The sequence below is a fragment of the Paracidovorax sp. genome, assembly GCF_057642795.1.
This window is the reverse complement of record NZ_JBXYZY010000049.1, coordinates 57,672-113,440: the sequence shown is the minus strand read 5'-3', so window position 1 is coordinate 113,440 and position 55,769 is coordinate 57,672. Positions and strand designations below refer to the sequence as shown.

The 55,769-nt window shown below is 69.8% G+C and carries 51 protein-coding genes (1 of these 51 only partly in view); 13 read left to right on the top strand and 38 right to left on the bottom strand.

The genetic code is table 11. From position 1 onward, the window contains the following. Window positions 1-11: 11 nt before the first annotated feature. Entirely contained in the window at window positions 12-1,364 is a 1,353-nt protein-coding gene (locus tag AC3A84_RS19070) for an NAD(P)-dependent oxidoreductase (protein ID WP_487971606.1), read from the bottom strand. Between the two features lie 361 nt (window positions 1,365-1,725). On the opposite strand from AC3A84_RS19070, the gene AC3A84_RS19065 reads away from it, so the two are divergent. Then, a complete protein-coding gene (locus tag AC3A84_RS19065) occupies window positions 1,726-2,454 on the top strand; it encodes a TetR family transcriptional regulator C-terminal domain-containing protein (protein ID WP_487971604.1) in 729 nt (242 codons plus the stop codon). Here AC3A84_RS19065 and AC3A84_RS19060 read toward each other — a convergent pair. The 5 genes from AC3A84_RS19060 to AC3A84_RS19040 all read right to left on the bottom strand — a co-directional run bounded on the left by AC3A84_RS19060 (window position 2,451) and on the right by AC3A84_RS19040 (window position 7,868). After that, the gene (locus tag AC3A84_RS19060) at window positions 2,451-2,825 is read right to left on the bottom strand and encodes a hypothetical protein (protein ID WP_487971602.1); all 375 of its coding nucleotides are present in this window, start codon (window positions 2,823-2,825) and stop codon (window positions 2,451-2,453) included. The two genes, AC3A84_RS19065 and AC3A84_RS19060, sit on opposite strands and share 4 nt — an antisense overlap. 130 nt (window positions 2,826-2,955) lie before the next feature. Continuing rightward, window positions 2,956-4,533 carry a methyl-accepting chemotaxis protein gene (locus tag AC3A84_RS19055; protein ID WP_487971600.1) on the bottom strand — a complete coding sequence of 526 codons (1,578 nt, stop codon included), beginning with the start codon at window positions 4,531-4,533 and terminating at the stop codon, window positions 2,956-2,958. A gap of 178 nt (window positions 4,534-4,711) precedes the next feature. Beyond that, complete coding sequence (locus AC3A84_RS19050) at window positions 4,712-5,704, bottom strand: tripartite tricarboxylate transporter substrate binding protein (RefSeq protein ID WP_487971599.1); 993 nt, start codon at window positions 5,702-5,704, stop codon at window positions 4,712-4,714. Window positions 5,705-5,768: 64 nt separating this feature from the next. After that, the gene (locus AC3A84_RS19045; RefSeq protein ID WP_487971598.1) at window positions 5,769-6,584 is read right to left on the bottom strand and encodes a class II aldolase/adducin family protein; all 816 of its coding nucleotides are present in this window, start codon (window positions 6,582-6,584) and stop codon (window positions 5,769-5,771) included. A 39-nt stretch (window positions 6,585-6,623) separates the two neighbouring features. Further along, on the bottom strand, window positions 6,624-7,868 hold the full coding sequence (locus tag AC3A84_RS19040) for a CaiB/BaiF CoA transferase family protein (RefSeq protein ID WP_487971596.1): 1,245 nt from the start codon (window positions 7,866-7,868) through the stop codon (window positions 6,624-6,626). A 127-nt stretch (window positions 7,869-7,995) separates the two neighbouring features. Here AC3A84_RS19040 and AC3A84_RS19035 point away from each other — a divergent pair, with 127 nt between their 5' ends. Further along, a complete protein-coding gene (locus AC3A84_RS19035) occupies window positions 7,996-8,634 on the top strand; it encodes an FMN-binding negative transcriptional regulator (protein WP_487971595.1) in 639 nt (212 codons plus the stop codon). Between the two features lie 52 nt (window positions 8,635-8,686). On the opposite strand, the gene htpX is transcribed toward AC3A84_RS19035, so the two are convergent. The 5 genes from htpX to AC3A84_RS19010 all read right to left on the bottom strand — a co-directional run bounded on the left by htpX (window position 8,687) and on the right by AC3A84_RS19010 (window position 13,499). Next, window positions 8,687-9,556, bottom strand: a complete 870-nt coding sequence (gene htpX / locus AC3A84_RS19030; protein WP_487971594.1) for a protease HtpX — start codon at window positions 9,554-9,556, stop codon at window positions 8,687-8,689. Between the two features lie 114 nt (window positions 9,557-9,670). Then, window positions 9,671-10,465, bottom strand: coding sequence for a DUF3025 domain-containing protein (locus tag AC3A84_RS19025; RefSeq protein WP_487971592.1), 795 nt, complete (start codon window positions 10,463-10,465; stop codon window positions 9,671-9,673). Between the two features lie 5 nt (window positions 10,466-10,470). Next, window positions 10,471-11,532 carry a dihydroorotase gene (gene pyrC / locus AC3A84_RS19020; RefSeq protein WP_487971591.1) on the bottom strand — a complete coding sequence of 354 codons (1,062 nt, stop codon included), beginning with the start codon at window positions 11,530-11,532 and terminating at the stop codon, window positions 10,471-10,473. A 42-nt stretch (window positions 11,533-11,574) separates the two neighbouring features. After that, the gene (locus tag AC3A84_RS19015) at window positions 11,575-12,738 is read right to left on the bottom strand and encodes a sensor histidine kinase (RefSeq protein WP_487971590.1); all 1,164 of its coding nucleotides are present in this window, start codon (window positions 12,736-12,738) and stop codon (window positions 11,575-11,577) included. After that, entirely contained in the window at window positions 12,738-13,499 is a 762-nt protein-coding gene (locus AC3A84_RS19010; RefSeq protein WP_487971589.1) for a response regulator, read from the bottom strand. The genes AC3A84_RS19015 and AC3A84_RS19010 overlap by 1 nt, the downstream gene beginning before the upstream one ends. A 164-nt stretch (window positions 13,500-13,663) precedes the next feature. On the opposite strand from AC3A84_RS19010, the gene AC3A84_RS19005 reads away from it, so the two are divergent. From AC3A84_RS19005 to AC3A84_RS18965, 9 genes are all read left to right on the top strand, one after another. After that, on the top strand, window positions 13,664-15,136 hold the full coding sequence (locus AC3A84_RS19005) for a TolC family protein (protein WP_487971588.1): 1,473 nt from the start codon (window positions 13,664-13,666) through the stop codon (window positions 15,134-15,136). Beyond that, window positions 15,133-16,269: an FtsX-like permease family protein gene (locus tag AC3A84_RS19000; RefSeq protein WP_487971587.1), complete on the top strand. Its 1,137-nt coding sequence runs from the start codon at window positions 15,133-15,135 to the stop codon at window positions 16,267-16,269. Before AC3A84_RS19005 ends, AC3A84_RS19000 begins: the two co-directional genes overlap by 4 nt. Next, window positions 16,266-17,036, top strand: coding sequence for an ABC transporter ATP-binding protein (locus AC3A84_RS18995; RefSeq protein ID WP_487971586.1), 771 nt, complete (start codon window positions 16,266-16,268; stop codon window positions 17,034-17,036). Before AC3A84_RS19000 ends, AC3A84_RS18995 begins: the two co-directional genes overlap by 4 nt. Beyond that, window positions 17,033-18,013 (top strand): efflux RND transporter periplasmic adaptor subunit, encoded by a 981-nt coding sequence (locus AC3A84_RS18990; RefSeq protein WP_487971584.1) that lies wholly within the window; start codon window positions 17,033-17,035, stop codon window positions 18,011-18,013. Before AC3A84_RS18995 ends, AC3A84_RS18990 begins: the two co-directional genes overlap by 4 nt. 131 nt (window positions 18,014-18,144) lie before the next feature. Next, the gene (locus AC3A84_RS18985; protein WP_487971746.1) at window positions 18,145-18,810 is read left to right on the top strand and encodes an MtnX-like HAD-IB family phosphatase; all 666 of its coding nucleotides are present in this window, start codon (window positions 18,145-18,147) and stop codon (window positions 18,808-18,810) included. 26 nt (window positions 18,811-18,836) lie between these two features. Further along, on the top strand, window positions 18,837-19,760 hold the full coding sequence (locus tag AC3A84_RS18980) for an alpha/beta hydrolase (protein ID WP_487971745.1): 924 nt from the start codon (window positions 18,837-18,839) through the stop codon (window positions 19,758-19,760). After that, window positions 19,757-20,143, top strand: a complete 387-nt coding sequence (locus tag AC3A84_RS18975; RefSeq protein WP_487971582.1) for a DMT family transporter — start codon at window positions 19,757-19,759, stop codon at window positions 20,141-20,143. The genes AC3A84_RS18980 and AC3A84_RS18975 overlap by 4 nt, the downstream gene beginning before the upstream one ends. A gap of 4 nt (window positions 20,144-20,147) precedes the next feature. Beyond that, on the top strand, window positions 20,148-20,558 hold the full coding sequence (locus AC3A84_RS18970) for an EamA family transporter (protein WP_487971581.1): 411 nt from the start codon (window positions 20,148-20,150) through the stop codon (window positions 20,556-20,558). Then, window positions 20,548-21,786 carry a DegT/DnrJ/EryC1/StrS family aminotransferase gene (locus AC3A84_RS18965; protein WP_487971580.1) on the top strand — a complete coding sequence of 413 codons (1,239 nt, stop codon included), beginning with the start codon at window positions 20,548-20,550 and terminating at the stop codon, window positions 21,784-21,786. The genes AC3A84_RS18970 and AC3A84_RS18965 overlap by 11 nt, the downstream gene beginning before the upstream one ends. Window positions 21,787-21,825: 39 nt before the next feature. On the opposite strand, the gene AC3A84_RS18960 is transcribed toward AC3A84_RS18965, so the two are convergent. From AC3A84_RS18960 to AC3A84_RS18940, 5 genes are all read right to left on the bottom strand, one after another. Further along, window positions 21,826-22,758, bottom strand: a complete 933-nt coding sequence (locus AC3A84_RS18960) for an arginase family protein (RefSeq protein ID WP_487971579.1) — start codon at window positions 22,756-22,758, stop codon at window positions 21,826-21,828. Next, window positions 22,755-23,828 (bottom strand): GNAT family N-acetyltransferase, encoded by a 1,074-nt coding sequence (locus tag AC3A84_RS18955; RefSeq protein WP_487971578.1) that lies wholly within the window; start codon window positions 23,826-23,828, stop codon window positions 22,755-22,757. Before AC3A84_RS18955 ends, AC3A84_RS18960 begins: the two co-directional genes overlap by 4 nt. 139 nt (window positions 23,829-23,967) lie before the next feature. Then, entirely contained in the window at window positions 23,968-25,341 is a 1,374-nt protein-coding gene (locus AC3A84_RS18950; RefSeq protein ID WP_487971577.1) for an aspartate aminotransferase family protein, read from the bottom strand. 233 nt (window positions 25,342-25,574) lie between these two features. Further along, a complete protein-coding gene (locus AC3A84_RS18945) occupies window positions 25,575-26,069 on the bottom strand; it encodes a hypothetical protein (protein ID WP_487971575.1) in 495 nt (164 codons plus the stop codon). 175 nt (window positions 26,070-26,244) lie between these two features. Continuing rightward, on the bottom strand, window positions 26,245-27,267 hold the full coding sequence (locus AC3A84_RS18940; RefSeq protein WP_487971574.1) for a LysR family transcriptional regulator: 1,023 nt from the start codon (window positions 27,265-27,267) through the stop codon (window positions 26,245-26,247). 178 nt (window positions 27,268-27,445) lie between these two features. On the opposite strand from AC3A84_RS18940, the gene AC3A84_RS18935 reads away from it, so the two are divergent. Next, window positions 27,446-28,591 (top strand): MFS transporter, encoded by a 1,146-nt coding sequence (locus AC3A84_RS18935; RefSeq protein WP_487971573.1) that lies wholly within the window; start codon window positions 27,446-27,448, stop codon window positions 28,589-28,591. A 12-nt stretch (window positions 28,592-28,603) separates the two neighbouring features. Here the strand turns inward: AC3A84_RS18935 and uvrA are convergent, their stop codons facing one another. The 13 genes from uvrA to AC3A84_RS18870 form a co-directional block, all read right to left on the bottom strand. Continuing rightward, a complete protein-coding gene (gene uvrA / locus AC3A84_RS18930) occupies window positions 28,604-34,438 on the bottom strand; it encodes an excinuclease ABC subunit UvrA (protein WP_487971572.1) in 5,835 nt (1,944 codons plus the stop codon). A 246-nt stretch (window positions 34,439-34,684) separates the two neighbouring features. After that, window positions 34,685-34,879 (bottom strand): hypothetical protein, encoded by a 195-nt coding sequence (locus tag AC3A84_RS18925; RefSeq protein ID WP_487971570.1) that lies wholly within the window; start codon window positions 34,877-34,879, stop codon window positions 34,685-34,687. 186 nt (window positions 34,880-35,065) lie between these two features. Further along, window positions 35,066-36,079, bottom strand: coding sequence for a porin (locus tag AC3A84_RS18920; RefSeq protein ID WP_487971569.1), 1,014 nt, complete (start codon window positions 36,077-36,079; stop codon window positions 35,066-35,068). A gap of 266 nt (window positions 36,080-36,345) precedes the next feature. Beyond that, a complete protein-coding gene (locus tag AC3A84_RS18915; protein ID WP_487971568.1) occupies window positions 36,346-38,004 on the bottom strand; it encodes an MFS transporter in 1,659 nt (552 codons plus the stop codon). 317 nt (window positions 38,005-38,321) lie between these two features. Beyond that, a complete protein-coding gene (locus tag AC3A84_RS18910; RefSeq protein WP_487971567.1) occupies window positions 38,322-38,996 on the bottom strand; it encodes a DsbA family protein in 675 nt (224 codons plus the stop codon). A 46-nt stretch (window positions 38,997-39,042) separates the two neighbouring features. Beyond that, window positions 39,043-39,333 (bottom strand): DUF1289 domain-containing protein, encoded by a 291-nt coding sequence (locus tag AC3A84_RS18905; RefSeq protein ID WP_487971566.1) that lies wholly within the window; start codon window positions 39,331-39,333, stop codon window positions 39,043-39,045. 14 nt (window positions 39,334-39,347) lie between these two features. Further along, a complete protein-coding gene (locus tag AC3A84_RS18900; RefSeq protein WP_487971565.1) occupies window positions 39,348-39,857 on the bottom strand; it encodes a YbaK/EbsC family protein in 510 nt (169 codons plus the stop codon). A gap of 100 nt (window positions 39,858-39,957) precedes the next feature. Next, window positions 39,958-41,364, bottom strand: a complete 1,407-nt coding sequence (locus tag AC3A84_RS18895; RefSeq protein ID WP_487971564.1) for a M20 family metallopeptidase — start codon at window positions 41,362-41,364, stop codon at window positions 39,958-39,960. 41 nt (window positions 41,365-41,405) lie between these two features. Further along, window positions 41,406-42,281, bottom strand: coding sequence for an ATP-binding cassette domain-containing protein (locus AC3A84_RS18890; protein ID WP_487971562.1), 876 nt, complete (start codon window positions 42,279-42,281; stop codon window positions 41,406-41,408). A 5-nt stretch (window positions 42,282-42,286) separates the two neighbouring features. Then, window positions 42,287-43,285, bottom strand: coding sequence for an ABC transporter ATP-binding protein (locus AC3A84_RS18885; RefSeq protein ID WP_487971561.1), 999 nt, complete (start codon window positions 43,283-43,285; stop codon window positions 42,287-42,289). Window positions 43,286-43,307: 22 nt separating this feature from the next. Further along, window positions 43,308-44,219, bottom strand: a complete 912-nt coding sequence (locus AC3A84_RS18880; RefSeq protein ID WP_487971560.1) for an ABC transporter permease — start codon at window positions 44,217-44,219, stop codon at window positions 43,308-43,310. A 16-nt stretch (window positions 44,220-44,235) separates the two neighbouring features. Beyond that, window positions 44,236-45,153, bottom strand: coding sequence for an ABC transporter permease (locus AC3A84_RS18875; protein WP_487971559.1), 918 nt, complete (start codon window positions 45,151-45,153; stop codon window positions 44,236-44,238). 52 nt (window positions 45,154-45,205) lie between these two features. Next, window positions 45,206-46,744, bottom strand: coding sequence for an ABC transporter substrate-binding protein (locus AC3A84_RS18870; protein ID WP_487971558.1), 1,539 nt, complete (start codon window positions 46,742-46,744; stop codon window positions 45,206-45,208). Window positions 46,745-46,936: 192 nt separating this feature from the next. Between AC3A84_RS18870 and AC3A84_RS18865 the strand changes: the two genes are divergently transcribed. Further along, window positions 46,937-47,872, top strand: coding sequence for a LysR family transcriptional regulator (locus tag AC3A84_RS18865; protein WP_487971557.1), 936 nt, complete (start codon window positions 46,937-46,939; stop codon window positions 47,870-47,872). A gap of 138 nt (window positions 47,873-48,010) precedes the next feature. Here AC3A84_RS18865 and AC3A84_RS18860 read toward each other — a convergent pair whose 3' ends face one another. The 9 genes from AC3A84_RS18860 to AC3A84_RS18820 form a co-directional block, all read right to left on the bottom strand. Then, complete coding sequence (locus tag AC3A84_RS18860; protein ID WP_487971556.1) at window positions 48,011-48,925, bottom strand: hydroxymethylglutaryl-CoA lyase; 915 nt, start codon at window positions 48,923-48,925, stop codon at window positions 48,011-48,013. Between the two features lie 72 nt (window positions 48,926-48,997). Beyond that, entirely contained in the window at window positions 48,998-49,918 is a 921-nt protein-coding gene (locus AC3A84_RS18855; protein ID WP_487971555.1) for a 2-hydroxyacid dehydrogenase, read from the bottom strand. 37 nt (window positions 49,919-49,955) lie between these two features. Beyond that, window positions 49,956-51,983: an ATP-binding protein gene (locus AC3A84_RS18850; RefSeq protein WP_487971554.1), complete on the bottom strand. Its 2,028-nt coding sequence runs from the start codon at window positions 51,981-51,983 to the stop codon at window positions 49,956-49,958. Further along, a complete protein-coding gene (locus AC3A84_RS18845) occupies window positions 51,984-52,703 on the bottom strand; it encodes a DUF4126 domain-containing protein (RefSeq protein ID WP_487971553.1) in 720 nt (239 codons plus the stop codon). 22 nt (window positions 52,704-52,725) lie between these two features. Next, entirely contained in the window at window positions 52,726-53,523 is a 798-nt protein-coding gene (locus tag AC3A84_RS18840; protein ID WP_487971552.1) for an enoyl-CoA hydratase/isomerase family protein, read from the bottom strand. After that, window positions 53,520-54,035 carry a DinB family protein gene (locus AC3A84_RS18835; RefSeq protein WP_487971551.1) on the bottom strand — a complete coding sequence of 172 codons (516 nt, stop codon included), beginning with the start codon at window positions 54,033-54,035 and terminating at the stop codon, window positions 53,520-53,522. The genes AC3A84_RS18840 and AC3A84_RS18835 overlap by 4 nt, the downstream gene beginning before the upstream one ends. Then, window positions 54,032-54,298, bottom strand: a complete 267-nt coding sequence (locus tag AC3A84_RS18830; RefSeq protein WP_487971550.1) for a hypothetical protein — start codon at window positions 54,296-54,298, stop codon at window positions 54,032-54,034. The genes AC3A84_RS18835 and AC3A84_RS18830 overlap by 4 nt, the downstream gene beginning before the upstream one ends. After that, window positions 54,295-55,437, bottom strand: a complete 1,143-nt coding sequence (locus AC3A84_RS18825) for a hypothetical protein (RefSeq protein ID WP_487971549.1) — start codon at window positions 55,435-55,437, stop codon at window positions 54,295-54,297. The genes AC3A84_RS18830 and AC3A84_RS18825 overlap by 4 nt, the downstream gene beginning before the upstream one ends. Before the next feature lie 179 nt (window positions 55,438-55,616). Further along, window positions 55,617-55,769: the end of a hypothetical protein gene (locus AC3A84_RS18820; protein ID WP_487971548.1), read on the bottom strand. The gene runs 198 nt beyond the window's last position; 153 of the gene's 351 nt are visible here — the last part of the coding sequence; the start codon falls outside the window, past its right edge; its stop codon occupies window positions 55,617-55,619.

Sequence of the window (55,769 nt, the reverse complement as noted above, 5' to 3'; positions counted from 1 at the left end):
TGGCGCGGGCCTCAGCCCGCCGTCAGCGCCTCGTGAATGGAAGCGGCGGCCACCTTGCCGTGCTCCACGGCCTCCACGGTCAGGTCGCGCCCGCCGGCACGGCAGTCGCCGCCGGCCCAGACGCGCGGCGCGCTGGTGCGGCCCTGGGCATCGGTGGCGATGCGGCCGGCCTGCAGCGCGATGGCCGGGCCCGCGTGTTCGGGCGGATAGCTCTGCCCAATGGCCTTGAGCACCATGTCGGCCTCGAGCGTGAAGACCTCGCCGGTTTCCACCAGGCGCCCGCCGTCGAGCGCCGTGGCGGCGAAGCGCATGCCGCGCACGGCGCCGGCTTCGCACAGCAGCTCCTGCGGGGCGGCCCAGTGGCGCAGGGTCACGCCGTTGATCTGGGCCCAGCGCTGCTCCACCTGCGAGGCCGACATGCTTTCGCCCCCCCGGCGATAGACGATGGTCACTTCCTCGGCGCCCAGCTTGCGCGCCTGCACGGCGGCGTCCACCGCCGTCATGCCGCCGCCGATCACCACCACGCGCCGGCCCACGGGCACGGCCGAGAGATCGGCGGCCTGGCGGATGTCGGCGATGAAGTCCACCGCATTGCGCAGGCCGGTGGCCTGCGGCTCCGCGATGCCCAGGGCGTTCACGCCGGCCAGGCCCAGGCCCAGGAACACGGCGTCGTAGGCCTCCAGCAAACCATCGACGGTGATATCGCGCCCCAGCTGCTGCTGGCAGCGCACCTCGATGCCGCCCACCGACAAGAGCCACGCCACCTCCTTCTGCGCGAAGCCGCCCGTGGTCTTGTAGCTGGCCAGGCCGTATTCGTTCAGGCCGCCCAGCTTGGGGCGGGCCTCGAACAGCACCACATCGTGCCCCCGTAGCGCAAGGCCGTGGGCGCAGGCCAGCCCCGCAGGCCCGGCGCCGACCACGGCCACGCGCCCGCCGGTGGACGCAGCGCGGGTGAAGAGCGGCGCGCCGGGAGCGGCGAAATACGCATCGGTGGCGTGGCGCTGCAGCGCGCCGATCTCCACCGGCTTGTCTTCGTTGGCATGGCGCACGCAGGCCTCTTCGCACAGCACCTCGGTGGGGCAGACCCGGGCGCACATACCGCCCAGCGGGTTGGCTTCGAGGATGGCGCGCGCCGCGCCGCGCTCGTTGCCCTGGGCGATGCGGTGGATGAACGAGGGAATGTCGATGCCCGTGGGGCAGGCCGTGGCACAGGGCGCGTCGTGGCAGTAGTAGCAGCGTTCGGCTTCGATCAGCGCCTGAGCCCGCGTGAGCGGCGGATGCGCATCGCCGAAATTCACGGCGTAATCGGCCAGGTTCAGGCGTGCGGCATGCACGCCGCAGGCACGGCTTGCGGTCGGTTCCATGGTGTGTGCTCCGGCGAAGGGGTCAGTCGAGGGGATGGGGAGCGCTGCGGCGAACGCCGCAGCACGCGGATCGGGAGACCGGCCGGCCAGGTCGCGCCTGGGCAAGGACGCATGCGCGGGCAACGAACCCGGCGCACAGCGGTGCGGACTGCGGAGATTTCATCGGGGGCCTCACGGGGTGCTGGCAGGTGTCATCGGCGATGCCGTCGCCCTGCCTGTCGGTTAATTTACTTATCAGTAAAAATTTACCAATCGGTAAAAACCCATCTGCAAACCGCGTGCCAACCTTCGGGCACCCCATTCATCCCACAATGGTGCAATGCGACGAAACCCTCCGCCCGCCCGCCCCGCGCCTGTGCGAATGCGCACCGCTACCGATGACAGTGCTCCTCCCACACCCCCCACCGCGCGCCCGCCCACCGCCTCGCGGCTGAACAAGGAACGCACCATCCTGACAGAGGCCGAGAGTCAATTCGCACAGTTCGGCTTCGAGGGCGCGTCACTGGAGAGCATCGCGGCGGCCGTGAATATCAGCCGCCACAACCTGCTGTATTACTTCCCGAGCAAGGAGGCGCTCTATCTGCGCGTGCTCGACGACGTGCTCAACCAGTGGCTCTCGGGCATGGAGGAGATGTCGCACGGCGACGATCCGCAGCAGGCGCTGCGCCACTACATCCGCGCCAAGCTGCGCTCGTCGCTGGAGCGGCCCAACGCGGCCAAGGTCTTCGCCAAGGAAGTGATCGCCGGCGCGCCCCGCTATGCCGGCGTCATCGCCGAGCGCGTGGGCCCGGTGCTGAAGAAGGACGTGAGCACGTTCCAGCGGTGGGCCAATGAGGGCCGCATCGCGCATGTGGACTTCACGCACCTGATGTTCATCATCTGGTCGGTCACCCAGGCCTATGCCGACCAGCAGACCCAGTTCGCCCTGCTGCTGGGCCAGCCCGCCCTCACCGAGCGCGACTACGCCCGGGCCGAGGAGCTGATCTGCCACCTGGTGCTCAAGGGGCTGGAGCCTGGCGCTGCGCCGCAGCCTGCGGCGCTGAGTGGCAGGGGCACCGGGGCCCGGTCAGCCCATACCGCCAAAGACTAGCGATAGCCCCAGTGGCCCGGCCGCGTATGCCAACCGCCGGGGCCCGGCTGCCAGCGCTGGGGCACCCATATCCAGCCGGGGCGCGGCGGCGCGGCCCAGTGCCCGGGGCGCCACGCATAGCGCCCGCCGCCCCACTCCCAGAAACCACCCACCCAGACGTGGACCGGCGACGGAGCCACGGTGATCGGCTCCACATAGGGTGCGGGCGGCGCGATCGGGGCGACGATGGGCGGCCCCTGCTCCACCACCACCTGCCGCACGGGCGGGGCCACCACGCAGCCCGCGAGCGCAGCCGCAGCGGCTGCGGCTGCGGCGAGCAGAGTCAGCGCGCCCGCGCGGCGGAGGCGGGCCCCAGGACGGTGCAAGAACATGGTGAACACTCCATTCATCGTCAGGTGAGAACGGGTATTCAACGAACGCGACGCACGGGCCGCGCACCCCGGCCGAGTAAAGCCGAGGCAAAGATGCCGGCCCGCCAGAGGGACGGCGGTCCGGATACCTTCAGTGCAGCGCCGGCGTGATGGTGGACGCCGGCAAGCGGAAGGCCGCCACCAGCTCGGCCAACTGCTGCGCCTGCATGCGCAGGCTCTGCGCGGCGGCGGACGACTCCTCGACCAGCGCGGCGTTCTGCTGCGTCATCTGATCCAGCTGGTTCACCGCTTCGCCCACCTGGCCCAGGCCGGTGCTCTGCTCGCGTGCGGCGGTGCTCAGCTCAGCGATGATGGCCGTCACCTGCTGCACGGACTGCACGATCTCGCCCATGGTGCCGCCGGCCGCATCGACCAGCTGGGTGCCTTCCTGCACCTGCCGGGCGCTCTCTGCGATCAGCGTGCCGATCTCCTTGGCCGCCGTAGCGCTGCGCTGCGCCAGGCTGCGCACCTCGCCGGCCACGACGGCGAAGCCCCGCCCCTGCTCGCCGGCACGGGCCGCTTCGACGGCGGCGTTCAGCGCCAGGATGTTGGTCTGAAAGGCAATGCCGTCGATCACACTCGTGATGTCGGCGATCTTGCGCGAAGACTGGGCGATGCCGTTCATCGTGCCCACCACGCGCTCGACCGCCTCACGCCCGCGGCGGGCCACGTCGCTCGCCGATGCGGCCAGCCCGCTCGCGTGATGGGCGGCGTCGGCGCTGTGGCGCACAGTGGCGATGAGCTCTTCCATGCTGGCGGCGATTTCCTCGAGGTTCGAGGCCGTCTGTTCGGTACGTGCCGAGAGATCGGTGTTGCCCGCGGCGATCTCGGAGCTGGCGCCCGCCACCGACGCACTGGCCTGCCGCATGCCCACGACCAGGCCGACCAGCCGCGCCTGCATGTCGGCCAGGCGGCCCAGCAGCGCGCGCACCTCGTCGCGGTTGTCCGGCGCCACGGGAGGCACGCTGGAGGTGAGGTCGCCCTCGGCGATGCGGTCGGACACGAGCGACGCCTGCGCCAGCGGGCGCAGCAGGGAGCGCGACAGCAGCACGGCGCAGAGCAGGCTCAGCGCCAGGCCCAGCACCACGCCGCTGCCCAGCAGCACGATGCCCTGGCGCTCGCTGGCGCTGGCGGCCTCGCGGTCCTGCGCCACGCGCTTGCGCTGGTAGGCGGCCATGTCGTTCACGGCGCCGGCATAGCGGTCGGCCGCCGGGCGCAGCAGCTGGCCCACGGCTTCGGGCGGCAGGGTCTCGCCGGCCTGGCGGCGCTTGACGAGCGCATCTCGCGCGGCGCGGAAGCCGTTGCCGGCCGCGTCGATGGACGCGAAGATGCGGCGCGATTCGTCGTCCTCGGCCAGCGCTTCCAGGCGCTTGCGCACCTCGGCGGACCGGGCGGAGGTGCGCTTGCGGTCGGCATCCACCCGCGCTGCATAGACCGGGTTATCGACCTCCAGCAACGACTCTGCCCGCGCCGCGCTCAGCACCACGATGGCTTCGAGTTCCTGCGCCAGCAGTGCCCGTTCCGCCGACGGCCCACCCAGGTCGTCGGCGAGGTTCTGCAGGCCCATCAGCCGCCAGGCGCCGACGGCAGAGGCCAGCGACATGACGAGACAGACCGCACCGAAGGCGAGAGCCAGGCGCAGGGAAAGACGAGCGTTGTTGAAGAACATGGGAAAAGGGGCGCCGGAGGGAGGATGGAAGACCGAAGCTTCCAGCCGCTTCAGACGGCCAGCAAAGGAAGTGGCCGCCAGTTTATCGGCTCATCCTTACGCATCTGGCGCCCCGCAGGGGCCATGAAGACCTGCGCCCCCTGGAAGCCCCCCCGGGCGGCCGCAGGGGCTCACGGCGTCAGTCCAGCACTACACCGGCCGAGCGGATCACCTGCGCCCACTTGGCAGTCTCCGCTGCGATGAAGGCATTGCACTCCTGGGGGGTCGAGCCTTCGGCAAACGTGCCCATGGCTTGCTCCAGGCGGCGCGAGACTTCAGGGCTGCGGATGATGTGCGCAACCTCTGCCGACATGCGCTGCACGATGGCCGCCGGGGTGGCGGCAGGCGCCAGCATGGCGGCCCAGGTGCTGCCCAGCAAGCCAGGGTACCCCTGCTCGGCGAAGGTCGGGACATCAGGCAACGCTGGCAGGCGCTTGTCGCTGGCCACGCCGATCAGGCGGATCTTGCCGGCCCGGGCCGGCTGGATCAGGTTGGGCGGCGGATCGAGGAAGAGCGGCACCTGGCCGCCCAGCAGGTCGGCCAGAGCGGGCGCGGCACCCTTGTAAGGCACATGCACCATGTCCACGCCGGTGACGCTGCGCATCAGCTCCGACGTGAGGTGCGCGGCCGAACCCGTGCCCGAAGAGGCATAGCTGATCTTGCCCGGATGGGCTCGGCCATAGGCCACCAGCTCGGCCAGGGTCTTGAAGGGCGCGTTCATGGCCACGGCCGCCACCAGCGGCGACACACCCATGAGCGAGACACCCGTCAGATCCTTCTTCGGGTCGTAGGGCAGCTTGGGGTAGAGCGTGGTGTTGGCCGCATAGGCGGCAATGAACACGCCGAAGGTATAGCCGTCGGGCACGGCCTTGGCCACCGCATCGACACCGATGATGCTGTTGGCGCCGGGCTTGTTGTCCACGATGACCGGCTGGCCCAGGCGCTGCTGCAGGCCCACCTGCAGCAGCCGCGCCATCTGGTCGGTGAAGCCGCCGGCTGTGTAGGGCACGACGATGCGGAGGGGACGGACGGGCCAGTCGCCCTGCGCACGAGCCGTGCCGGCCAGCGCGGCGCCGGCGGCCAGGGCCGAGCCGGCCTGCAGAAGGTGACGGCGGGTGGGGTGCAAGGCCATAGCGCGTGTTGTCTCCGGTGTGAGGTGGTGGTGGTCCACGGTGCGGCGCGGCAGCCCGGGCATTTCAGTTCTTGTAGCCGGGGTCGATGCGGTCGAGCCGGCGCAGCAGCCCGGGCCATGCCAGGCCGGCACCCTTGCCCTTGGTGACCTGGCGCGACTGCTCCACCGACGTGGCGATGATCTCGCCCGGAATGCGCGTGAGCGCGCCGCCGCCGGCCTGCGCCAGGATCTGGATGCGGCAGGCCGACTCCAGCGTGTACATGGCGAGGAGCGCCTCGGGCACGCTGCGCCCGCAAGTCAGCAGGCCGTGGTTGCGCAGGATCATGATGTTGCTCTGGCCCAGATCGGCCACCAGGCGCGGGCGCTCTTCGTCGTTCAGCGCCACGCCTTCATAGCCGTGGTAGGCCAGCCGCGCCAGCGGGAAGATGGACTGCTGCGAGATCGGCAGCAGCCCTCCTTCCTGCGCCGACACGGCCACGCCGTAGGCCGTGTGGGTGTGCAGCACGCACTGCAACTCGGGGCGCGCCTCGTGGATGGCACTGTGGATCAGGAAGCCCGCCGGATTCACGTCGTAGTCGGTGGGCATCACCGGCTCGCCATGGTGGTCCACCTTCACCAGGCTGGAAGCCGTGATCTCGTCGAACAGCATGCCGTAGGGGTTGATGAGGAAGCGGTCCGGCTCGCCGGGCACGCGCGCCGAGATGTGCGTGAAGATCAGATCGTCCCAGCCGAAGTGGGCCACCAGCCGGTAGGCGGCGGCCAGATCGACGCGGGCCTGCCATTCTTCGGGCGAGACCTGCTGGCGCACGCTGCCGGCCTCTGCGGCGGCAGGCGCGTTGGTTTCGGCGGCGGGGGCTGGGGGGCGAATTTCTGCAGTCATGGTGAAGGTCCTCCAGGGGGCGGTAGGTTCATCGAACGATCAATCGGGCAGGGTCAGCACGCCGCGCTGCTGCAGGTCGTGCAGCTGCGCATCGCTCAGCTGCAGCAGGCGCTGCAGCACCTCGCGCGTGCCTTCGCCCAGCGTGGGCGGCGCGCAGCGGATGGGAAGGCGCTGGCCGTCGATGCGGTAGGGCGGAGCGAACACCGGGGTGGTGCCCACCACGGGGTGCGGCATGTCCTGCAGCAGGCCGCCACGGCGAGTGCGCTCGCTGGTCAGTGCCTCGTGCAGGCCGGCCACCTTGCCGCAAGGAATGCCGCAGGCCGCCATGCGTTCCAGCAGCAGGTCGCGCGGGAAGCTGCGGATCAGCTCCGTCAGCATCGGCGCCAGCTCCAGGCGGTTCTTCGCGCGCTCGACGTTGGTGGCGAAGCGCGGGTCCTGCACGATGTCGGGCCGCTCGATCACCTGGCGGCAGAACTTGTCGAACTGCGCGTTGTTGCCCACGGCGATGATGAGTGGGCCGTCGGCCGCATCGAACATGCCGTAGGGCACGATGGACGGGTGCGCGTTGCCGTAGCGCTGCGGGTCGCGGCCCAGCTGCATGGCGTCCAGGCCGTAGTAGCCCGAGATCATCAGGCCGCAGTCGTAGAGCGCCATCTCGATCAGCCGGCCGCGGCCCGTGCGTTCGCGCTGGAAGAGCGCCGCCAGCACGGCCTGCGCGGCGTACATGCCGGTCATCAGGTCCACCACGGCCACGCCGAACTTCAGCGGCGGCTGGCCGGCCTCGCCGTTGATGGCCATCAGCCCCGCCTCGCCCTGGATCACCAGGTCGTAGCCGGGCCGCTTCGCCTCGGGGCCGCTGGTGTCGTAGCCGGCCACCGCGCAGTAGATGAGATCGGGCTTCAGGGCCTTGAGCTGCTCGTAGCCCAGGCCCAGCTTCTCGGCGCCGCCGGTCTTGAAGTTGTGGATCACCACGTCGAACTGCGGCAGCAGTTCGTGCACGATCTTCGCGCCCTCGGGGCTCTGCAGGTCCAGCGTGACCGAGCGCTTGTTGCGGTTCATGCTGTTGTAGTAGGTGGTCTCGGTCTGTCCGATGCGCAGGCCCCAGTCGCGCGTGTCGTCGCCGCGGCCGGGGTGCTCCACCTTGACCACCTCGGCGCCGAAGTCGGCCAGCACCTGGCCGCACAGCGGCCCGGCGAACACGCGCGAGAGGTCGAGCACGCGCACGCCCTGCAGCGGAAAGTCGATGTCGCCCGACAGTGCGGCGGCGGGTTGGGTGGCTTGCATGGGACGAGTCTCCTGTGACCTGATGATTCGTTGCGATCTGCGGGCGCCGCGCTGCGGCTTGCCTTGCGGCCGGCTTCGGGCGACAGTGGCGGGGCCTCACGTCCTGCCGCTCGCAACGGCGCATACGATGTACCTCCCTGAACACTTCGCCGAACCACGGGCCGATGAACTGGCCCGCATCATCCACGCACACCCCCTGGGCATGCTGGTCACCCACGGGACAGACGGGCTCGACGCGGACCACATTCCCTTCGCTTTCGACCCCGCCGGCGGCCCCCACGGCACGCTCACGGCACACGTGGCGCGGGCCAATCCGGTATGGCGGCGCAGCGCGGGCACCGCGGTGATGGTCGTGTTCCGGGGCGCCGAGGGTTATATCTCGCCCAACTGGTATCCCAGCAAGCACGAGGCCCACCGCCAGGTGCCCACCTGGAACTACGAGGTGGTCCATGCACACGGGTCGCTCACGGTGCGCGACGACGAGCGCTTTCTGCGCGGCCTGGTGGGCCGCCTCACGCGCGAGCACGAGGCTGCAGAGCCACGACCCTGGAAGATGTCGGACTCCGAGCCCGGCTTCATCGACGGACTGCTGCAGCACATCGTGGGCATCGAGATCACCGTGAGTTCGCTGGTGGGCAAGCGCAAGCTCAGCCAGAACAAGGACGCCCGCGACCGTGCCGGCGCCGCTCACGGGGCGGCGGGCCGGGACAACACGGCGCTGGCCGAACGCATGGGCCGCGCCGGGCCCGCTGGCAAGGCTTCATGAAAAAACCCCGCCCATCTTGCGATGGCGGGGTTCCTGGAGGCCAAGCGCCGGTTCAGCGGGCCTGCAGCGCGGCAATACGCTCTTCGATCGGCGGGTGGGTGCTGAACAACTTGCCGATGCTGCCCGTGATGCCCATGGCAGCCATGCTCTTGGGCAGTTCGTTCGGGGTGGCGCCGCCCAGGCGGGCCAGGGCGTTGATCATGGGCTGCTTGTGGCCCATGAGTTGGGCGGAACCCGCATCGGCGCGGAATTCGCGCTGGCGGCTGAACCAGGCCACGATCATCGAGGCGAGGAAGCCCAGCAGGATGTCCAGCACGATGGTGGTCACGTAGTAGCCGATGCCGGGGCCGGAGTTGTTCTCGTCGTTCTTGCGCAGGAAGCTGTCCACCGCGTAGCCGATCACGCGCGAGAGGAACACCACGAAGGTGTTCATCACACCCTGGATCAGCGCCATGGTCACCATGTCGCCGTTCGCGACGTGGGCCACTTCGTGGCCGATGACGGCTTCGACCTCGTCGCGGGTCATGCCTTGCAGCAGGCCAGTGGACACCGCCACCAGGGCGCTGTTCTTGAAGGCGCCGGTGGCGAAGGCGTTGGGCTCGCCCTCGAAGATGCCGACTTCGGGCATGCCGATGCCGGCGCGATCGGCGAACTTGCGCACGGTCTCGACGATCCAGCGCTCATCGGGCGACCCGGTGCCGTCGATGAGGGTGACGCCCGCGCTCCACTTGGCGATGGGCTTGCTCATGAGCAGCGAGATGATCGCGCCGCCGAAGCCCATGATGAAGGCGAAGCCGAGCAGCGCCCCGAGGTTCAGGCCGTTGGCCGTGAGGAAGCGATTGACGCCCAGCAGACTGGCGACGATGCCCAGCACCACCACGACGGCAATGTTGGTGAGCAGAAAAAGTGCGATACGTTTCATCGAAGGTTCTCCGCGAAGGGATGCGTGGGTCAGGCGGCGGAATGGCCCGCTGCCTTTCAGTCCGGGAAATGGGGGTGGCGCACCGGCGTTCAAGCCACTCCCCGTGCAGCAGGCTCAAGCCGATGGCTCTGGCGGCCGTACGGGCCGCCTGCTGCGGAAAACAAGAGGGTCATCATAGAAGCAAACGTCCTCGTTTTCGGCCCACCAGCCGGGCACTCCCAGGACTTGCAGGGGATTGAACGGCTTGGCTGCGAAGGCCTGTTCATCAAGCGTGCGCGCCAGCCAGGCATCGGCATCCGCTACGGAATCAATAGCAACATCCGCGCAGTAGACATGGGCCGTGATCGATTTCCGGGGCTGAAGCAACTGCTCCATCAGCGCATGGCCAAAGAGCAGCAGCGTGGTCTGCGCCCAGAGCGGGCGCAGCTCCACGAAGAGGCGCAGCCAGGCGCGCTCGCGCAGCGCGTCGCAGAGCGCGGCCGGGGCGAACAGCACGGCGCCGTTCTCGTCGAAGAGAGTGGCGGCATCGCGCAGCGGCCCGCGCACCGCGCCCACGCCCTGCTGCGCGATGGCGCGCGCCTGCCACTGGTTGAGCAGGCGCTTGGTGCGCGGGTAGTGCAGCCAGACCAGGCCGTTGAAGAAGTCGTGCCGGTTATCGCGCGTGGGCACGGTGCCGGTGGCGTGGATGAAGCGCTCGTAGGCCTCGCCCTTGGGCAGCGCCTGCTGGCCGACGAAGCGGGGCACGGCGCAGGGGCCCTGGGCCGGGGCGCCCTGGGCATTCAGGGCCTCGGCCACGACGGAGCCCGCATCGGCACGGGCCGCCACGGTGCGGCCCACGGCTGCCAGCGGCTGCAGCCAGGGGCGGGACCAGTCGATGGGCGCCGCGGCAGCCCAGGCGGGAGCCGCCACCTCCGTCAGGCGGAGACCACGCGCCAGGGCAGCTCCTCGCCCGCGCGCAGGGGTTTGAGCTCGGCCTCACCGAAGGCGAAGCTGTCCGGCGGCGTCCACGATTCGCGGCGCAGGGTGATGGTGCCTTCGTTGCGCGGCAGGCCGTAGAAGGCCGGGCCATGGAAGCTGGCGAAGCCTTCGAGCTGGCCGAGCGCGCCAGCGTTGTCGAAGGCCTCGGCATACATCTCGATGGCAGCGTGGGCGGTGTAGCAGCCGGCGCAGCCGCTGGCGTGCTCCTTCAGGTGGGCCGGGTGCGGCGCGCTGTCGGTGCCCAGGAAGAAGCGGTCGCTGCCGCTGGTGGCGGCCTCGACCAGCGCCACACGGTGCGTCTCGCGCTTGAGCACCGGCAGGCAGTAGTAGTGCGGGCGCACGCCGCCCGTGAAGATGGCGTTGCGGTTGTAGAGCAGGTGATGGGCGGTGATGGTGGCGGCGGTGAACGGGCCTGCCTCGCGCACGTACTGCGCCGCATCCTTCGTGGTGATGTGCTCGAAGACGATCTTCAGCTCGGGGAAGTCCCGGCGCAGCGGAATGAGCTGCTGCTCAATGAACACAGCCTCGCGGTCGAAGAGGTCGATGTCGCTGGAAGTCACTTCTCCATGCACCAGCAGCAGCAAGCCGGCCTTCTGCATGGCTTCGAGGGTCTTGTAGGTCTTGCGGATGTCGGTCACGCCGGCATCGCTGTTGGTGGTGGCGCCGGCCGGGTAGAGCTTGGCGGCGACGACGCCGGCGGCCTTCGCGCGGGCGATTTCCTCGGGCGGCAGGTTGTCGGTGAGGTAGAGCGTCATCAGCGGCTCGAATTGCACGCCGGCGGGCACTGCGGCCAGGATACGGTCGCGGTAGGCGACGGCCTGGGCGGCAGTGGTCACCGGCGGACGCAGATTGGGCATGATGATCGCGCGCCCGAACTGGGCGGCGGTGTGCGGCACCACGGTGTGCAGAGGCTCGCCGTCGCGCACGTGCAGGTGCCAGTCGTCGGGCCGGGTAATGGTGAGGGTGTCGGGGGTGGAAAGAGGGGCGGCTGCGGTCATGGGACGCCATTGTCCCATCGCGCCGGCCGCCGGGCACCGATCTCAGGCCGCCTTGGTCAGCGGCAGGTCCACCACGAAGCTGGTGCCGCCTTCGGGCCGTCCCTCGACCCGAACGGTGCCCTGCTGGCGTTCGGCCAGCGCACGCACGATGGAAAGGCCCAGCCCGGAGCCGTCGCCCCCCCGGCCAGCAGGGTGCGGGAAGCGTTCGAACGGGCGTTCGAGCATGTGCGCGGGCAGGCCCGGGCCGGCATCGTTCACGCGCAGCGTGGCCTTGCCCTCGCCGACGGAGACCTCCACTCCCAGCCAGCCGCCCGAAGCCGCATGGCTCAGGACGTTCTCCACCAGGTTGAAGAGGATCTGGCGGAACCGGTCGGGGTCCACCACCACCCAGGCCGGACTGCCCGCCGCAGGCAGGCGCAGTTCCAGCGCGAGGCCGTGGTCGGCGATGCGCTGGGCATGGACAGCCAGGGCATCGCGCACCAGCTCGGCCAGATCGACGGGGCCGGTCTCCAGCGTCAGCTGGCCGGCCTCGGCCATCGACAACGTGTGCAGGTCGCCCACCAGCCGCCCCAGGTATTCCACCTGATCGAGCAGCGAGCGCGACTCGGCCGCATCGGCTTCGATCACACCGTCGCAGATGGCATGCAGCCGTGCACGCAGCACGGCCAGTGGGGTGCGCAGCTCGTGCGAGATGGAGGCAGCGGTGGCGCGGCGCTCCTTGGCCATGCGCTCGAGCGAGTCGATCATCTGGTTGAAGCGGCGCACGGTCGAAGCCATCTCGTCGTGCATGCGACCGGGCTGGGCCCGCACGCTGAAGTCGCCACCAGCCACGTGCGACGCCACCTCGGCCATCGACGCCAGCGGCTGGGTGACGATGCGCGAGACCCAGAAACCCACGACCAGCCCCACCGGCAGGCAGATCACCAGCCCGATGGCGAGCGACCATTTCTCGCCCCAGAAAAAATCGCCGCGCCAATACTGGCCGTAGATCTCCATGGCCCTCGGCCCGTCGTCCTCGTCGCGGTCGCGCAGGTCGTCCAGCTCGTGCTGTATCTCGGTGGGCAGGCTGTTGTAGAAATCGCGGTACTGGAGTTCAGAGAACAGCATCACGCTGCCCGTCAGCAGAGCCATGGTGGCCACCACGGTGGCGGCGATGCTCAGGCCGAAGCGGACCCAGATCCGCTGCAGAAGCGGGCCGTGCTGCATCACGCCCCGCCGCCCGTCAGCCCCGGGCCACCGCCGGGCCAGAAGCGGTAGCCGATGCCGCGCACGGTTTCGATCAGCTCGCCCTGCCCGGCCTGCTGCAGCTTGCGGCGCAACTTGGAGAGGTGCGAGTCGATCACCCGGTCGAGCGCATCGCTTTCGGGTAGGCAGTGCTCGATCAGGTGGCTGCGCGAGAAGCACCTTCGCGGCTGGGCTGCCAGGCAGGCCAGCAGCCGGAATTCGGTGAGCGTGAGGGGCAGCGCCACGGTCTGGCCCCCCTCGCCGTGCACGAACGCGGCATGCGCTTCCTGGTCGATCTCGATGCGGCCCACGCGGATGGACCCGCCGGTGCGGCTGGGCGCCGCCGGCTGAGACTGCGCCCGCCGCAGCACGGCGCGCACGCGGGCCACCACCTCAGGCGGGCTGAAAGGCTTGACCACGTAGTCGTCCGCGCCCATGCGCAGGCCCAGCAGCTTGTCCACGTCGTCGGCCACAGCCGTCACCATGATGACAGGCGTCTGGCCATCCGTGCGGATCTCGCGCAGCAGGTCCAGCCCGTCCATGCCGGGCAGGTGGATGTCCAGCAGCACCATGTCGGGCCGGATCTGGCGGAACAGCCGCAGGGCCTCCAGGCCGTCGGCCGCATGCTGGGCACGCAGGCCGTCGCGCTGCAGGTAGGCGGTGAGAATGCTGGCGATGCCCGGCTCGTCCTCCACCACGAGGATGAGAGGGGCCGTGGCCGGCGTTGGAGAGGGCTGTTGCATAGGCGGAAGGGGGGTGCGGGCCGGATTATCCACAGGCCCGGCCGGCCCGGCAGCCGCCGGGACACTTTCCCGCGGCATCTCCACGAACCCTCCATACTCCATGCATCGCCGCGCAAGCTTGGGGCGGTCCAATGCAGGCTCTCATCAAAGCAGCCTGCCCATTCGTGCGTTCCATTCCTTCGTTTTCCGCCGCCTGCGGCCGCTTCGGCGCAAGAGCGATGGCGCTCGCCCTGCTGTCAGGCTGCGCCGCGCCCGGCCCCGACGTTCCGCAGGCTGACAAGCAGGTGGTGGCGCCCACCTGGACCGCCCCCGTGCCCCAGGGGCCGGCAGCGCCCGATCTGCGGGCCTGGTGGAAGCACTTCCACGACCCGGCGCTCGATGCACTGGTGGACGAGGCGCTCATGCGCAACGTGGACCTCGCCATCGCCGGCCACCGCCTGCGCGAAGCCCGCCTGCAGGCCGGCCGCGCTGCGGTGCAGTTCCGCCCCTCGTTCAGCGCGGGCGCGCGCACCCTGCAGGACATCACCGCCACCGACACCTACTTCCACGCCAGCATCGACATGATCTGGGAACTGGGCCTATTCGGCGCCGGCGAAAGCGTCCGCTCCGCCGCGCGCGCCGAGGCCGATGCCTCCCAGGCGGACGCGCAGGGCGTGCGCGTGGCCGTGGTGGCCGACGTGGTGCGCAACTACCTTGACCTGCAGGCCGCCCGCCGCCAGCTGCGGCTGCTGGACGCGACGGCCCGCATCGACGACCGGGCGATCGCCCTGGCCGACGTGCGCCAGCGCACCCAGACGGGCACGGCCGACGAGATCGCTCAGGCCCGCGCCCAGTCGGCCCACAGCCTGGCTGCCCGCGCCGCAGCCGAAGAAGCCCGCGCTCGTGCCGCCCAGGCCCTGGCCGTGCTGCTGGGCCGGCCGGCGCCCGATCCGGCATGGTTCGCCCCCTCGGCGCCCGACGCCGTGGCCCTTGCGCCCTTCGCTTTCCAGGCCCTGCCCGCCGACCTGGTACGCACCCGCCCCGACGTGCAGGCCGCCGAGGCCGCCGTGCGCAAGGCTGGAGCTGCCCTGGGCCTGGCCCGCTCCGAGCTGTACCCGCGCATCTCCATCGCGGGCTCGCTGCTCTACTCCTACAACATCACCCAGAACCGCCGCACCACCAGCGACGACATGCCCGCCATCGGCCCGGTGATCGACGTGCCGATCTTCGACTGGGGCCGCCGGCGGATGCAGGTCGATGCGCAGCAGGAGGCGCTGCAGGCCGCGATGCTCGGCCAGGAGCGCGCCCTGCGCGCCGCCGTGGCCGAGGCCGAGGGCGCGCTGGCCGCGCTGGCCGCGCAGCAGGCCCGCGCAGACGCGCTGGCCACGGTCACCCGCACCTGGCAGCAGCGCAACGACGCGGCCGGCACGCGCACCCGGCTGGGCCTGTCCAGCGAATACGACGGCCTGGCCGCGCGGCGCGCCCTGCTGCAGGCCGAAGCCGAGCAGGCCACTGCCAACGACGCGCGCGCGCTCGCCTTCGTGGCGCTCTACAAGGCCCTGGGCGGCGCGCCGCTGCCGGCCGAGGGCGATGCCGCCGCGGCGCAGACAACGCAGACGCCCGCGCGGCAGCCCGGCACCCGGCCGGAGCCCTCATGATCGCGCTGGCCCGCAAGACCCTGATCCACGAATGGCGCCGCTTCGTGCCCGCCGTCTTCGCCGTGGGCTTCTCCTGCGTGCTGCTGTCCGTGCAGGCCGCGCTGGTGCTGGGTATTTTCGGCAGCGCCGCCGTCTATGTGCGCGCCTCGGGCGCCGACCTCTGGGCGGGCTACCCCGGCACGCAGAGCGTGAATTTCGGCCGTGCTATCGGTCAGGACGTGAACCTGCGCCTGGCCATGGACCCGGCCGTGACGGCCACCGAGCCCTACCTCTGGGTGGACGGCGACTGGCGCAGCAGCCAAGGCAGCGGCGGCGGCGTGTCGGTCTATGTGTCCGGCATCCGCACGGCGGCCGACGGCATGCTGTTCTCGCGCCTGCTGGCGCCCTGGCAGCGTGCCGCACTGCGCGACCCGGGCGCGGTGATCGTGGACCGCGAAGACCTCTCCACGCTGGACACCAGCGTCGGCGGCGCGGCATGGATCAACGCCCACCCCGTACATGTGGTGGCCGCCGTCGATGGCCTGCGCGGCCTGGGCGGCGTGAACGTGATCACCTCCGTCGACTCGGCCCGCGAGATTGCAGGCAGCGAAGCCTCCGCCGGCCCCACCTACGTCGTCGCCCGCACACAGACCGCCGAGCAGGCGAGCCAGGTGCAGGCGCGCCTCGCAGCGGGCGCGCCCGGCTTCGGTCCATTCGAGGTCTGGACGGCAAAGGACTTCGCCCGCCGCTCGCAGCTCTACTGGCTGTTCGACACCGGTGCCGGCGTGGCCGTGCTCTTCATGGTCGGCATCGTCTGCCTGGTGGGCACAGTGGTCACCAGCCAGTCGCTGATGGGCGTGGTGGCCGGCTCCGCTCGCGAATACGCCGTGCTCAACGCCCTGGGCGTGAGCCGCCGCGCGCTGGGGCGCCTGGTGGTCGAACAGGCCTGCTGGATCGGCGGGCTGGGCCTGCTGCTGGGGGGCGCGGCCAGCGCCGCGCTGCTGGTGCTGGCCAACACCTACGGCGTGCCGGTGGCCATGACGCCGCTCACCGCCGCCGCCTGCGCCCTGCTGGTCGGCGCCGTGACCCTGCTCTCGGGCCTGTTCGCCATGCGCGGCCTCATGGCCGCCGACCCTGCCCTGCTGCTGCGATGACGCCCTTCACCCCCCGCCCCTCCCTCGGCGCCGCCAGCCGCGTGCAGCGCGGCACGCCCAGTCTGCAGGCCATCGACCTGCACAAGTCCTTCGTGTCCGGCGTGGTGCAGGTCCAGGTGCTGCGCCAGATGAACCTGTCGATCCACGCGGGCGAGCTCACCCTCATCTCGGGCCCCTCGGGCTGCGGCAAGAGCACGCTGCTGTCGCTGCTGTCGGCGCTGCAAAAGCCTGACTCCGGCACGATCCGCGCGCTCGGCAACGACCTCGCCTCGCTGGACGCGCGGGCGCTGGAGCGCTTCCGCCTGCACCACACGGGCTTCGTCTTCCAGGGCTTCAACCTGTTTCCCGCGCTCACGTCGCTCGAACAGGTGCAGCTGCCGCTGGGCTACCTGGGCCTGAACGCCCGCGAAAGCCTGCAGCGCGCTCAGGATGCGCTGGACGAGGTCGGTCTCACGCCGCGAGCCCACATGCGCCCGGCGCAGCTGTCGGGCGGTGAGAAGCAGCGCGTGGCCATCGCCCGCGCCATCGCCAAATCGCCGCAGCTGCTCTTTGCAGACGAACCCACCAGCGCGCTGGACGCCGACAGCGGCCAGCGCGTGATCGACATCCTCCATCGCATCGCCCACGCGCACGGCACCACCGTGCTGTGCGTGAGCCATGACCCGCGCCTCGTCCGGCATGCCGACCGCGTGCTCGGCATGGAAGACGGTGCCATCCGCAGCGACTGGCGCCAGCCGGACGCCAAGCCCGAAGCCCCTGCCGCATGAACCGCCTCACCCGCTCCCTCCGGACCGCGCCGCTGCGCACCGCCACCGCCACGGCCGCCCTGGCCGCCGTGCTGCTAGCGCTCGCCGCGTGCAACGACCGCACGCCGTCACCAGGCGCCGCCGCGGCCTCCCTCAACGGCAGCAACGGCAACGGCTCTGCCGGCACGGCGAGCGCCGCATCCGCGAACGTGGCCGTGGCGCGGGGCCGTATCGAAGTGAAGGGCGGCCTGGTCGAGCTGGCACCGCTGCAGGAAGGGCTGGTCGAATCGGTCACCGTGCAGGAAGGCCAGCACGTCAAGCGCGGCCAGGTGCTGCTGCGCCTCTCGCCCACCGCCTCGCAAGGCGAGGTCAACGTCGCGCAGGCCGAACTGCAACTCGCCGAAGCGCGCACCAATGCCCGCGCCCAGCAGCTGCCCGCGCTGCGCCGCACCGCCGCGCGCCTGGCCGAAGCCAGCGCTGCCGGCGCTGCCGAACCCCAGCGCGCCGAAGAGGCCGCCCAGGCGGTGCGCACGGCCGAATCCGATGTCGCCATCGCCCGCGCCGAGATCGACGTGGCCCGCCAGCGGCTGGCGTTGCTGCGCAGCCAGCAGGGCCGGCTGGAGCTGCGCGCGCCCGATGACGGCATCGTCGTGCGCGTGAACACGCAGGCCGGCCAGCGCCTGATGGGCTCCAGCGGGCATCCGGCCATCACGCTGCTGCCCCACCGGCCGCTGCAGGTGCGTGCCGAAGTCAACGAAAGCTATGTCACCGCGGTCAAGACCGGCATGCCGGCCACCGTGACGACCGACGGCGACGCGGCGCCAGTCACCCTGCCGCCCGCCCGCGTGGTCCGCATGAGCCCGGTGCTCGGCGCCGCGCGGCTGCAGGACGAATCCCAGCGCGGCCCCGTACGGGTCGTCGAATGCATTCTGGAATTCGATACCCCACCCGTCGATGCACGCCCCGGCCAGACCGTGCGCGTCGCCTTTCACCGCTGAACCCACAGCCCCCATCGCAGGATTGCCCCATGCAAACCGTTTCCTCCTTCGCCCCCCATGACTCCCAGCGCCGCGTGATCCCCGTGGCGTCCGCCGCTGCCGAGCTGCACGGCGACACCCCTGCCGGCTGGATGGTCCAGTGCGACTTCGACGGCACCATCAGCACGGCCGACGTGACCGACTCCCTGCTGCAGCGCTTCGGCCAGCCCGGCTGGCAGGCGCTCGAAGACGCCTGGGAGCGCGGCGAGATCGGTTCGCGCGAGTGCATGAAGGGCCAGGTCGCGCTGCTGGACATGGACCGCGCCGAACTCGACGCGCACCTGGAGACCATCGCGGTCGATCCGCATTTCGCCGCCTTCGTGCGCGAGGCCGAGGCCCTGGGCATGCCCGTGCAGGTGGTGAGCGACGGCATCGACTACGCCATCCAGGCCGTGCTGGCGCGCAATGGCCTGGGCCGGCTGCCCGTGATCGCCAACCGCCTGGTGCAGGCCGGCCCGCGCCAGTGGCGCCTGGAATCGCCCTGGGCCAGCGGCCGCTGCGCGCGTGCCAGCGGCAACTGCAAGTGCGAGCGCCTGGCCGAGCAGCGGGCGCTGCACGGTCGCGTGCTCTTCGTGGGCGACAGCACCTCGGACTTCTGCGTCTCGGGCCGGGCCGACTTCGTCTTCGCCAAGTACAAGCTCATTGCCCACTGCGAAAGCAACGGCATCGCCCATGCACCGTTCGGCGACTTCTCCGACACGCTGGAGATGCTGCACCAGCTCGACGCGCTGGCCCCGCGCCAGCTGGAGATGGCATGAACGCAGCCGCCGCGACCCTGCGCGACATGGATGACACGTCCCCGGCCGGCCACGCATCGGCCGCAGCCCGTACCGGTACGGGCACCGAACACGAATACCTGCTCGAAGGCCACGGCCCGCTGGCCTCGACCGGCGTGCTGCTGATCCACGGCCTCACCGGCACGCCCAACGAGATGCGGCTGCTGGCCAAGGGCCTGAACCGCGCGGGCTTCACCGTGCTGGCCGTGCAACTGGCCGGCCATTGCGGCACGCAGGACGATCTGGTCGCCTCGCGCTGGCAGGACTGGGTGGCGAGCGCCCGACGCGGCGCTGACCGGCTCATGCAGCACACCGGCCAGCCGGTCGTCACCTGCGGGCTGTCGATGGGCGCTCTGCTGGCGCTGGCCCTGGCCATCGAGCGGCCCCGGCAGGTGGCCGGCGTGGTGGCGCTTTCCACCACCTTCCGCTATGACGGATGGAGCATTCCGGGCTACACGCGCCTGGCTTTCCTGCTGCCGCTCTTTCGCGCCTTGGGGCTAGGCCGCCGCAGCGTCTTCATGGAAGCGCCGCCCTACGGCATCAAGGACGAAGCCCTGCGCGAGCGCGTGGTGTCGCAGATGCACTCGGGCGACAGCGCCGCGGCGGGCCTGCCGGGCAACCCCTGGTGGTCGGTGATCGAGCTGCGCGCCCTCTCGGCCTACGTGCGGCGCAATCTGGGCAAGGTGCGCGCGCCCTGCCTGGTGATGCACGCCCGCCACGACGACATCGCCGCCGCCGGCAACGCCCAGGACATCGTGCGCGGCGTGCGCCACGCCCCGGTGGAACTGGTGCTGCTGGACGACAGCTATCACATGATCACCATCGACCGCGACCGCCGCACGGTGCTGGCCCGCACGCTGGCCTTCGCCGAATCGATCGCACAAGCGCAGCCAAAGCACCCGCATCCCAGCCAGGAAGGCTCCGCGCCATGACGCCATCGGAAGGCAGCGGCATCACGCCGCTGGTGGCCCTGCTCTGGCTGCTCAACATGCTGGTGGACACGGGCGGTCAGCTGGCCTTCAAGGCCGCCGCCACGGCCGACCCGCGCGCGGGCACGGGCCTGGCCCGCTGGATCTGGATGGCGCGCCGGCCCTGGCTCTGGATCGGCATCGGCTGCTACGTGGCCGAGTTCCTCGTCTGGCTGGCCTTTCTCTCGCTGGTGCCGCTCTCGGACGGCGTGCTGCTGGGCTCGATCAACATCGTGGCCGTGATGGTCGCCGGGCGTTTCCTCTTCCGCGAAAAGCTCTCGCCCCTGCGGGTGGCGGGCATCCTGCTGGTGTCGGCGGGCGTGGCCATCGTCGGGCTCAAGGGGTGATGCCATGAAACGCTTCTATGCCATCGGCTTCCTCATCCTGGTCGCGTTCGACACGCTCGCGCAGATCAGCTTCAAGGTCGCGGGCGAGCATGCACTGCCGCTGGAATTCTCCAGTGCCTGGCTGCTGCGTGTCTTCGGCCAGCCGTGGATCTACGGCGCCTTCGTGGGCTACGTGGGCGCCTTCTTCACCTGGATGACGCTGCTCGAGCACGCGCCCATCGGCCCGGCCTTCGCGGCCTCGCACCTCGAAGTCGTCTCCGTGCTGGCGCTCTCGGCGCTCCTGTTCAACGAACCCATCGGCTGGCCGCAGCTGTTGGGCGCCGCGCTGATCGCCGCGGGCATCGCCTGCCTGGCCCGCAGCGAGGCCGATGAGCAGGCGCCCCCGGCCACAGCCCCCGCGCCCCATGGTGCCTGAGGCGCCGCCCACCGCCGGCCTGCCGATGGGCTGGCGCGACCTGCTGCCTGGCGGCGATGCCGATCTCGGCGGTGCGCTGGCGCGCTTCCTGAAGGTGCCGGCCGTGCAGGTGGAATGCTCAGGCACCGCCGCGCTGGTGGTGGCCCTCACCGCCCTGCGCACGCGCGATGCCGCTCGCGACGAACTCATCGCCCCGGCCTACACCTGCCCGCTGGTCGCCCTGGCCGCCGCGCATTGCGGCCTGCGGCTGCACCTGTGCGACCTTCAACCCTCCAGCCTGGACCTGTGCCCCGACGCACTCACCGCGCTCTGCGGCCCGCGCACGCTGGCCGTGCTGCCCACGCACCTGGCGGGCCGCGTGAGCGATGTGGCGCCGGTGCGCGCCATCGCCCATGCGGCAGGCGCCCGCGTGATCGAGGACGCCGCCCAGGCCCTGGGCGCGCGCGAGGCGGGCGGCGCCTGCATCGGCACCACGGGCAGCGACATGGTGTTCTTCAGCATGGCCGTGGGCAAGGGCCTGACGATCTTCGAAGGCGGCGCGTTGGTGGTGGCCGATGCCGGACTGCGCGAGGCCTGCGCGCAGGCGGCCCGCAGCGTGGCGCCCTGGCGCTGGGGCTGGGAGCTGCGCCGCAGCGCGGAGCTGCTGGGCTATGCCGCGCTCTACCGCCCGGCCGGCCTGCCGCTGGCCTACGGGCTGCCGCTGCGCCGGGCACTGGCGCAGGGCGACCGCGTCGCGGCAGCGGGCGACGATTTCGACGATGCCATCCCGCTGCACCGCGTGGGACGCTGGCGCCGCGCCGTGGGCGTGCGCGCCCTGGCCCGCCTGCACGCCTGGCTGGACGACGGCCGTGCGCGGGCGCAGCAGCGCATCGCACGGCTGCGCGAGCGCGTGCCGGAACTGCAGGTGATCGAAGACAGCGCTGCCGTGCCGGGCGCGCAGGGCACTTGGCCGGCCCTGCTGGTGCTGCTGCCCAAGGCCTCCCAACGCGAAACCGCCATCGCCGCGCTGTGGGGCCAGGGCCTGGGCGTGAGCCTGCCCTTCGTGCATGCGTTGCCGGACTACCCGCGCTATGCGCGGCACATCGCCCGTCAGGCAAACGGCAGTTGGCCGCAGGCGCGGGACTTCGCCGCCCGCGTCCTGGCCATCAGCAACAGCCCCTGGCTGGACGACGCCGGCTTCGACCGGATCTGCACGTTGCTACGGCAGGCGGTGCGGCCGGGCCCGTAAACACAGCCACGCGACTTCATGGCCGCAGCGACAGCGAGGTCAGCTGTCCATCTCCAGCATGTCCAGCAGCCAGACGTTGAACGCGGCCTGCGCGGCTTGCCAGGCGGGCATTTCGGCCCGCTGGGCGCCGGTGTCCTGCCCGTCGCCCGCGCTCAGCCAGCGTTTCCAGGCCGCGGCATAGCGGTAGGTGGAGACGTCACCGGTCACGTCGCTGCCCACCAGATGGCCGCGCAACCCTGTGAGCACGGCCGCCACGTGGCGCGCCTCCAGCGAGCCCTGGTCCCAGTTGGTGCGCACCACGCGGGGCGAGAACACGTCCTTGTCGATGCTGAGATAGGTGGGCAGGCTCTGGCGGCTCAGCATGCTCATCACCGCCTCGACCAGCGCATCCACGTCGGGGAAGGAGCGGAAGCGCTCGCCCACGCCCAGCCAGCGGGCCCAGCTGGTGTCCACGCCGGTGCTCCAGTAGGTGAGCCGGCCGGCGCGCAGCGGGCCGAGGTAGTTCTCCCAGGCATGGCTGGCGCCGATGTCGCCCGAGGTGATGCCCACCACGTTCACATGGGCCACCTGCGGCAGCAGCGCCACGCGCCGCACCCACGAGCCGCAGTGCACGCCGAAGGGAAAGCGCATGTTGTCAGGGTGGTTGTCGAGCACCAGCACATGCAGCGGGCGGGCGGCGGAAAAGGCGCGCGCGGCGATACAGCGCTCGATCAGCGGCCAGCTCAGATGATGGAAGTCGCCGCTGCCCACGAAGACGGTGCCGTGGCTATCGAAAGCTGGCATGCGGGCAGCGAGCTCGGTGCGGAACGCCTTCATGGTCCAGGTGGTGCAGCCGAAGCGCAGCCGCTCCTGCCAGGCATCCAACAGCCGCAGGCGCACTTCGCCCGGCAGCGGACCCACGGATGCGTCCAGGTCCAGCACCACGGGGGCGAGGGCCTGCGTCCTCGTGTCAGCGGCAGCGGTCGCCCTCATGGCCTGGCGCCCCCCATGGCCTCGTCCTGCCAGCGGCTGTCGCTCTCGAAATGGCCGGCGAAGCGGCGCGCGAGCGCGCGCAGCACCGGGTTGCGCACATGCACGGCGTGGCGCGTCCAGGTGAAGCGAGCGCCCAGGCTGCGCTTGACCTCGGGGTCGGTCCAGCCGGCGATGTAGTGCGTCAGGCCCCGTTCGATCGCGTATTCGAGATTGACCATCCAGCTCACAAAGTAAAGATTGACCTCGCGCGCGGCCGGGTAGGACAGGCCGATGTACTTGTCCACCAGGCGGCCACCGTGCTCGTAGCAGAGGTTCCAGCCCAGCAATGCGCCGGTTTCGGCATGCCGGTACTCGAAGCTGATGCCGCCGCTCGCGCCGTCGCGCAGCACCGCCGCGAAGAAGCTCCGCGTCAGCCGGTCGAAATGTACTTCGCTCTGGGCATGAACGGCGTCGTAGAGCGCGTAGTAGGCGTCCACGCGGTCGTCCTGCGCGAAGGCCTCGCCGGTGGGCACGCGCGCGATGTGCAGCTCCGCCCGGCTGCGCAGCTTGCGCCGCAGGTTGCTGCGGCGGCTGGACGACAGGCGCGAGAGGTACTCGTCCACGCTGGCGAAGTCGATGGGCACGTAGGCCAGCGCCTGGCCCTCGACCAGCACGTAGCCCTGGGCGGCGCAGGCCTCGGCGAGCTGCCGGGCGTAGGCGTTGTCGGCCTCGCTCAGCAGCGGCGAATCCTGCGGGATGTCCTTGACGATGGCGAGCGCGTACCGCCGCCCGGGGCCCGTGCGCACGGCCTCGGCCAGCGCCTCGGGCGGGGCCTCCTGCGGCAGCGGGGCGTATTCCGTCACCGTGGTGCCCACGAAGGCGGTGCGCACGCGCAGCCAGCGCGACCAGTGCGCGTAGAGCGGCAGGCGGGCCAGGCGCGCCTTGAGTGCGTCATCCGCCGTGGTCAGCAGATCGAACGGTGCCTCGAAGACGGGCGCAGGCACGCCGCCCAGCCAGCCGAAGCCTTCCGGCGGATGGGCGAGCGCATGCTGCACGAGCGACTCGGGCTCCAGCCGGTTGCGCCAGCGCATCAGGAAACCTCAGCGCCCGAACGCGAACCCCGCCAGCAGGCGCGGACGCCGCGCAAGGGCCGCCCCGCCGCGCTGGCGCCGCCCTCCTCCCCGCGAAGCGAGAGAAGGGAGGAGCGGCGAAGCTGCTCAGCGGGCCGGATCACTTCTTCGCGCGGGTCAGCAGCTGGTCCAGCAGCACCATGGCCTCGTCGATCTCGGAGCGCGAGATCATCAGCGACGGCGCGAAGGTGATGACGTTCTTGTAGTAGCCGCCCACGTCGAGCACCAGGCCGCGCTTCTGGCCCTTGTATTCGAGCGAGCCTTCCAGGCCCATGTCGACCATCTTGTCGAGCAGCGCGCGGTTGGGCGTGAAGCCGTCTTCGGTGCAGATCTCGGCGCGCAGTGCCAGGCCCAGGCCATCGACGTCGCCGATTTCCTTGTGGCGCTTCTGCAGGTCCTTCAGGCCTTCGAGGAAGTACGCGCCGCTGTCGCAGACCTGCTTGCCGAAGTCCACCTCGTGCGTCATCTTCATCACTTCCAGGCCCAGGGCCGTGCCCAGCGGGTTGGAGGCGAAGGTGGAGTGGGTGGAGCCCGGCGGGAAGATCGTCGGGTTGATCAGCTCTTCGCGCGCCCACAGGCCCGAGAGGGCGTTCAGGCCGTTGGTCAGCGCCTTGGCGAACACCAGCACGTCGGGCTGCACGCCGAAGTTCTCGATGGACCAGAGCTTGCCGGTGCGCCAGAAGCCCATCTGGATCTCATCGACGACCAGCAGCACGCCGTGCTCGTCGAGCACCTTCTTGATGCCCTTGAAGTAGTTGGCCGGCGGGATCACGTAGCCGCCCGTGCCCTGGATGGGCTCGATGTAGAAGGCGGCGTATTCGCACTGGCGTGTCTTCGGGTCCCAGACGGCGTGGTACTCGTTCTCGAACTTGCGGGCGAACTCGGCCACCAGCGAATCGCCGTATTCCTCGGCCGTCATGCCCTTGGGGCGGCGGAAGGGGTACGGGAAGGGCAGGAACTGCGCGCGGTCGCCGAAATGGCCGAAGCGGCGGCGGTAGCGGTAGCTGGAGGTGATGCTGGAAGCGCCCAGCGTGCGGCCGTGGTAGCCGCCCTCGAAGGCGAACATCAGGCTCTTGCCGTTGCTGGCATTGCGCACGACCTTGAGCGAGTCTTCGATGGCCTGGGCGCCGCCCACGTTGAAATGCACGCGGCCGGGGCGGCCCCACTTCTTCTCGGCGTCCTGGGCGATGGTCTTGGCCAGCTCGATCTTGGTGGGGTGCAGGTACTGGCTGGCGACTTGCGGCAGGGTGTCGAGCTGCTGCTTGAGCACGTTTTCCAGACGCTCGTTCTTGTAGCCGAAGTTCACGGCCGAATACCACATCTGCAGGTCGAGGTACGGCGTGCCGTTGTCGTCCAGCATGTAGCTGCCGTTGCAGCCCGTGAAGATCTTGGGCGGGTTCACGTAGTGAACGGTGTCGCCGAACGAGCAATATTTGGCTTCGTCCGCGAGGAGCTGGGCAGCGTCGAGGGTCATGAAACAGGGACTCCGGAAAAGATATTCAACGGAGTGTGAGCAGCGAACCTTGATCGACTATCGAGCTTTTGTGCGCAATGTGTGCAGACGCCGGCAGGCGCCCGAAAAAAAAACCCTGGGCGCCTCGGCGGGAGGAACTCAGGGAACAAGCCCCGCTGGAGGGGAGGGGTCGAGGAAATCGACGAGAGCGTTGGCGCGGGGCCGCCCGGAATGCCGGTGCAGGCCCCGGGGCCTCAGCAGCCTGCAGGCCGGTTGGGTCGCATCGGCACCAGGCCCGTGACCACGACCGCAGCACCGTCGGACGCCGTCAGGCGCTTGCCGGACAGCCGGACGCGATCGGAGCCTCGCACCACGGCCACGTCGGACCAGTCGCTGGCGCCGAATTCCTTGCCCCGGAAGGTCAGCCAGGCCTCATAAACCGTCACGCCGTCGGGGCGGTAGCGGATGTCGCCGGAGGCGGATCCGGTGCTGCCGACCTTGTTGATGCCGTCGAAGCGGAAGGTGCATACCTCGGGGTACGAGCCGATGGGGTTCTTCTTGTCCACGTCGGTCAGGTTGACATTGCCGTCTCCGTAGATGCCGTTCAGGCTGGAGTCGCTGGCGGAGGTGACGGTCAGAACGCCGGTCTGTTCGCTGGGGGTGGGGTCATCGTCGTTGCCACCGCCGCAGGCGGTCAGCAGCAGGCTGGACGCGGCGATGGCGGCGCAGGCCGTGAGCAGGGATTTCATGAGGTTCCTGGAAGTCTGAGATCGTTTGGATAAGCGCCACCTGCTACAAAAGGCAGAGCGGCGCAGCCAGGAGCGATCGTAGAAATCCGCGCAAGGGTGGATTGTCGTCCCGCCGCAGCAGAGCCTGTAGGACTCGGCGCAAGCGCTGTGCGCGAGGCAGGCGCAAGCCCTCGCTCTACCCTGCCGGCCCGCAATGCGCGGACGGCGCCCAGCGCGCTTCGGCATAGCGCAGATCCACATGCGCCTGCAGAAAATCCAGCACCGCGCGGGTACGCGGGGGCAGCCGGTCGGGCCGCCCCACATAGACGGCGTGGATGGGTTCCAGGTCGCCGCAATCGAAGGCGTCGAGCACGGGCACGAGGCGGCCCTGCACCAGATCGTCCCAGGCGTGGTAGAGCGACAGCCGGGCCAGCCCCGTGCCCTGCAGCGCCAGCTGGCGCATCACGTCGCCGTCGTTGACGCGGATGACCTGGCCGGCATCCACCGCCACCCGCCGGCCCTCGACGAGGAAGGGCCAGTGCGCGATGGCGCGCGGGTAGTTCCAGCCCAGCCGGACATGGCGCTGCAGATCCTGCGGATGTGCAGGAACGCCGGAGTGCGCCAGATAAGCAGGCGAGGCCACGACGACCTGCCGCGTGCGGCCCAGCAGACGGGCGATCACGTCGGATGCCGGCAGGGCGCCCCAGCGGATGGCGATGTCGATGCCGGCTTCCGCCAGATCCACCACCTGGTCGGAGAAATGCAGGTCCAGGCCCAGCCCCGGCAGCGCCTCCAGCAGCCGCGGCACCAGGGGCAGCAGCAGCACCGTGCCGGTCGATGTGCTGGCGCTGATGCGCACGGTGCCGCGCGGCTCGCTGCGCGCGGCGACCTCGGCCTCCAGCTCCGCGAGATCGGTCAAGAGGCGCTTCGCGCCCTGGCTCAGTTGCATGCCTTCGGGCGTGAGCAGCACGCGCCGGGTGCTGCGCTGCAGCAGCTGCACGCCCAGCCGCGCCTCCAGCCGCGACATGGCCTTGCTGACGGCCGAAGGCGAAACGCCCAGGTGCCGCGCCGCGGCCGACAGGCTGCCGCGCTCGGCCACCAGGGCCAGCGTTTCCAGATCGCCCAAGCGATGCGCATCGGCCAGGCCGCCGCCGGCAACGGGCACGGGGGCAGGTGCGGGCACGGGCACGGGCAGTTGGGCAGAAGGAACGGCAGGCATGGGGTCGTCGGGACGCAGCAACGAAAGGGAGAAAGGCCTCTTTATTTGTGCCTGCGTGGCACAAAGCCATTTCCATTATTCCACCTACACAAAGATGGCAGCAGGCTTCACAGTTCAGCCCATCGCCATCCACTCCCGCACATGCCGCTTTCTCCAGACGCGGCTCGCCCTGCTTTCCATGCCTTTATCCCTTCTCGCACTCGCTGCCGGCGCCTTCGGCATCGGCACCACCGAATTCATCATCATGGGCCTACTGACCCAGGTCAGCCAGGACCTGGGCATCTCCATTCCCACGGCCGGCACGCTGATCTCGGGCTACGCCATCGGCGTGGCCGTGGGCGCGCCCGTGCTCACGCTGCTCACCCGGCAGTGGCCGCGCAAGCGCCTGCTGCTGGCGCTGATGCTGATCTTCATCGCCGGCAACGCCGCCGCCGTGGTGGCCCCCACCTATGGCTGGCTGCTGGCGGCGCGGGTGCTGACGGCGCTCACGCACGGCACCTTCTTCGGCGTGGGCGCGGTGGTCGCCACCGGGCTGGTGCCGGCCGAGAAGAAGGCCTCGGCCATCGCGCTGATGTTCTCGGGGCTGACCCTGGCCACCCTGCTGGGCGTGCCGGCGGGCGCGTGGATCGGCCAGCACTTCGGTTGGCGCATGGCGTTCGCCGCCGTGGCCGTGGTGGGCGTGGCGGCGCTCGCCATCCTCGCCGCCTTTGTGCCGCGCGACGCGGGCCGCCCCGCCGCCACGGCGCTCCAGCAGGAGCTGGCCGTGCTGGCGCTGCCCCAGGTCTGGCTGGGCCTGGGCATCACCGTGTTCGGCTTCGCCGGCGTGTTCGCCCTCTACACCTATGTGGAGCCGCTGCTGACCCAGGTCACCCACATGGCGGGCGGCGCCGTGGCCCTCACGCTGCTGCTCTTCGGCGCCGGACTCGCCGCCGGCAACCTGCTGGGCGGCAAGCTCGCCGACCGGGGCGTGATGCGCGCGCTGGCGCTGTCCATCGCCGCGCTGCTGCTGGTGCTGCTGGCCGGCCGCTGGGCCTTTGCCCATGCGGCCCTGACCATGGCCTATCTGGTGGTGCTGGGCACGGCGGCCTTTGCCACGGTGGCGCCCATGCAGATGCGCGTGCTGCAGCAGGCCGGCCCGCAGGGCGCCACGCTGGCCTCCAGCCTCAACATCTCGGCCTTCAACCTGGGCAATGCCATCGGCGCCTGGCTGGGCGGGCTGGTGATCGCCCAGGGCCTGGGCCTGCTCAGCGTGGCCTGGGCGGCGGCGGCGCTGGCGGCCGTAGGTCTGGCGCTGGTGGGCGCCAGCAGCCGGCTCAGGGCCTGACGACCAGCGGACTCAGCGCGCCAGCACCGGCGCGATCGCCCGGCCGGTGTGGGTGCCCAGTCGCACCACCGCTTCCGGCGTGGCGGCGGCCACGATGCGGCCGCCCTCCTTGCCGCCTTCGGGCCCCAGGTCGATGATCCAGTCGGCCTCGGCGATCACGTCGAGATCGTGCTCGATCACCACCACGCTGTGGCCGCCATCGACCAGGCGGTGCAGCACGCGGATGAGCTTGTGCACGTCGGCCATGTGCAGGCCCACGGTGGGCTCGTCCAGCACATAGAGGGTATGCGGCGCCTTCTGCCCCCGCCGGCCGACCTCGTCGCGCACTTTGGTGAGCTCGGTCACGAGCTTGATGCGCTGCGCCTCGCCGCCCGAGAGCGTGGGGCTGGGCTGGCCCAGTGTGAGGTAGCCCAGGCCCACGTCCTTGAGCAGCTGCAGCGGGTGGGCGATGCTGGGCATGCTGGCGAAGAACTCCACCGCCTCGTCCACTTCCATCTGCAGCACGTCGCCGATGCTCTTGCCCCGCCAGGTGACGGCTAGCGTCTCGGGGTTGAAGCGCGCGCCGTGGCAGGCCTCGCAGGGCACCTTCACGTCGGGCAGGAAGCTCATGGCGATGGTGCGGATGCCCTGGCCTTCGCAGACCGGGCAGCGGCCCTCGCCGGTGTTGAAGCTGAAGCGCCCGGCCGCGTAGCCGCGGGCCTTGGCCTCCAGCGTCTCGGCGAAGAGCTTGCGGATGGTGTCCCAGAAGCCGATGTAGGTGGCCGGGCAGCTGCGCGGCGTCTTGCCGATGGGGGTCTGGTCCACTTCCAGCACGCGATCGATGGTCTCGAATCCCGCCAGCCCCGTGCAGCCGACCAGCGCCGGCGCCTTGCCGGCATCCATGGCATCGCGCCCGGCCTTGGTGGAGCGCTGCTGCACCCAGGCCTGCACGTTGGCCAGCAGCACGTCGCGCGCCAGCGTGGATTTGCCCGAGCCGCTGACGCCGGTGACGGCCACCAGCCGGTTGAGCGGCACCCGCGCCGTGACGTTCTGCAGGTTGTGTAGCTGCGCGTCCCGCACCGTGAGCCAGTGCAGGGCCGGCGCCACTTCGGCATCTTTCAAGGCCGCAGCGCTCGTCTTTTCTTGGTCTCCAGCTATCTTTTCAGGAGCATCCACCACATCGCGCCGCGCCTGCAGCGGGTGGCGCATGGCGTGCAGCAGGTAGCGGCCGGTCTGCGAATCCTCGGCCGCCTCGATATCGGCCACCGTACCCTGCGCCACCAGCCGCCCGCCGCGCTTGCCCGCGCTGGGGCCGATGTCGATGATGTGGTCGGCGCGGCGGATGGTGTCCTCGTCATGCTCCACCACCACCAGGGTGTTGCCCTTGTCGCCCAGTTTGTGCAGGGCGTTGAGCAGGATCTGGTTGTCGCGCGCATGCAGGCCGATGGTGGGCTCGTCGAGCACGTAGCACACGCCCTGCAGGTTGCTGCCCAGCTGTGCGGCCAGGCGGATGCGCTGCGCCTCGCCGCCCGAGAGCGTGGGCGCGCCGCGGTCCAGCGTGAGATAGGAAAGGCCCACTTCCTCCAGGAATTCGAGGCGGCTCCTGATCTCGGGCACCAGGTCACGGGCGATCTCGGCCTCGCGTCCCGAGAGCTGCAGCCCGTCGATCCACTGCCGCACCTCGGTCACCGAGAGGCGCGCCACCTCGGTCACCGGCACGCCCGCGAACAGCACGGCGCGCGCCACGGGGTTGAGGCGCGTGCCCTGGCAGGTCGGGCAGACGGTGTCGGCCACGTCCTCGGCCTCGGGTTCGGCGAAGGTCTGCTCGCGGCCCCGGTCCTTGTCGTCCTGCACCGAGTCGTCGAAGACCTTGCGCTGCTCCTTGGTGAGCTTCACGCCCGTGCCCACGCAGTCGGGGCACCAGCCGTGCTTGCTGTTGTAGGAGAAGAGGCGCGGGTCCAGCTCGGCATAGCTGGTGGCGCAGACCGGGCAGGCGCGCTTGGTGGAAAAGGCCTGCAGCGTGCCGATGCCCGCGGTGGGCTGGCCGGCGGCCATGGCCTCCTTCAGGCCTTCGAGCCCGCTCAGCACATGGACCACGCCCTTGCCCAGCTCCAGCGCGCGGGCCAGCGCGGCGCGCAGCGCGGCCTCCTGCGCGGGGGCCACGTCCAGGCTGGCCACGGGCAGTTCGATGGTGTGTTCCTTGAAGCGGTCGATGCGCGGAAAGCCGGTGGTCGGCAGGAAGTTGCCGTCCACCCGCAGATGCGTGTAGCCGCGTGGGCGCGCCCAGTCGGCCAGCTCGGTATAGACGCCCTTGCGGTTGACCACCAGCGGCGCCAGCAGGCCGATGTGCCGGCCCTTGAACTGCGTGAGCAGCTGCGCGGCGATGCTGTCGGGCGTCTGCGGCTGCACGGCGGCACCGTCGTGGATGCAGTGCTGCACGCCCAGCTTCACATACAGCAGGCGCAGGAAGTGCCAGACCTCGGTGGTCGTGCCCACCGTGCTCTTGCGGCCGCCGCGCGAGAGGCGCTGCTCGATCGCCACCGTGGGCGGAATGCCATAGACCGCATCCACCTCGGGCCGGCCGGCCGGCTGCACGATGCTGCGCGCATAGGCGTTGAGCGATTCGAGGTAGCGGCGCTGCCCTTCGTTGAACAGGATGTCGAAGGCGAGCGTGGACTTGCCCGAGCCCGAGACGCCGGTCACCACGTTGAACTTGCCTCGCGGGATGTCCACCGACAGGTTCTTGAGGTTGTGCTCCTTGGCGTTCACGATCTCGATGGCGTTCTTGGGCACATGCCCCGTATCCGCCTGGGCACGGCGCTTCTCTTTTCGGAGCACGGCGGCTTTCTCGTGTACCGAGTGGCCGCCCTCGCCCAGAGCCAGCTCGTAGTCGCGCAGCGCGGCGCCGGTGTGCGATGCGGGGTGCTGGCGCACATCCTCGGGCGTGCCTTCGGCGACCACCAGGCCGCCGCCGTCGCCGCCCTCGGGGCCCAGGTCGATCAGCCAGTCGCTGGCGCGGATCACGTCCAGGTTGTGCTCGATGACGATCAGCGAATGCCCGGCGTCGAGCAGCTTGCGCAGCGCGCGCATGAGCTTGGCGATGTCGTCGAAGTGCAGGCCGGTGGTGGGCTCGTCGAAGAGGAACAGCGTGCCCTTCTTGGCGAGCGGCTGGCGGCTGCTGCTGGCGCTCTTGGCCGCTTCGGCCAGGAAGCCCGCGAGCTTGAGGCGCTGTGCCTCACCGCCCGAGAGCGTGGGCACGGGCTGGCCGAGCTTCACGTATTCCAGCCCCACATCGACGATGGGCTGCAGCGCGCGGATCACGTCGCGGTCCTGCGCGAAAGCGGCTGCGGCCTCGCTCACGGTGAGCTCCAGCACGTCGGCCACGTTGATCAGGCGGCCGCCGCGCTCGATGGTCACCTCCAGGATCTCGGGCCGGTAGCGCTTGCCGTCGCAGTCGGGGCAGCGCAAGTACACGTCGGAGAGGAACTGCATCTCCACATGCTCGAAGCCCGAACCGCCGCAGGTCGGGCAGCGCCCGTCGCCCGAGTTGAAGCTGAACTTGGCGGCCGTGTAGCTGCGCTGGCGCGACAGCGGCGCCACGGCGAACAGCTCGCGGATCGCGTCCCACGCGCCCACGTAGCTCACGGGGTTGGAGCGCGCGGTCTTGCCGATCGGCGACTGATCGACGAACACCACGTCGCCCAGGTGGTCGGCGCCGAGCAGGCGCTCGTGCGCGCCCGGTGTTTCGGTGGCCTTGCCGAAGTGGCGCAGCAGCGCGGGCGCGAGCACGTCCTGGATCAGCGTGGATTTGCCCGAGCCGCTGACGCCGGTGACGGTGACGAGGCGCTGCAGCGGAAAGTCCACCGACACGTTCTGCAGGTTGTGCTGGCGCGCGCCTTCGAGCACGAGGCGCGGCGTGGAATCCGTCACCATGCGCTTGATGCCGGAGGTGATCTGGCGGCGCCCGCCCAGATAGACGCCGGTCAGCGTGTCGGCGCGGCGCAGCTCGGCGGTGGTGCCGTCGAACACGATCTGCCCGCCGCGCTCGCCGGGACCGGGGCCCATGTCGATCACGCGGTCGGCGGCCAGCATCACGGCCGGGTCGTGCTCCACCACCACCAGGGTGTTGCCCGCATCGCGCAGGCGCAGCATGGCCTCGGTGATGCGGTACATGTCGCGCGGGTGCAGGCCGATGCTGGGCTCGTCGAGCACGAACAGGGTGTTGACCAGCGAGGTGCCGAGCGCCGTGGTCAGGTTGATGCGCTGCACCTCGCCGCCGGAAAGGGTGCGGCTCTGCCGGTCCAGCGTGAGGTAGCCGATGCCCACATCGCACAGGTATTTGAGGCGCGTGGTGATCTCTTCGTGCAGCAGCTTCAGCGCCTGGGCATCGCCCGCATTCTCGGAGGCATTTTGGCCCGCAGCGCTTGATCTATCTGCGCCTTCGGCTACCGAAAGAGGAGCAACCGCCCCCTCGCCCAGCAGCGCGAAGAAGCGCCGCAGCCGGTCGATGGGCAGCAGCATCAGGTCGTGCAGGGTCAGGCCGGGCAGGGCTTCGAGCTGGGCGCGGCTCCACTCCACACCGTGGGGCATGAAGCGCTGAGAAGGCTCGACCACCGCATCGGCCGCGGCCTGGCTGCCGATGCGCCAGAGCAGGCTCTCGGTCTTCAGGCGCGCGCCGCCGCAGGTGGGGCACGGCGTGTAGCTGCGGTACTTGGACAGCAGCACCCGGATGTGCATCTTGTAGGCCTTGCTCTCCAAGTATTCGAAGAAGCGCCGCACGCCATACCACTGCTTGTTCCAGTTGCCCTCCTTGAAACCGGGCGTGCCGCCGATCACCCACTGCTTCTGCTCTTCGGTGAGCTTGCACCAGGGCGTGTCGCGCGGAATGCCCGCCGCCTCGGCGTGGCGCATGAGATCGTCCTGCGCCTCCTTCCAGGCCGGCGTCTGGATGGGCTTGATGGCGCCGGCGCGCAGCGTGAGCTTTTCGTTGGGGATGACCAGGCCGTAATCGACGCCGATCACGCGCCCGAACCCGCGGCAGGTGTCGCAGGCGCCCACGGCGGAGTTGAACGAGAACATCGAGGGGATGGGCTCGGCGTAGCGCAGGTCGCTCTCGGGCGAATGCAGGCCGGTGGAGAACTTCCACAGCACGGGCTCTCCGCCCTCCTCATCGGGCAGGCGATAGACGGTCAGCCGGCCGGTGCCGCGCTTGAGCGCGACCTCGATAGCCTCCACCACGCGGGCGCGCTCGGCCTTGGCCAGGCGAAAGCGGTCGGCCACCACGTCCAGCAGCTTGCGGCCGCTCTGCTCACGCTCGGCCTGCACCTTGGTGAAGCCGCTGGCGGACAACCACTGTTCGACCTGCTCGGGCGAAGTGTTGGCCGGCAGCTCGACCGGGAAGGTCAGCACGATGCGCGGATCGCCCGCGCTGGCGCAGCGCTGCTGCAGCTCGGCATAGATGCTGTCGGGCGAATCGTGGCGCACGGGCTGCGCGGTCTTGCGGTCGAAGAGCTGGCCGGCGCGCGCGAAGAGGAGCTTCAGGTGATCGTTGAGCTCCGTCATCGTGCCCACGGTGGAACGCGAGGACCGCACGGGGTTGGTCTGGTCGATGGCAATGGCCGGCGGCACGCCTTCGACCTTGTCCACCGCCGGCTTGTCCATCCGGTCGAGGAACTGGCGCGCATAGGCGCTGAAGGTCTCGACGTAGCGGCGCTGGCCCTCGGCATAGAGCGTGTCGAACACCAGGCTGGATTTGCCCGAACCGCTGGGGCCGGTCACCACGGTCAACTCGCCGGTGCGGATGTCGAGGTCGATGTCCTTGAGGTTGTGCTGGCGGGCGCCGTGGATGCGGATCAGTCCCTGGGTCATGGGTGGGGGGTCTTTCTGCTGGAGGGGGCGGGCCATTCTAGGCACCGCGCGGCTGTGTTGCCTGTCGGCCAAGACGACGCGAGTGCATGCCCGAGGCCTTGCCGGAAGCCGCGTATGCCTGCGGTCTGGATGGCCCCGCGTCCTGTCGCAGATGAGGCGCCTCGCCCGAAAGACAACCGCCCCGGGCCCAGACGCAAAAAAGCCCGCGCAATGCGGGCTTGGGGGGCGTCTTGACGAAGACAGCGTTCAGGAGGCCGCGCTGGCGGCAGAAGCCGGTGCGGAAGCCGGGGCCGATGCGGGTGCCGACGCGGGGGCCTCGGGCACATGCACGGCGTCCGCGCCATGCTTTTCACCGCTCATGTCCACCTTGTCGCCGGCTTTCATGATGACGAACAAGGACAGGGCGGCGAACAGAACGAAGCCCACAACGATTTTCCACATGCTCTTTGTCTCCTGAGTAGATGTCGATATTAGTCATCGCGATGCTGACGACGCGCTGACGCCAGACCCCAACGGATGGGGAAAGCGCAGCAACCAGAAAAAAAGCCCCACACCCTTGCAGGTGTGAGGCTTCGGCGATGCGCCGGCGATGGCACGGGCCGCAGGGGCCCGAGCCACCTCGCGTCATCAGAAGTTGTGGCGAACGCCCACGCCGAACGTGCGGGGATCGGCGCCGTTGGCCAGCGTGCCCGTGTTGTTCACGAAGCTGTAAGCGTAGTTGGCGGCCGACTGGTTCTTCACGTACGTGTAGGCAGCGTACACCTTGGTGCGCTTGCTCAGGTTGTAGTTGTAGCCCAGGATCAGCTGTTGCGCGCCGGAGTTGGCCACGTTGTTCCACTTGCTGGCCCAGATGTAGTTGGCCACCAGCTCGGAAGCGCCGAAGGCGTACTGTGCAGCGATGCCAGCCGAGTTGCGGGTGCCGACGACTTGGTAGTCGTTGCGCTGGTAGTAGGCACCGACCTGCACGGCACCCATGGTGTAGTGGGCGCGCAGACCGGCGTCCCAGTTGTCACCCAGCTTGGCGTAGCCGGCGCCCAGGGCCAGCGCACCGCTTTCCCAGTTGGCGGCCAGGTCGTACGCGTTCTTGGCACCGACGTTCAGGCCCAGGGGGTTCGCACGGTTGGCCTTCTCGTGCAGGCTGACCGTGCCTTCGGCCCAGAAGCCACCCATTTCGGGGGTGCGGTAGCCGATCTTGTTGGCTTGGTTGCCGAAGGACACCGAGGTGTACAGCTGGTTGGAGAAGTTGCCCGTGTCGTGGTTGGGCTGGTCTTGCACGCCGTAGTCGGCGATGGCGTAGTAGGACTCAGGGATGAAGTTGCCCAGGCGGACCATACCGAAGTTGCCAGCCAGGTTCAGTTCGCTTTGGCGACCGAAGAAGGTGGAGTCGGAACGGCCGGTGGAGCTGTCGAAACCGCTTTCCAGCTGGAAGCCAGCCTTCAGGCCGCCGCCCAGGTCTTCCACGCCCTTGAAGCCGAAACGGGAAGCGTTGTTGTTCACGCCGGTCTGGGACAGGCTGCCCACTTTGGAGTGTTCGATGCTGGTGTTGACACGACCGTACAGCGTCACGCTGCTTTGCGCGAAGGCGGCGGAGGTGCTCAGCAGTGCCAGGGATGCGAGCCGAAGGCGGTTGGTTTTTTGCATTTGGGTTCCTTGAGGGCTTGAGTCCAGCGGGTAGTTGTAGGCACCGCTTCCAGCCTGTTGGGCCGTGAGCGCCGTGTGCAGCTACTGGCTCAAATTCTAGGTGTAAGCCTTCGGTTAACAGATGCGAATGTAGTTTTCGTGATTGTCATGATGTATCCCCGCCACACTTTCTCCTCAATTCACCAAGACAGAGCGGGGATGCACCACGATGACCCGGCTAGCGCTCCAGCGCGGGTCATCTTTTCAGGCGTGCCGATTGATACCGGTCAATCCCCGGCGTAGATATCGACGTCCTTCGTTTCGCGGATAAACAGCGTGCCGATGATGGCCGTAGCGCCCGCGATGATGATGGGATACCAGAGGCCGTTGTACATGTTGCCGGTCTGGGCCACGATGGCAAAAGACATGGTGGGCAGCAGGCCGCCGAACCAGCCGTTGCCGATGTGGTAGGGCAGGCTCATGGAGGTGTAGCGGATGCGCGTGGGGAACATCTCCACCAGCATCGCCGCGATGGGGCCGTAGACCATGGTCACCAGCAGCACCAGATAGCTCAGGATGACGATCATCATCAACTTGTTCATCTTGGCGGGGTCGGCCTTGGCGGGGTAGCCCTCGGCCTTCAGCGTATCGGACACGGACTTCTTGAACGCGGAGTCCTTGGCCTTCAGCTCGTCACCAGAGATACCCTTGGCCGAATAGCTGGGGATGACAACCGAGCCCACCTTGATGACGGCGGGCGTGCCGGGCGCTGCGGCCTCGTTCTCGTAGCTCACCGAATTGGCGGCCAGCACCTGCTTGGCCACGTCGCAGGAACTGGTGAACTTGACCGTGCCGGTGGGGTTGAACTGGAACGAGCACTCGGCCGGGTCCGCCACGACCACCACCTTGTTCTTGGCCTGCGCTGCGGCCAGGTCAGGGTTGGCCGCTTCGGTCAGTGCCTTGAAGACCGGGAAATAGGTCAGCACCGCCAGCACGCAGCCCAGCATGATGATGGGCTTGCGGCCGATCTTGTCGGAAAGCGAGCCGAACACCACGAAGAACGGGGTGCCGATCAGCAGGGCCGCGGCGATCAGCAGGTTGGCCGTCACGGCATCGACCTTCAGTTGCTGCGTGAGGAAGAAGAGCGCGTAGAACTGGCCCGTGTACCAGACCACGGCCTGGCCGGCGGTGAGGCCGATCAGCGCCAGGATCACGATCTTCAGGTTCTTCCATTGGCCGAAGGATTCGGCCAGCGGCGCCTTGGACGTCTTGCCCTCGGCCTTCATCTTTTGGAAAGCGGGCGACTCCGACAGCGTCAGGCGGATCCACAGCGAGATGCCCAGCAGCAGCACGGAGACCAGGAACGGAATACGCCAGCCCCAGTCACCAAAGGCTTCTTCGCCCATGAGGGTGCGGGTGCCCAGAATGACCAGCAGCGACAGGAAGAGGCCCATGGTGGCCGTCGTCTGGATCCACGACGTATAGGCGCCGCGCTTGCCCTGCGGCGCGTGCTCTGCCACATAGGTCGCCGCGCCGCCGTACTCGCCGCCGAGAGCCAGGCCCTGCAGCAGCCGCAGCACGATCAGGATCACGGGCGCCGCCACGCCGATGCTGGCGTAGGTGGGCAGCAGGCCCACGATGAAGGTCGAGAGGCCCATGATGAGGATGGTCACCAGGAAGGTGTATTTGCGCCCGATCATGTCGCCCAGGCGGCCGAACACCAGGGCGCCGAAGGGCCGCACGATGAAGCCGGCCGCGAATGCCAGCAGCGCGAAGATGAAGGCCGAGCCTGCATCGAGGCCGCTGAAAAACTGCTTGGCGATGATCGCCGCGAGCGAGCCGTAGAGGTAGAAGTCATACCACTCGAAAACGGTGCCTAGCGACGACGCCAGGATGACTTTTCTTTCTTCCGGCGACATGGGCCGGGAAGCGACGTTGGTAGCCATGGTGCTTGTCTCCATGAATTGCGGGACGTGAACGGCGGCACCTCGGAGGTGCCTGCGGCCGCAATATGGGTGCGCCATCTGACCGAAAACTGACAGGCGCCGGCGGCATCGAGCGGACCGCGACGTGCGCTCCTTACGCGTCGCTGACGAAACCCGGTGCAACCCCTAGCGCTGTTTTCTTGATGTGGGAATGGAGGCGAAAGTGCCGCGCGGCACGTCCTCTGGCACCCCTGGCGGCCGGGGTAAACACCAAGGCGTTCGGGCGGGAAATCCCTGCCCGGGACAAACCCGCAGGGATGCCCCGCGCAGGGCCATCTTCAGCGCGCCGCAGGGCCTGCAGCCTGGTCCGGCAGTCCGCTGGGCACCTGCGCAGATGCCTCCCAGGCGGGGCCGTCGAACCACGAGTCCGAGCCATCCAAAGAGGCGCGCAGCATGGGGAGGCTGTCCAGGCCCCAGAAGAGCCGATCCCCCACCAGGAAGCTGGGCACACCGAAGACGCCGCGCGCCATCGCCTCGTCGGTGTTGGCGCGCAGCAGCGCCTTGGCTGCCGCGCCCTGGCCGCTGGCGTCGGGCCGCAGCTGCGATTGCAGCGCGGCCTGCAGCGCCTCCAGCCGGGCCGGGTCGAGCGCGTCGTGCCCGCCCAACCACACATGGCGCAGCACCGTACCGGCCACGAAGCGGTTGATGCAGCCGTCGTCGCTGCAGGCCAGCGCCAGGCGCAGCAGGGGCAGCGGGTTGAATGGGTGAATCGCCGGCAGGTCCAGACCGCAGCCCTGGGCCTGGCCCAGCCAGCTCGCATGGCGGAAGGTCCATTCGCGCTTCGGCGGCACGCCCGCCGGGCCTGGATTGGCATGCTGGTGCAGCAGCGCGCCCAGCAGCACCGGGCGGTAGCGCACCTCGCAGCTCAGCCCCTGCAGCGCGCGGGGCAGCGCATCGAAGGCCAGCCAGGCATAGGGCGAGACGAAGTCCAGGTAGCAGGTGATCTGGTGCATGGCGCGGCTCCTGTGGGGTGTTGAGGGAAACGGCCTGGGCCCGCCTTCAGCGGGGCGGCCGTGATGCCGCAGGCGCTGCGGCGAGCGCCTCCGGCACGGGCAGGCCGGCACGCTGCAGCAGAGCGGCCCAGATGGCACGGCGCTGCGCCGGGCCGGCGCCGGACCAAGCACCGATCTCCCCCAGCGTGCGGAAGCACCCCAGGCAGTGGCCGCCGTCGGCCGCCATGCGGCACAGGCTGATGCAGGGCGACGGCACCGTGCCGTCGCTTTTGGCATCGAAAAGGCCGGCAGCGACCGCATCACCAGCGCGAGCAGCTATTAAATTAGTAGCATTCACAGGAGCCAGCGAGTTCAGGCGACCGCGGGCGGCGGCTGCGTGACGTCGGCCACGGGCGCCTGCGTGAGCGCCTCCAGGTCGTGCGGGCGCAGCTGGAACACGCCGTGCGGGTGGCCGGCGGCCGCCCAGATCTCCTCGAAGCGGAACAGTTCGCGGTCAATCAGCGTGACGGGCGGCGTGGCATGCGCCACAGGCGAGACGCCGCCGATGGTGAAGCCCGTCTTGGCCTTGACGAAGTCGGCATCGGCGCGGCCGGTCTTGCCGACCAGCGCATCGACCTTCTTCTCATCGACGCGCCGGTCGCCCGAGGTGACGACCAGCACCGCCGCATCGTCGCTCTTGCGACGGAAGATGATGCTCTTGGCGATCTGGCCCACGGAGATGCCGAGGGCATCGGCGGCCTGCTGCGCGGTGCGCGCGGCACTGTCGAGCATGCGCGGGGCATGCGGATGGCCCAGCGCCTGCAGCGCGGCGGCCACGCGCTGCACGCCTTCGGGAAGGGTCTGAAGTTCAGCACCGCACATGATGGAAGCGTCCTGTCGTTCGATGGAAAACGCCGATCTTAGAACGTGTTCACGTTCTAAGATCGGGCAGCACGCCCAGGCTGCAGCGACGGCTGTGCGCTCAAGCCGCGCGCTCCCGCATCACCGATGACCCCTGCTCGGCCAGGTCCCAGAACAGGCCGGCCATGATCTCCAGCGATTCGCGCGTGACGTCGGCCAGGATGTGTTCGTTAGGCGCGTGCTGCGAGCAGGCCGGGTAGGAGTGCGGCACCCACAGCGTGGGCAGGCCCAGGGTTTCAGAGAACACGTCGTTGGGCAGGGAGCCGCCCAGGTTGGGCAGCAGCGCCGGGCGCCGGCCGGTGGTGCGCTCCATCGAGGCCAGGCCCCAGCGCACCCAGGCGTCGTCCGGGTCCAGCCGCGTGGCGGCCATGTGGACATCGGTGCCGCGCACCTCGACGTCGTCGAAGCCGTGCGCGGCCAGGTGGGCGCGGATGTGGTCGAGGAAGTGCGCCGCATCGCTGCCCACCACGTAGCGCATGTGGCAGTGCGCCCGCGCCGTGGCCGGAATGGCATGGACCGGCATGGCCGGGTTGCCGCAGGTGAAGGCCAGCACCTCCAGGCTGTTCCAGCCGATGACGCGCTCGGCGGGCGTGAGGCCGGGCTCGCCCCAGTCCGGGTCGATCTCCGGGTCGCCGGTGCTGCCGCCGACCTCGATGTCGCGCAAGGCCACGCGCACGCTCTCGGGCAGTTCCTCGGGCAGCAGGCCCGGCACCAGGATGCGGCCCTTCGCATCCACCAGGGTGGCGATGGCGTGTGCCAGGCGGATGCCCGGGTTGCGCAGCAGCCCGCCCCAGTTGCCGGAGTGGTGGCCGCCGTCGCGCAGATCGAGGTGCAGGTCGAAGTTGAAGACGCCGCGCGAGCCCAGGAACATCGTGGCCCGCGAGGCCGACACGCGGGGGCCGTCGGAGGCGAGGAACAGGTCGGCGGCCAGGAAGTCGCGGTGCAGTGCGCAGACCTCGTCGAGGCCGGGCGAGCCGTCTTCCTCGCCCATCTCCAGGATGATCTTCACGTTGTAGCCCAGCACGCCGTCGCGGGCCTGGAGCACCTGCTCCAGCGCGGTGAAGTTGATGGTGTGCTGGCCCTTGTTGTCGGCCGTGCCGCGGCCGTACCAGCGGTTGCCGTCCACCACGATCTTCCAGGGCTGCAGGCCTTCGCGCCACTGTGCCTCGTAGCCGCGCACCACGTCGCCGTGGCCGTAGGTGAGCACGGTGAAGGCGGCGCCGGCCTCGATGCGCTCGGCCAGCAGGAAGGGGCTCTTGCCCGGCAAGGGGTTGTCCACGATGCGGCAGCCGAAACCCAGCTGTTGCAGCAGCGGCGCGATCTCGTCGCGCAGGTAAGCGTACAGCTGCGGCAGGCTGGCGGCGTCCTGGCTCTCTGTGCGGAAGGCGACGCGGCGGTCGAGCGTTGCCTGGAAGCGCCCGTCGTCGAAGACGGCGACGGTGCGTGCGATGGCGGATTCACGGCTCATGGCGGGCTCTCGGGTGGCGGTAAAGAAGGTGGTGCGGTGTGTCAGGCGACGGCCTCGCGGCCGATGTCGGGCAGGCCCAGCCCGGGCTCGGGCGTGAGTGCGGAGGCCAGCAGCATGCGGGTGTAGGGGTGCTGCGCGGCGGCGAAGATCTGCTCGCGCGTGCCCTGCTCGACGATGCGGCCCCGGTGCATCACGGCCACGCGGTCCACCAGATGCTCCACCACGCCCAGGTCGTGGCTGATGAACAGATAGGTGAGGCCGAACTCGGCCTTGAGGTCCAGCAGCAGGTTCAGGATCTGTGCCTGCACCGATACGTCGAGCGCCGAGGTGGGCTCGTCGCAGACCAGGATCTCGGGCCGCAGCACCAGGGCGCGGGCGATGGCCACGCGCTGGCGCTGGCCGCCCGAGAGCTGGTTGGGGTATTGCCGGTGCGTGCGCTCGGGCATGCCGACCAGGTCGAGCATGGCCTTGACGGCGCGCTCCTGCTCGGCCGCCGTGCCCACGCCGTGCAGGCGCAGCGGCACGCCGACGATGTCGGCCACGGTGCGGCGCGGGTTGAGCGACGAGTACGGGTCCTGGAAGATGGGCTGGATGCGGCGGGCCAGCGGGCGGCGCTGGCGCGGGTCGATCTCCTTGCCTCCGATCAGCACGTTGCCCGACGTGGGCGGCAGCAGGCCCAGCAGCATCTTGGCCAGCGTGCTCTTGCCGCAGCCGGACTCGCCCACCAGGCCCAGCGTTTCGCCCTTGCGGATGCGCAGCGACACATCGCTCACCGCCTCGATGCTGCCCGCGGGCTTGAAGAGGCCGCGCTTGAGCTTGAAGCTGCGGCTGAGCGCGCACAGCTCCAACGCGATGTCTTCGGAGCCGCCCACCGCCCCCGATTGCAAAGGCAGCTTCCAGGCCAGGGAATCGGTCATGGCGTTCATGCGGCCTCCGCCAGTGCCTGGGTTGCGGGGTGGACGGCGGCGACGCAGCGCACGGCGTGGCCCGGCGCCACGTCGGCAAAGGGCGGTGCCACGCTGCAGGCCGGCCGGACCTGGCTGCAGCGGTTGGCGAAGGCGCAGCCCTGCACCTCGCCGACGAGGCTGGGCACCACGCCGGGAATGGCCTGCAGCCGGCTGCCCGGCAGCGTCTTGCCACGCACCGGAATGCAGCGCAGCAGGCCCTGGGTGTAGGGGTGCGATGGCTGCTCGAACAGCTGGCCCACGGGCGCCGTCTCGACCACCTCGCCCGCGTACATCACGGCCACGCGGTCGGCGATGCGCGCCACCACGCCCAAATCGTGCGTGATGAACACCACCGCGGTACCGAACTCCTGCTGCAGCTCGCGGATGAGGCGCAGGATCTGCGCCTGGATGGTCACGTCCAGCGCGGTGGTGGGCTCGTCGGCGATGATGAGGTCGGGCCCGCACATCAGCGCCATGGCGATCATCACGCGCTGGCGCAGGCCGCCCGAGAGCTGGTGCGGGTACTGGCGCAGGCGGTCGGCCGCCTGGGGCACGCCGGCGCGCTCCAGCAGGTAGAGGGCGCGCTCGCGCGCCTCTGCGGCCGTCACCTTGCGGTGGGCGCGCAGCGCCTCGCACAGCTGGTCGCCCAGCGTGTACGAGGGGTTCAGCGAAGTCATGGGTTCCTGGAAGATCATGGACATGCGCGCGCCGCGCAGCCGGGACATGCCGCGCTCGTCCTGCGCCTGCAGGTCGATGCCGTCGAACTGCAAGCGGTCGGCCGACCGCCGGGCCCTGGCGGGCAGCAGGCCCATCAGCGCCAGCGAGGTCATGGACTTGCCGCAGCCCGACTCGCCCACCAGGCACAGCATCTCGCCGCGCCGCACATGGAAGTCGATGCCGCGTACGGCATGCAGCATGCCGCGCTCGGTAGGCAGATCGACACGCAGGTTCTTCACATCGAGAAGGATGCTCATCGGGGGTTCTCCTCGGTTGCGTTCAATGGCGGCCATCAGGAGCGGCCACGTCGCGGATGCCGTCGCCCACGAGGTTGATGGCCAGCACCAGCACCGCGAGCACCACGCCTGGGATCATGATCACCCAGGGCTGGAAGAACATGTACGCCTTGCCCTCGGCCACCATCAGGCCCCACGAGGGCGTGGGCGGCTGCACGCCCAGGCCCAGGAAGGAGAGCGTGGATTCAAGCAGGATGGCGTGGGCCATCTCCAGCGTGGCCACCACGGTGAGCGCGCCCATCAGGTTGGGCAGCAGCTCGCGCACCAATATGTAAGGCGTGGAGGCGCCCAGGCTCTTGGCGGCGGCGATGAACTCGGCATCGCGCAGCTGCTGCGTGGCCGATCGCGTGACGATGGCGAAGCGGTCCCACAGCAAGAGGCTCAGCAGCACGATCACCACCTTGAGCGAGCCGCCCACCAGCGAGGCCATGGCCAGGGCCACCAGCACCACGGGCATGGCCAGACGGCAGGTGATGACGTAGCTCACCACCGCGTCCACCCGGCCGCCGAAGTAGCCGGCCAGCACGCCCAGGGTGGTGCCGATCAGCCCGGCGACGAGCGCGGTGACGAAGCCGATCACCAGCGACACGCGCGCGCCGTAGAGCAGGCGGCTCAGGTAGTCGCGCCCCAGCTTGTCGGTGCCCAGCACGTGCTCCCAGGTGCCGCGCTCCTGCCACACGGGCGGGATGAGGCGCTGCGTCACGTCCTGCGCGAAGGGGTCGTGCGGTGCGAGCCAGGGCGCGAACACCGCGGCCAGCACGGCCAGGCCGAGCACGATGCTGCCGATCAGCAGCCCGCGGTGGCCAGCCGCGCGGCGCAGCGTGCGGCGCCAGGCCGGCACGGGCAGCGCGGCCAGCGCCGCGGTGCCGGGCAGGGGCAAGGAGGTCGTCGTCATGGAATGCCTTCTTTTCTCAGCGGGTGCGCATGCGCGGGTCGAGCGCGGCGTTGAGCACGTCGGCCACGAAGGTGAGCGCGATGTAGAACGTGGCGATGATGAGCACCACGGCCTGCACCACGGGGTAGTCGTTGCGGGCGATGGAGTCCCACGCGAGCTGGCCCAGGCCCTGCAGCGAATAGACCGACTCGATCACCACCGAGCCGCCCAGCATGAAGCCCAGTTCCACCGCCGCCAGCGCCACCACGGGAATGATGGCGTTGCGCAGCGCGTGCTTGAACACCACGCGCGCCGGCGAAAGGCCCTTGGCGCGCGCCGTGCGGATGTAGTCCGAGCCCATCACGTCCAGCATGCCGGCGCGGGTCAGCCGCATGAGCGAGGGCATGGCGTAGTAGCCCAGCGCCACCGCCGGCAGCACGAAGTTCTGCCAGCTGGTGTTGCCCGCCACGGGCAGCCATTTCAGGCCCACCGAGAACACCACGATCAGCGCCAGCGCGAACCAGAAGTTGGGCATGGCCTGGCCGATGGTGGCCACCAGCAGGGCCAGGCGGTCCACCCAGGTGTCGCGGTAGAGCGCCGCCGCCACGCCCAGCGGGATGGCCACGGCCACGGCCAGCAGCAGCGACACGGCACCGAGCTTGAGCGTGATCGGCAGGCGCTCGCCCACCAGCTCCATCACCGTGTTCTGGAAGTAGAACGAGCGGCCGAAGTCCAACTGCAGGGCCGAGCCCAGCCATTCGACGAACTGGGTGACCATGGGCCGGTCCAGGCCGTACTGCACGCGGATCTTCTCCACGTCGGCAGCGCTCGATTCGGGGCCGGCGATGGCCGTGGCCAGGTCGCCCGAGAGGTGCAGCAGCAGGAAGCTCACCACCGCGACGGTGAGCATCACGGCCAGCGCCACCGCCAGCCTGCGCAGGATGTAGGTCAGCATGGTCTTGTCAGCGTGGGGGTTGCAGGGCGTTCACCAGGCGCGCGGCGGCCGGTCACTTCCAGCGCGCCTGGGCGAAGCGCGGCAGCTCGTCGGGCCAGGCGTCGAAGGCCAGCTCCTTGGTGAAGGCGTAGTTGGTCGAGTAGGAGAAGATCGGCGCCCACATCGCCTCCTTGCTGATGCGCTCCAGCGCCTGGCCGTACTTGGCGAGGCGGTCGGTCTTGTCGGTACTGCTGTCGGCGGTCTGCAGCAAGGCGATGGTCTGCGCGTCCTTGGCCGTGTCGTCCGGCCCGCCCTTGAAGAAATTGCCGGCGAAGGCCGAGGCATCGCTGATGGAATAGGAGCCCCAGGCCTGGAAGGAGAGCGGCGCGCGGCCGGAACGGACCTCGGTGCGCAGCGCCGGGTACTGCACGAAATGCAGCCGGGCTCGGATGCCCACCTTGCGCAGGTCGCCGATCAGCGCCTCGGCGTACTCGCGCTCGCGGTAGGCCCACAGGTCGGTGTCGAATCCGTTGGGGTAGCCCGCCTGCGCCAGCAGCTCCTTGGCCTTGGCGGGGTTGTATTCGTAGCGAACCACCTTGCTGGTCACGCAGCCCACCTGCATGCGAAAGCACGGCGCATACACAGGCTGGCTGCCGCCGCGCACCAGGCTGTCAGCGAAGCCCTTGCGGTTGATGGCGTAGTTCACGGCCTGGCGCACGCGCACGTCCTTGAAGGGCGCGGACTCGGGCGTGGTGCCCACGTTGTTGATGGAGACGAAGCCCACGCGCATGGTCTCGCCGCTGAGCACCGTGATCTGGGGCATGCTGGCCTTCATGGACTCGGCCTGGTCGGCCGGCACGCGCCAGATCCAGTCGATGGCACCCGTCATGAGCTGGGCGGCGCGGGCCTCGGGGTCGCGTACCACCACGAACTTCACCGTGCCGATCTGCGGCTGGCCCACGGGGCTGTCCTTGAAATAGGCCGGGTTCTTGACCATGGTCACGCCCTGCCCGGGCACCACGGCCGTGATCTTGTAGGGGCCGGTGCCCACGGGGGCCTTGCTGAAGCCTTCCAGTCCCACCTTCTTGAAATACGCCGCGGGGTAGATGGGCGTGGGGCCGGCCAGGTATTCGAGCGCGGCGGGGAACGGCGTCTTGAGATGGATGCGTACCTGCAGCGGGCCCACCACCTCGACGTTCTTGATCCAGTCGGTGTTCTGGCGCGTGGCGATCTTGGCGTCAGGCCCGTTGACCACGTTGAAGGTGAAGGCCACATCCTCGGCACCGAACGCGTCGCCGTTATGGAACTTCACGCCCGGGCGCAGCGTGACCAGCAGCGCCGTGGGGGACTCCCACTTCCACGCGGTGGCCAGCAGGGGCTTGTGCTCGCCGGTCTTGGGATCGCGGTAGATCAGCGTGTCCCAGGCCATGTTGGCCAGGATCACGCCTTCGCGCATGTTGTTGTGGTAGGGACTCACGTTCTCGACCTCGTTGTCCGAGGCATAGACCAGCGTGTCGTTGGCCTTGCCCGCATGGGCTGCGGCAGCGAGGGACAAGGCCGTGAAAACCGTAGCGCAGCCGCGGCGCACCAGCGTGGAGGAAAGATGACCCATTTCGGAAACTCCTTCGTCAGACAAACAACGCAACGCGTGTCGAGGAGCAAGAATGGGACACAAAGGCCATTCGCACTACTACCGTTTTCGCAGCCCTGCGATGCTGCCGCGGCAACGGTCGATGTCAGCGGGGTCCGCCATGCGTAATCACCCGCACACGCGCTGGCACGGTGCATGCAACCATGCAGGCCCATGAACCGCACCCCGCTCATCGCCCGCCAGCTGCAGGACACGGCGCTGCGCTACTTCCTGGAGGTCGTGCGCTGCGGCTCGATCAGCGAGGCCTCGGCGCGGCTGTCCGTGGCGGGCTCGGCCATCAGCCGCCAGATCGCGCAGCTGGAGGGCGTGCTGGGCACGGCCCTGTTCGAGCGCCATGCGCGCGGCATGGTGCCCAGCGCGGCCGGCGAGTTGCTGGCCACGCACGCGCTCAAGTCCGCGCACGATGCCGAGCGCGTGGTGCAGGAGATCCAGTCGCTGCAGGGCATGCGGCGCGGCCGCGTGCGCATCGCCGCGACCGAGGGCTTCGCCATGGAGTTCCTGCCCCGGCTCATCAGCGAATTCCACCAGCGGCACCCGGGCGTGCAGTGCCACCTGAGCGTGCATGCGCCGGGCGAATGCACGCGGCGCGTGCTGCACAGCGACGCGGACATCGGCATCGTGATGAGCCGCCATACCGAAAAGGACATCAAGGTCGAGCACCTGCAGCCCGCGCCACTCGGGGCCGCGATGCGCCAGGGCCATCCACTCGCGCGCTTCAAGCAGATCAGCCTCTCGCAGCTGCTGGCCTACCCCATCGCCTTGCCCGAAGCCGACACCACCGTGCGCCAGCTGTTCGACATCGCCTGCAGCCGCCAGCGCCTGGCGGTGGAGCCGACGCTGACGAGCAACTACATCGGCGCGCTGTTCGGCTTTCTGCGCCACCGCGAGGACGGCGTGACCGTCTGCGGCGAGATCTCCGTGCGCAACCAGGTGGACCGGGGCGAACTGGCCTTCGTGCGGCTGCGCGACAAGGGGCTGGACCTGCGCAACATCGAGGTGCAGACCCTCATCGGCCGCACGCAGCCCAAGGCGGCCCAGGCCTTTCTGGAACATCTGCGCGAGGGGCTGGGCAGCGTCGCTCCGCGGTGAGCGGCAGCGACCAAATGCTATGCAATGCATAGCGCAATGCGAAGCAGCGGTGCGGGCCACAAGCCCAAAACACCCAAAACCTGGCCGACGGTTGCGTCCGCGCCCGCGCCAGCGGACGCAACGCCCGGCTCGCAGGGCTCAGCCGACGCGCTTGTTCAGCAGCGCCGTGGCAGCGCGCGAATTGGGCTTGCGGCCCAGGAAGCCGCTGATGTAGTCGCCCGCGTCGATGAGCCGGTCCAGGTCGATGCCGGTGTCGATGCCCATGCCGTGCAGCATGTACACCACGTCTTCGGTCGCCACGTTGCCGGTGGCGCCCTTGGCATAAGGGCAGCCGCCCAGGCCGGCCACCGAGGTATCGAACTGCCACACGCCCAGCTCCAGCGCGGCCAGCGTGTTCGCCAGAGCCTGGCCGTAGGTGTCGTGGAAGTGGCCGGAGATGTCGTCCACGGCGTAGTGCGCGAGCGTGGCCTCGATGGCGCGCTGCACCTTGACCGGCGTGCCCACGCCGATGGTGTCGGCCACGCCGATGTGCTGCACGCCGATGCCCTTCATCAGCCCGGCCAGGTAGCCCACGCGCTCGGGCGCCACCTCGCCCTCGTAGGGGCAGCCCACGGTGCAGCTCATCGCCCCGCGCACGTGGATGCCCGCCGCGCGCGCGGCCTCCACCACGGGGGCGAAGCGCTCGATGCTCTCGGCGATGCTGCAGTTGATGTTCTTCTGGCTGAAGGCCTCGCTGGCCGAGCCGAAGACCACGATCTCGTCGGGCCGGTCGGCCACGGCCGCCTCGAAGCCCTTCATGTTGGGCGTGAGCACTGAATAGCGCACGCCCGGCCGGCGCTCGATGCCGGCCATGACGGCATGGTTGTCGGCCATCTGCGGCACCCACTTGGGGCTCACGTAGCTGGTGACTTCGATCTCGCGCAGGCCGGCGTCCTGCAGGCGATGCACCAGGCCGATCTTCACCTCGGCGGGCACGGGTGACTTCTCGTTCTGCAGGCCGTCGCGCGGGCCCACATCAACGATCTTGACGCGGCGGGGGTAGTGGTTGCTCATGAAGACATCCTCAAGCTGTGAATTCCGCGCGGGGCGGCGGCGCTGCGGGCGCCAATGCCCGCGCTCCATCCATCAATAGCCGCGCTCGCGATCGACGACGCCCGCCAGGGGCTCGCCGCGCTGCAGGGCCGCGATCTTGCCGGCGATCTGCGCGATGCTTTCGTCGCGCAGCGTGCGCGCCGAGGTGTGCGGCGTGGCGACGATGCGCGGGTGGTTCCAGAACGGGTGGCCGGCCGGCAGCGGCTCGGTGCGGAACACGTCGAGCGTGGCGCCCGCCAGGTGGCCGGAATCGATCAGCTCCAGCAGGTCTTCCTCGACCACATGCGCGCCGCGCGCCACGTTGACGAGGTAGGCCCCGGCGGGCAGGCGCGAGAGCGTCGCGCGGTTCAGCAGGTTCTCGGTCTCGGGCGTGAGCGGCAGCAGGTTGACCAGCACGCGGCTGGCGGCCAGGAAGTCATCGAACTGGCCGGCGCCCTCGAAGGCGCGCACGCCCGGCACGCGCTTGGGCGAGCGGCTCCAGCCCAGCACGGGGAATTCGAAATGCGCCAGCGCCCGCGCCACGCGCTCGCCCAGCACGCCCAGGCCCATCACGCCCACGGTGAATTCCGAACGCAGGCGCGGCCGGCGGTAGCCCCAGCGGCCGCCGCGCATGTCGGCCTCGTAGGCGTCCAGCTCGCGGAAGTGGCGGATCACCGCGTGGCAGACGTATTCGGCCATCTGCACCGACATGCCCGCATCGTCGAGCCGCACCACCTGCGCCCCGGACGGCAGCCGCAGGCGCAGCAGCGCATCGACGCCCGCGCCGATGTTGAAGAGCGCGCGCAGGCCGGGCTGCTCGTCGAGGAATTGCTGGGGCGGCGCCCAGACCACGGCGAAGTCGGCCTGGGGGTCGCCCGGCTGCCAGACGGCAACATGGGCGCCCGGCAGTGCGGCGCGCAGGCCGGCCACCCAGGGCTCGGTCTTGGTATCGGTGCAGCAGATGGTGATGTTCATGGCCCGCTAGCCTACCTTGCAGCGCATGCCGCCGCTGTCACGCAGCCGCCAGGCGCAGCAGCTCGGCGCCTTCGGTCACCTGGTCGCCGGGGGCGTAGAGCAGTTCCTGCACCACGCCGTCGGCGGGGGCGGCAATGGTGTGCTCCATCTTCATGGCCTCCATCACCGCCAGCGGCTGGCCGCGCGAGACGGCGTCGCCCGCGCGCACCGCGAAGGACACCACCTTGCCCGGCATGGGCGCGGTCAGGCGCCCGCCTTCGGCCTGGGTGTCGCCCGCATGGGCCAGCGGGTCCACGGTGTCGATGCGCGTGGCGCCTGCGGGCGTGAAGACGTGTACGGCCTCGCCCAGCACATGCACGGTGGCACGCGTGCGGCGCCCGGCGAACTGCAGGTCGATGGCCTCCTCTGCGCCCTCGCCGCCCGGGGCTTCGGCGAAGGCCAGCGGGCCGGCCACCTCGCCCACTTCCAGCGTCGGGGTGCTGCCGGGCGCATAGCGCAGCCAGGCCTGCACGGCCTCGCCGCCGAAGACGAAATCGAACGCGCGGCGGTGCAGGCCGCCCAGGCGCCAGCCGTCGCGCCGGCTGAACGGGCTGCCGGGCGCCTCGGCCTGCCGCTCGCGCAGCAGGGTGGCGGCCACGGCGGCGGCGGCGGCCAGCGGCAGGCCCACAGGCTCCTGCTGGAACAGCACAGCCGATTCGCGCTGGATCAGGGCCGTGTCCAGCTGCGCCTGCGCGAAGGCGTCGCTCGCGGCCACGCGGCGCAGGAACTGCACGTTGGTCGCCAGGCCCACGATGCGGGTCTGCGCCAGCGCCTCGTCCAGCCGCGCGAGGGCCTGCTCGCGGGTGTCGCCCTGCACGATGAGCTTGGCGATCATGGAGTCGTAGAACGGGCTGATCGCATCGCCCTCGCGCACGCCGTCGTCGATGCGCACCGGCGCCCGCGCGAAGCTCGCGGCGGTGGGCTTGCGATAGACATGCAGCGTGCCGGTGGCGGGCAGGAACTGGTTGTCGGGGTTCTCGGCGCAGATGCGCGCCTCGATGGCGTGGCCGGTGATGCGCAGTTCGTCCTGCGTGCAGGGCAGCGGCTCACCGCTGGCCACGCGCAGCTGCCACTCCACCAGGTCCTGGCCGGTGATGGCCTCCGTGACCGGATGCTCCACCTGCAGGCGGGTGTTCATCTCCATGAAATAGAACTTCATGTCTTCGGGCCGCTCGTAGCCGCCCGGCTGTTCGACGATGAATTCCACCGTGCCCGCGCCCACGTAGTTCACGGCGCGCGCGGCGGCCACGGCGGCCGCACCCATGCGGGCGCGCAGCTCGGGCGTCATGCCCGGTGCGGGGGCTTCCTCCAGCACTTTCTGGTGGCGGCGCTGCACGGAGCAGTCGCGCTCGAACAGATAGACGATGTTGCCGTGCGTGTCGCCGAAGACCTGGATCTCGATATGGCGCGGGCGCTGCACGTACTTTTCGACCAGCACCGCGTCGTCGCCGAAGCTGCCGATCGCCTCGCGCTTGCACGAGGCCAGCGCGGCCGCGAAATCCTCGGCCTTCTCGACCGCGCGCATGCCCTTGCCGCCGCCGCCCGCGCTGGCCTTGATGAGCACGGGGTAGCCGATGCGGTCGGCCTCGCGCTGCAGCAGCGCCGGGTCCTGGTCGTGGCCGTGGTAGCCGGGCACCAGCGGCACGCCGGCCTTCTCCATGAGCTGCTTGGACTCGGCCTTCAGGCCCATGTCCTTGATCGCGGAAGGCGGCGGGCCGATGAAGACGAGGCCTGCCTCGGCGCAGGCGCGGGCGAAGTCCTCGTTCTCGGACAGGAAGCCGTAGCCCGGGTGGATGGCCTCCGCCGCGCAGGCGCGGGCGGCGTCGATGATGCGTTCCCAGCGCAGATAGCTGTCCTTGGGCGCGCTGCCGCCGATGTGGACGGACTCGTCGCAGGCGGCGACGTGCTTGGCGTCGGCATCGGCGTCGGAATAGACGGCGACGGTCTTGACGCCCAGGCGGCGGGCGGTCGCGGCGACGCGGCAGGCGATCTCGCCGCGGTTGGCGATGAGGATTTTCTTGAACATTCAAACCACCTTCGCAGGACTGGAAAAGAGAGCCGAGAGGCGCCGCAGCACCGCCCGCAGGAACTTGAACAGCAGCGCCAGCAGCAGCACCGACACCGCCAGCATCAGGGCCAGGGCCAGGCCGAAGAGCAGCGGGTGCTGCGTGGCCAGCCAGACCACGAGGACGACCAGGCCGTCCTCGAAAAGGGACAGCAGCCAGTTGGAGAACGGCTCGGGCGAGGTATTGGCCGCCGCCCGCGTGGTCATCTTGGTGGCCAGCGCCGTGGCCGAGAGCGAGCCGCCCACCAGCCCCGCCGCGAGCGCCATGGCGCCACTGTCTGCACCGAAGACGCCGGCCGCCAGCAGCGCGCCGGCGGGCACGCGGATGAAGGCGTGGACCGCGTCCCAGGCACTGTCGAGCCAGGGCACCTTGTCGGCGAAGAATTCGACGCACAGCATGAAACCGCTGGCCCAGAGCACCGCCGGGTGCTGCAGGAGCGCCAGGCCCGGCGGCAGAGGCAGCCAGCCGGCCCAGCCCATCAGGCCGACCAGGAACACCACCGCGTAGAGCCGGAAGCCGCTGGCCCAGCCCAGCGCGGCGGCGAGCGCCAGCAGCGCCGGCATGTCCAGATGGGCCGAGGCCTGGCGCGCGCCCTCGGCCACCGTCTGCGCCGTGCCGGCATCCATGTGCAGGCCCAGCGCATGCCACCACTGCACCAGGGAAAGCCAGATCGCGTCCATGGTTTGCCGCCTCGCCCTGGCCTCAGCCCGCCGGCGCCAGCCAGGACGGCTTGCGCTTGTTCAGGAAAGCCTGCACGCCCTCGCGCCCCTCTTCGCTCGCGCGGATGTCGGCGATGCCCTCCACCGTCGCGGCGATCAGCGCGTCGTCGATGGCGCGGCCGGCCACGTCGCGCACCAGCCGCTTGCAGGCGCGCACGGCCTGCGGGCTGTTGGCGGCGAGCTGGCGCGTCCAGGCATCGACGGCGGCGTCGAGTGCCGCCGCGTCGGCCGCCACCGCATGCACGAAGCCGATGCGCAGCGCCTCGGCCGCATCGAAGCGTTCGGCCGTGAGGAAGTAGCGCTGCGCGGCGCGCGCGCCCATGGCGCGGATCACATAGGGGCTGATGGTCGCGGGGATGAGACCGAGCTTGACCTCCGAGAGGCAGAAACCCGCCGTCTCCACCGCCACCGCCATGTCGCAGGCCGCCACCAGGCCCATGCCGCCGGCATAGACGTCGCCCTGCACGCGGGCGATGGTGGGCTTGGGGCATTCGGCGATGGTGCGCAGCATGGCGGCCAGCAGCGCGGCGTCGGCGATGTTCTCGTCCCGCGTGTAGTCGGCCATGCGCCGCATCCAGTTCAGGTCGGCGCCCGCGCAGAAGGCCGGCCCCTCGGCCGCCAGCACCACGGCCCGCACGTCGCTGCGCGCGCCCACGTCCTCGAAGGCGGCGGTGATGGCGGCGATGACCGCGTCGCTGAAGGCGTTGCGCACTTCGGGCTGCGTCAGCGTGATGCGCGCGACGGCGCCGCACTGGGTGATGGCGAGGGGGGTGTGGCTCATGGCTGGGAGGGGTTCCGCAGGTAATAGACGAAATCGATTTCCGGCGCCGGGCGGCCCTGCGCGGTCAGCGCCGCCGTGATCTGCCCGCGGTGGTGGGTGGAATGGTTGAAGACGTGTGCCAGCACGCCGGCAAAAGGCAACGATGCCGGAACACCCTGGCTGGTCGTGTAGTCCAGCGTGCCGGCCCAGCGTTCGGCCGGCAGCGCGGCGATCAGCGGCTCCCAGCGTGCCGTGCCGGCCCGCAGGCGCGCGTCCAGCCGGGCGCGGTCGGGCTCGGCTTCGGCGTCCAGCGCCACGCGCGGCGAGAAGCCTTCGGCAAAGCGCGCGAACCACAGCAGCTGCTCGCCCACCAGCAGGTGGTTGAGCGTGCCGTGGAGGCTGCGAAAGAACAGGCCCGCATCGCGCCGGTAATCGGCGTCGGACACGGGCGCCACGGCATCGAGCAGGCGCGCCGTGGCCCAGGCGTTGTAGCGGGCCAGCTGGGCGAAGTGGGCGTTGAAGGGATGGCTCATGGCGAAGATGCCTTGCGGGAGTCGAACACGCGGGGCCAGAACGCGCCGGGCGCGGCCAGCGCCTGCACGCGCGCCGCGGGGTTGCCGCCCTGGTGCACGCCCTGGGGAGAGACGCCGTTGGGCACGTCGGCGCGCAGCCGTACCGGGCCAGCGCCGCCGACGCCGTGGTAGCTGTCGGCAGCGCCCGGGGGCAGGCCGGCGGCCTGGCACGCAGCCAGCACGGCACCGAGCGGCAAGGGGCCAAGGCGGGTGCTGAAAGTCATGGCGCCTGCACCGGAACAAGCTGCGCGACCTTGCCGATGCGCTGGCCCACATGGGTTTGCCACACGACTTCGTCGTCCACCGCGTACAGCCAACATGGCTTGCCGGCACGCTCGCAACTGTTGAGTGCGTTGGCCATGGCCTTGGGGCTATTCCAGCTCATGTACCAGCTGCCGTCTTCATACACGACGAAAGCGCGTGGCTTGGGCAGTGTGAGGAAGTGCAGATAGCGCCCCTGGCCCGCATCGCGCACCGGCACCGCCGTGGCGTCGGTCAGCGCTGCATAGTGGCTGGCCGGCGGTGTCTGGTACGCGCTCTTGACGGGCTCGGACGGGCTGGGCAGCTTGGCCAGGGTCGCGGCATCGGGCTGCACGTAGACGACCTTGTCGTCCACGGCATAGAGCTGGCAGCCCACATGCCCCCCATCGCGGCAAAACTGCAGCGCGCGCTCCGCCGGATCGGATGCCTGCGTCGCACCGCGAGGCTTGAAGCCGTTGGCGTAGAAGGCGAAGTGATCCGCAGAGACCACGAAGGCACGCGGAGCCTTGCTGCCCAGGAACCGCTCATAGGCATTGCGTCCCTTCACCGCCCCTACCGGAACTTTCGACACATCGTTCAGTTCCGCATAGCCCGATGCCGGAGGCTGCAGGCGCGGCACGACGCCCACGGCGCCCTCCGCCCGGCTGCTCTCCATCCTGATGGAGCCCGACTGTCCCATCACCACCGTGACGTTGCCCGGGTACTCGTAAGCCGCTCCAGAGCTATGGTCGATGACGGCACCGACCACGCCGCCCAGGATGATGTTGCCGAACATGGCGGCGCGCGTAGCGGAATCGACAGACAGAGCGCCCTGTTTGTATCCGGGCGCGGTGCACTTGACGTCGATCGCCTTGTTGGAGCGAATGATGGTCGTGTCGTTGGGGGCCTTGAGATTCCAGGAGCCCTTGTCGTTCGACAGCGTGCAATCCGCAGCGTCCAGCGCCACGCCCGGGCTGCTTTGGGCCTGCACATAGATCTTCTGGGCGTTGCCGCCCGTCACGGATGCGCAACCGGGCAACAGGCTGACGGCCGCAGCCGCCAAGCACAGCGCACCGAACGAGCGCGAACGACTGAACCACTGAAAGAGAAGTAGTAATGGCATGGTGAAAGCGCGAATCAGAGTGAAAGCCCGACATGGGCAAAACACTCTATTACACGCATAAGGCGCCTGTTTCACACGCTGGCACCTATCACGCCGCAGCCCCTCGCGTGCGGGCGGCGTCCATGCGCGGGCGCCCCGGGGCGGCGCCTTGCAGGGCGGGCCGAGGAAGCACTGCCGCGTCATGGCGTGGCCCACACGATCGGGTCGTCAATGGCATGGGGGTGGCAGGTGCCGCCCTTGGCCTGGGCGTTGCGCTTGCAGCGCTCCATGGCAGCGTTCACCACGTCGGCGCGATCCAACCAGTCGGCCCAGGCGCCGGTTTCGGCATAGGC

What these genes read in the sequence shown, in the direction of transcription:
- AC3A84_RS18960 (WP_487971579.1), bottom strand. Translation starts at nt 22,758, where the DNA reads ATGAGGGCGACCGCTGCCGCTGACACGAGGACGCAGGCCCTCGCCCCC.
- AC3A84_RS19045 (WP_487971598.1), bottom strand. Translation starts at nt 6,584, where the DNA reads ATGACTGCAGAAATTCGCCCCCCAGCCCCCGCCGCCGAAACCAACGCG.
- AC3A84_RS18875 (WP_487971559.1), bottom strand. Translation starts at nt 45,153, where the DNA reads ATGCTGACCTACATCCTGCGCAGGCTGGCGGTGGCGCTGGCCGTGATG.
- AC3A84_RS18990 (WP_487971584.1), top strand. Translation starts at nt 17,033, where the DNA reads ATGAACCGCCTCACCCGCTCCCTCCGGACCGCGCCGCTGCGCACCGCC.
- AC3A84_RS19040 (WP_487971596.1), bottom strand. Translation starts at nt 7,868, where the DNA reads ATGCAAGCCACCCAACCCGCCGCCGCACTGTCGGGCGACATCGACTTT.
- AC3A84_RS19000 (WP_487971587.1), top strand. Translation starts at nt 15,133, where the DNA reads ATGATCGCGCTGGCCCGCAAGACCCTGATCCACGAATGGCGCCGCTTC.
- pyrC (WP_487971591.1), bottom strand. Translation starts at nt 11,532, where the DNA reads ATGACCGCAGCCGCCCCTCTTTCCACCCCCGACACCCTCACCATTACC.
- AC3A84_RS18870 (WP_487971558.1), bottom strand. Translation starts at nt 46,744, where the DNA reads ATGGGTCATCTTTCCTCCACGCTGGTGCGCCGCGGCTGCGCTACGGTT.
- AC3A84_RS19050 (WP_487971599.1), bottom strand. Translation starts at nt 5,704, where the DNA reads ATGGCCTTGCACCCCACCCGCCGTCACCTTCTGCAGGCCGGCTCGGCC.
- AC3A84_RS18860 (WP_487971556.1), bottom strand. Translation starts at nt 48,925, where the DNA reads ATGAGCAACCACTACCCCCGCCGCGTCAAGATCGTTGATGTGGGCCCG.
- AC3A84_RS18900 (WP_487971565.1), bottom strand. Translation starts at nt 39,857, where the DNA reads ATGTGCGGTGCTGAACTTCAGACCCTTCCCGAAGGCGTGCAGCGCGTG.
- AC3A84_RS18845 (WP_487971553.1), bottom strand. Translation starts at nt 52,703, where the DNA reads ATGGACGCGATCTGGCTTTCCCTGGTGCAGTGGTGGCATGCGCTGGGC.
- AC3A84_RS18885 (WP_487971561.1), bottom strand. Translation starts at nt 43,285, where the DNA reads ATGAGCATCCTTCTCGATGTGAAGAACCTGCGTGTCGATCTGCCTACC.
- AC3A84_RS19060 (WP_487971602.1), bottom strand. Translation starts at nt 2,825, where the DNA reads ATGTTCTTGCACCGTCCTGGGGCCCGCCTCCGCCGCGCGGGCGCGCTG.
- AC3A84_RS18835 (WP_487971551.1), bottom strand. Translation starts at nt 54,035, where the DNA reads ATGAGCCATCCCTTCAACGCCCACTTCGCCCAGCTGGCCCGCTACAAC.
- AC3A84_RS18895 (WP_487971564.1), bottom strand. Translation starts at nt 41,364, where the DNA reads ATGAGCCGTGAATCCGCCATCGCACGCACCGTCGCCGTCTTCGACGAC.
- AC3A84_RS18865 (WP_487971557.1), top strand. Translation starts at nt 46,937, where the DNA reads ATGAACCGCACCCCGCTCATCGCCCGCCAGCTGCAGGACACGGCGCTG.
- AC3A84_RS19015 (WP_487971590.1), bottom strand. Translation starts at nt 12,738, where the DNA reads ATGCAGCACGGCCCGCTTCTGCAGCGGATCTGGGTCCGCTTCGGCCTG.
- AC3A84_RS18855 (WP_487971555.1), bottom strand. Translation starts at nt 49,918, where the DNA reads ATGAACATCACCATCTGCTGCACCGATACCAAGACCGAGCCCTGGGTG.
- htpX (WP_487971594.1), bottom strand. Translation starts at nt 9,556, where the DNA reads ATGAAACGTATCGCACTTTTTCTGCTCACCAACATTGCCGTCGTGGTG.
- AC3A84_RS19010 (WP_487971589.1), bottom strand. Translation starts at nt 13,499, where the DNA reads ATGCAACAGCCCTCTCCAACGCCGGCCACGGCCCCTCTCATCCTCGTG.
- AC3A84_RS19065 (WP_487971604.1), top strand. Translation starts at nt 1,726, where the DNA reads ATGCGCACCGCTACCGATGACAGTGCTCCTCCCACACCCCCCACCGCG.
- AC3A84_RS18980 (WP_487971745.1), top strand. Translation starts at nt 18,837, where the DNA reads ATGGATGACACGTCCCCGGCCGGCCACGCATCGGCCGCAGCCCGTACC.
- AC3A84_RS18950 (WP_487971577.1), bottom strand. Translation starts at nt 25,341, where the DNA reads ATGACCCTCGACGCTGCCCAGCTCCTCGCGGACGAAGCCAAATATTGC.
- AC3A84_RS18925 (WP_487971570.1), bottom strand. Translation starts at nt 34,879, where the DNA reads ATGTGGAAAATCGTTGTGGGCTTCGTTCTGTTCGCCGCCCTGTCCTTG.
- AC3A84_RS18840 (WP_487971552.1), bottom strand. Translation starts at nt 53,523, where the DNA reads ATGAGCCACACCCCCCTCGCCATCACCCAGTGCGGCGCCGTCGCGCGC.
- AC3A84_RS18935 (WP_487971573.1), top strand. Translation starts at nt 27,446, where the DNA reads ATGCCTTTATCCCTTCTCGCACTCGCTGCCGGCGCCTTCGGCATCGGC.
- AC3A84_RS19055 (WP_487971600.1), bottom strand. Translation starts at nt 4,533, where the DNA reads ATGTTCTTCAACAACGCTCGTCTTTCCCTGCGCCTGGCTCTCGCCTTC.
- AC3A84_RS18985 (WP_487971746.1), top strand. Translation starts at nt 18,145, where the DNA reads ATGGTCCAGTGCGACTTCGACGGCACCATCAGCACGGCCGACGTGACC.
- uvrA (WP_487971572.1), bottom strand. Translation starts at nt 34,438, where the DNA reads ATGACCCAGGGACTGATCCGCATCCACGGCGCCCGCCAGCACAACCTC.
- AC3A84_RS18955 (WP_487971578.1), bottom strand. Translation starts at nt 23,828, where the DNA reads ATGCGCTGGCGCAACCGGCTGGAGCCCGAGTCGCTCGTGCAGCATGCG.
- AC3A84_RS18880 (WP_487971560.1), bottom strand. Translation starts at nt 44,219, where the DNA reads ATGACGACGACCTCCTTGCCCCTGCCCGGCACCGCGGCGCTGGCCGCG.
- AC3A84_RS18825 (WP_487971549.1), bottom strand. Translation starts at nt 55,437, where the DNA reads ATGCCATTACTACTTCTCTTTCAGTGGTTCAGTCGTTCGCGCTCGTTC.
- AC3A84_RS19035 (WP_487971595.1), top strand. Translation starts at nt 7,996, where the DNA reads ATGTACCTCCCTGAACACTTCGCCGAACCACGGGCCGATGAACTGGCC.
- AC3A84_RS18890 (WP_487971562.1), bottom strand. Translation starts at nt 42,281, where the DNA reads ATGACCGATTCCCTGGCCTGGAAGCTGCCTTTGCAATCGGGGGCGGTG.
- AC3A84_RS18920 (WP_487971569.1), bottom strand. Translation starts at nt 36,079, where the DNA reads ATGCAAAAAACCAACCGCCTTCGGCTCGCATCCCTGGCACTGCTGAGC.
- AC3A84_RS18975 (WP_487971582.1), top strand. Translation starts at nt 19,757, where the DNA reads ATGACGCCATCGGAAGGCAGCGGCATCACGCCGCTGGTGGCCCTGCTC.
- AC3A84_RS18830 (WP_487971550.1), bottom strand. Translation starts at nt 54,298, where the DNA reads ATGACTTTCAGCACCCGCCTTGGCCCCTTGCCGCTCGGTGCCGTGCTG.
- AC3A84_RS18850 (WP_487971554.1), bottom strand. Translation starts at nt 51,983, where the DNA reads ATGTTCAAGAAAATCCTCATCGCCAACCGCGGCGAGATCGCCTGCCGC.
- AC3A84_RS18965 (WP_487971580.1), top strand. Translation starts at nt 20,548, where the DNA reads ATGGTGCCTGAGGCGCCGCCCACCGCCGGCCTGCCGATGGGCTGGCGC.
- AC3A84_RS18940 (WP_487971574.1), bottom strand. Translation starts at nt 27,267, where the DNA reads ATGCCTGCCGTTCCTTCTGCCCAACTGCCCGTGCCCGTGCCCGCACCT.
- AC3A84_RS18910 (WP_487971567.1), bottom strand. Translation starts at nt 38,996, where the DNA reads ATGCACCAGATCACCTGCTACCTGGACTTCGTCTCGCCCTATGCCTGG.
- AC3A84_RS19070 (WP_487971606.1), bottom strand. Translation starts at nt 1,364, where the DNA reads ATGGAACCGACCGCAAGCCGTGCCTGCGGCGTGCATGCCGCACGCCTG.
- AC3A84_RS18995 (WP_487971586.1), top strand. Translation starts at nt 16,266, where the DNA reads ATGACGCCCTTCACCCCCCGCCCCTCCCTCGGCGCCGCCAGCCGCGTG.
- AC3A84_RS18915 (WP_487971568.1), bottom strand. Translation starts at nt 38,004, where the DNA reads ATGGCTACCAACGTCGCTTCCCGGCCCATGTCGCCGGAAGAAAGAAAA.
- AC3A84_RS18970 (WP_487971581.1), top strand. Translation starts at nt 20,148, where the DNA reads ATGAAACGCTTCTATGCCATCGGCTTCCTCATCCTGGTCGCGTTCGAC.
- AC3A84_RS18945 (WP_487971575.1), bottom strand. Translation starts at nt 26,069, where the DNA reads ATGAAATCCCTGCTCACGGCCTGCGCCGCCATCGCCGCGTCCAGCCTG.